The sequence below is a fragment of the Affinundibacterium seohonense genome, from assembly GCF_014284305.1.
Lineage (GTDB): Bacteria > Pseudomonadota > Gammaproteobacteria > Burkholderiales > Burkholderiaceae_D > Undibacterium > Undibacterium seohonense.
This window is the reverse complement of the sequence record NZ_JACOFW010000003.1, coordinates 197,489-255,159: the sequence shown is the minus strand read 5'-3', so window position 1 is coordinate 255,159 and position 57,671 is coordinate 197,489. Positions and strand designations below refer to the sequence as shown.

General features: G+C 46.9%; 40 protein-coding genes (2 of these 40 running past the window's edge). 24 read left to right on the top strand and 16 right to left on the bottom strand.

What is annotated here, in order from left to right; all coding sequences use genetic code 11:
- The 5 genes from H8K52_RS04650 to H8K52_RS04630 form a co-directional block, all read left to right on the top strand.
- Nucleotides 1-522, top strand: partial view of a phosphotransferase gene (locus tag H8K52_RS04650; protein ID WP_186921714.1) — the end only. 573 nt of this gene lie to the left of the window's left edge; 522 of the gene's 1,095 nt are visible here — the last part of the coding sequence; its start codon lies off the left edge, out of view; the stop codon is at nt 520-522.
- Nucleotides 519-1,577, top strand: a complete 1,059-nt coding sequence (locus H8K52_RS21790; protein ID WP_186921713.1) for a T3SS effector HopA1 family protein — start codon at nt 519-521, stop codon at nt 1,575-1,577. Before H8K52_RS04650 ends, H8K52_RS21790 begins: the two co-directional genes overlap by 4 nt.
- Nucleotides 1,571-2,860, top strand: coding sequence for a lanthionine synthetase LanC family protein (locus H8K52_RS04640; protein ID WP_186921712.1), 1,290 nt, complete (start codon nt 1,571-1,573; stop codon nt 2,858-2,860). Before H8K52_RS21790 ends, H8K52_RS04640 begins: the two co-directional genes overlap by 7 nt.
- A 168-nt stretch (nt 2,861-3,028) precedes the next feature.
- Nucleotides 3,029-5,227 carry a serine/threonine-protein kinase gene (locus tag H8K52_RS04635; RefSeq protein ID WP_186921711.1) on the top strand — a complete coding sequence of 733 codons (2,199 nt, stop codon included), beginning with the start codon at nt 3,029-3,031 and terminating at the stop codon, nt 5,225-5,227.
- Between the two features lie 109 nt (nt 5,228-5,336).
- Nucleotides 5,337-5,717, top strand: coding sequence for an acyl-CoA thioesterase (locus H8K52_RS04630; RefSeq protein WP_222613675.1), 381 nt, complete (start codon nt 5,337-5,339; stop codon nt 5,715-5,717).
- A gap of 49 nt (nt 5,718-5,766) precedes the next feature.
- Here the strand turns inward: H8K52_RS04630 and H8K52_RS04625 are convergent, their stop codons facing one another.
- Nucleotides 5,767-7,347 carry a sigma 54-interacting transcriptional regulator gene (locus H8K52_RS04625; RefSeq protein ID WP_186921710.1) on the bottom strand — a complete coding sequence of 527 codons (1,581 nt, stop codon included), beginning with the start codon at nt 7,345-7,347 and terminating at the stop codon, nt 5,767-5,769.
- Between the two features lie 350 nt (nt 7,348-7,697).
- Here H8K52_RS04625 and H8K52_RS04620 point away from each other — a divergent pair, with 350 nt between their 5' ends.
- The 5 genes from H8K52_RS04620 to H8K52_RS04600 all read left to right on the top strand — a co-directional run bounded on the left by H8K52_RS04620 (nt 7,698) and on the right by H8K52_RS04600 (nt 16,911).
- Nucleotides 7,698-9,110: an NAD(P)/FAD-dependent oxidoreductase gene (locus H8K52_RS04620; protein ID WP_186921709.1), complete on the top strand. Its 1,413-nt coding sequence runs from the start codon at nt 7,698-7,700 to the stop codon at nt 9,108-9,110.
- A gap of 242 nt (nt 9,111-9,352) precedes the next feature.
- On the top strand, nt 9,353-12,784 hold the full coding sequence (gene dnaE, locus H8K52_RS04615; protein ID WP_246464285.1) for a DNA polymerase III subunit alpha: 3,432 nt from the start codon (nt 9,353-9,355) through the stop codon (nt 12,782-12,784).
- Nucleotide 12,785: 1 nt separating this feature from the next.
- Nucleotides 12,786-14,084: an O-antigen ligase family protein gene (locus H8K52_RS04610; protein ID WP_186921707.1), complete on the top strand. Its 1,299-nt coding sequence runs from the start codon at nt 12,786-12,788 to the stop codon at nt 14,082-14,084.
- A 10-nt stretch (nt 14,085-14,094) separates the two neighbouring features.
- Nucleotides 14,095-15,831, top strand: a complete 1,737-nt coding sequence (gene msbA, locus H8K52_RS04605) for a lipid A export permease/ATP-binding protein MsbA (RefSeq protein ID WP_186921706.1) — start codon at nt 14,095-14,097, stop codon at nt 15,829-15,831.
- Between the two features lie 63 nt (nt 15,832-15,894).
- Nucleotides 15,895-16,911 (top strand): M28 family peptidase, encoded by a 1,017-nt coding sequence (locus H8K52_RS04600; RefSeq protein WP_186921705.1) that lies wholly within the window; start codon nt 15,895-15,897, stop codon nt 16,909-16,911.
- Between the two features lie 2 nt (nt 16,912-16,913).
- On the opposite strand, the gene H8K52_RS04595 is transcribed toward H8K52_RS04600, so the two are convergent.
- From H8K52_RS04595 to H8K52_RS04585, 3 genes are all read right to left on the bottom strand, one after another.
- Complete coding sequence (locus H8K52_RS04595) at nt 16,914-17,735, bottom strand: substrate-binding periplasmic protein (protein WP_186921704.1); 822 nt, start codon at nt 17,733-17,735, stop codon at nt 16,914-16,916.
- 562 nt (nt 17,736-18,297) lie between these two features.
- A complete protein-coding gene (locus tag H8K52_RS04590) occupies nt 18,298-19,053 on the bottom strand; it encodes a substrate-binding periplasmic protein (protein ID WP_186921703.1) in 756 nt (251 codons plus the stop codon).
- 95 nt (nt 19,054-19,148) lie between these two features.
- On the bottom strand, nt 19,149-20,978 hold the full coding sequence (locus H8K52_RS04585) for a DUF885 domain-containing protein (protein WP_186921702.1): 1,830 nt from the start codon (nt 20,976-20,978) through the stop codon (nt 19,149-19,151).
- Between the two features lie 294 nt (nt 20,979-21,272).
- On the opposite strand from H8K52_RS04585, the gene H8K52_RS04580 reads away from it, so the two are divergent.
- A complete protein-coding gene (locus H8K52_RS04580) occupies nt 21,273-22,403 on the top strand; it encodes a serine hydrolase domain-containing protein (RefSeq protein WP_222613674.1) in 1,131 nt (376 codons plus the stop codon).
- A 196-nt stretch (nt 22,404-22,599) separates the two neighbouring features.
- Here the strand turns inward: H8K52_RS04580 and H8K52_RS04575 are convergent, their stop codons facing one another.
- Nucleotides 22,600-23,589 carry an integron integrase gene (locus H8K52_RS04575; RefSeq protein ID WP_186921701.1) on the bottom strand — a complete coding sequence of 330 codons (990 nt, stop codon included), beginning with the start codon at nt 23,587-23,589 and terminating at the stop codon, nt 22,600-22,602.
- A 203-nt stretch (nt 23,590-23,792) separates the two neighbouring features.
- On the opposite strand from H8K52_RS04575, the gene H8K52_RS04570 reads away from it, so the two are divergent.
- The 3 genes from H8K52_RS04570 (at nt 23,793) to H8K52_RS04560 (ending at nt 26,068) form a co-directional block, all read left to right on the top strand.
- Complete coding sequence (locus H8K52_RS04570) at nt 23,793-24,146, top strand: hypothetical protein (RefSeq protein ID WP_186921700.1); 354 nt, start codon at nt 23,793-23,795, stop codon at nt 24,144-24,146.
- Nucleotides 24,147-24,236: 90 nt separating this feature from the next.
- Nucleotides 24,237-25,262 carry a DUF4917 family protein gene (locus H8K52_RS04565; protein WP_186921699.1) on the top strand — a complete coding sequence of 342 codons (1,026 nt, stop codon included), beginning with the start codon at nt 24,237-24,239 and terminating at the stop codon, nt 25,260-25,262.
- A 125-nt stretch (nt 25,263-25,387) separates the two neighbouring features.
- Nucleotides 25,388-26,068 carry a hypothetical protein gene (locus H8K52_RS04560; protein WP_186921698.1) on the top strand — a complete coding sequence of 227 codons (681 nt, stop codon included), beginning with the start codon at nt 25,388-25,390 and terminating at the stop codon, nt 26,066-26,068.
- A 229-nt stretch (nt 26,069-26,297) separates the two neighbouring features.
- On the opposite strand, the gene H8K52_RS04555 is transcribed toward H8K52_RS04560, so the two are convergent.
- The 7 genes from H8K52_RS04555 to H8K52_RS04525 form a co-directional block, all read right to left on the bottom strand.
- Nucleotides 26,298-27,758 carry an N-acyl-D-amino-acid deacylase family protein gene (locus H8K52_RS04555; protein ID WP_186921697.1) on the bottom strand — a complete coding sequence of 487 codons (1,461 nt, stop codon included), beginning with the start codon at nt 27,756-27,758 and terminating at the stop codon, nt 26,298-26,300.
- Nucleotides 27,759-27,833: 75 nt separating this feature from the next.
- Complete coding sequence (locus tag H8K52_RS04550) at nt 27,834-29,138, bottom strand: amino acid deaminase (RefSeq protein ID WP_186921696.1); 1,305 nt, start codon at nt 29,136-29,138, stop codon at nt 27,834-27,836.
- Between the two features lie 26 nt (nt 29,139-29,164).
- A complete protein-coding gene (locus H8K52_RS04545) occupies nt 29,165-30,487 on the bottom strand; it encodes a sugar MFS transporter (protein ID WP_186921695.1) in 1,323 nt (440 codons plus the stop codon).
- 815 nt (nt 30,488-31,302) lie between these two features.
- Entirely contained in the window at nt 31,303-32,088 is a 786-nt protein-coding gene (locus tag H8K52_RS04540; RefSeq protein ID WP_222613673.1) for an SDR family oxidoreductase, read from the bottom strand.
- Nucleotides 32,089-33,273 carry a hypothetical protein gene (locus H8K52_RS04535; RefSeq protein ID WP_186921694.1) on the bottom strand — a complete coding sequence of 395 codons (1,185 nt, stop codon included), beginning with the start codon at nt 33,271-33,273 and terminating at the stop codon, nt 32,089-32,091.
- Nucleotides 33,274-33,614: 341 nt separating this feature from the next.
- Entirely contained in the window at nt 33,615-34,007 is a 393-nt protein-coding gene (locus tag H8K52_RS04530; RefSeq protein ID WP_186921693.1) for a RidA family protein, read from the bottom strand.
- Nucleotides 34,008-34,111: 104 nt separating this feature from the next.
- Entirely contained in the window at nt 34,112-35,113 is a 1,002-nt protein-coding gene (locus H8K52_RS04525; RefSeq protein WP_186921692.1) for a 2-dehydro-3-deoxygalactonokinase, read from the bottom strand.
- Nucleotides 35,114-35,612: 499 nt separating this feature from the next.
- On the opposite strand from H8K52_RS04525, the gene gcvA reads away from it, so the two are divergent.
- The 3 genes from gcvA (at nt 35,613) to H8K52_RS04510 (ending at nt 40,405) form a co-directional block, all read left to right on the top strand.
- Nucleotides 35,613-36,497, top strand: a complete 885-nt coding sequence (gcvA, locus tag H8K52_RS04520) for a transcriptional regulator GcvA (protein ID WP_186921691.1) — start codon at nt 35,613-35,615, stop codon at nt 36,495-36,497.
- Between the two features lie 18 nt (nt 36,498-36,515).
- On the top strand, nt 36,516-36,914 hold the full coding sequence (locus H8K52_RS04515; RefSeq protein ID WP_186921690.1) for a hypothetical protein: 399 nt from the start codon (nt 36,516-36,518) through the stop codon (nt 36,912-36,914).
- A gap of 98 nt (nt 36,915-37,012) precedes the next feature.
- Nucleotides 37,013-40,405, top strand: a complete 3,393-nt coding sequence (locus tag H8K52_RS04510) for a TIM-barrel domain-containing protein (protein WP_246464273.1) — start codon at nt 37,013-37,015, stop codon at nt 40,403-40,405.
- Between the two features lie 65 nt (nt 40,406-40,470).
- Here the strand turns inward: H8K52_RS04510 and H8K52_RS04505 are convergent, their stop codons facing one another.
- The 4 genes from H8K52_RS04505 to garD all read right to left on the bottom strand — a co-directional run bounded on the left by H8K52_RS04505 (nt 40,471) and on the right by garD (nt 45,023).
- Complete coding sequence (locus H8K52_RS04505; protein ID WP_186921689.1) at nt 40,471-41,034, bottom strand: papain-like cysteine protease family protein; 564 nt, start codon at nt 41,032-41,034, stop codon at nt 40,471-40,473.
- Between the two features lie 62 nt (nt 41,035-41,096).
- Nucleotides 41,097-41,822, bottom strand: a complete 726-nt coding sequence (locus tag H8K52_RS04500) for a hypothetical protein (RefSeq protein WP_186921688.1) — start codon at nt 41,820-41,822, stop codon at nt 41,097-41,099.
- Between the two features lie 571 nt (nt 41,823-42,393).
- A complete protein-coding gene (locus H8K52_RS04495) occupies nt 42,394-43,209 on the bottom strand; it encodes an NAD-dependent epimerase/dehydratase family protein (protein ID WP_186921687.1) in 816 nt (271 codons plus the stop codon).
- A gap of 251 nt (nt 43,210-43,460) precedes the next feature.
- On the bottom strand, nt 43,461-45,023 hold the full coding sequence (gene garD / locus H8K52_RS04490) for a galactarate dehydratase (RefSeq protein WP_186921686.1): 1,563 nt from the start codon (nt 45,021-45,023) through the stop codon (nt 43,461-43,463).
- A gap of 414 nt (nt 45,024-45,437) precedes the next feature.
- Here garD and H8K52_RS04485 point away from each other — a divergent pair, with 414 nt between their 5' ends.
- From H8K52_RS04485 to H8K52_RS04455, 7 genes are all read left to right on the top strand, one after another.
- Nucleotides 45,438-46,130: a FadR/GntR family transcriptional regulator gene (locus H8K52_RS04485; RefSeq protein ID WP_186921685.1), complete on the top strand. Its 693-nt coding sequence runs from the start codon at nt 45,438-45,440 to the stop codon at nt 46,128-46,130.
- Between the two features lie 173 nt (nt 46,131-46,303).
- A complete protein-coding gene (locus tag H8K52_RS04480; RefSeq protein WP_186921684.1) occupies nt 46,304-49,012 on the top strand; it encodes a TonB-dependent receptor plug domain-containing protein in 2,709 nt (902 codons plus the stop codon).
- A gap of 145 nt (nt 49,013-49,157) precedes the next feature.
- Nucleotides 49,158-49,976 (top strand): rhamnogalacturonan acetylesterase, encoded by an 819-nt coding sequence (locus H8K52_RS04475; protein WP_222613672.1) that lies wholly within the window; start codon nt 49,158-49,160, stop codon nt 49,974-49,976.
- A 23-nt stretch (nt 49,977-49,999) separates the two neighbouring features.
- Nucleotides 50,000-52,768, top strand: a complete 2,769-nt coding sequence (locus H8K52_RS04470; protein WP_222613671.1) for a pectinesterase family protein — start codon at nt 50,000-50,002, stop codon at nt 52,766-52,768.
- Nucleotides 52,765-54,711: a glycoside hydrolase family 28 protein gene (locus H8K52_RS04465; RefSeq protein ID WP_246464271.1), complete on the top strand. Its 1,947-nt coding sequence runs from the start codon at nt 52,765-52,767 to the stop codon at nt 54,709-54,711. The genes H8K52_RS04470 and H8K52_RS04465 overlap by 4 nt, the downstream gene beginning before the upstream one ends.
- 151 nt (nt 54,712-54,862) lie before the next feature.
- Complete coding sequence (locus H8K52_RS04460; protein WP_186921683.1) at nt 54,863-55,801, top strand: GGDEF domain-containing response regulator; 939 nt, start codon at nt 54,863-54,865, stop codon at nt 55,799-55,801.
- 43 nt (nt 55,802-55,844) lie between these two features.
- Nucleotides 55,845-57,671: the 5' end (the start) of a response regulator gene (locus tag H8K52_RS04455; RefSeq protein WP_186921682.1), read on the top strand. 2,145 nt of this gene lie beyond the right edge of the window; only the first 1,827 of its 3,972 coding nucleotides appear in the window; the start codon lies at nt 55,845-55,847; the stop codon falls past the right edge of the window.

The following is a 57,671-nucleotide window of genomic DNA, read 5'->3' as shown; positions in this document are numbered from 1 at the left end:
ACGCATCTGGAGCGGCTTTTTGACATCTGGCGCAGCTCGGATTTAATCCACGCGGATATCAAATGGGACAATTGCTTGATTCAACAGGTTGAGCACGAGCAAAGGCTTAAGATTATTGATTGGGAATTGGTGCAGATGGGTGATGTCCGGTGGGATGTCGGTTCTGTGTTTCAGTCCTATCTGTCGTTTTGGGTGATGTGCTCCTATCGAGATTCAAGTCTGTCGACTCAGCAGTTAATTGATGACACCGTCGCCAATATGCCAAAAATGTTTGCAAGCATCAGGGCATTTTGGAATAACTATCGTAGCGCTAGAAATGAAGGCAGCACTGAGAATGATGTTTGCTTGAAGACGTGCCTAGAATTTGCTGCGGTTCGTATGCTGCAAACTGCTTTTGAGTCGCTTTATCATTGCTCAGAAATGAGTCCGCATGCTTATGCTTTGTTAGATTTGAGTCAGCAAGTCTTGCGTGATCCAACGCAAGCCGCAGTCGACTTGTTTGGTTTGACGGAGGACGTGTGACGATATCAGCAACGGCCTTAGTCTTAACATTGCGTGCAGAATTAGCGGCGATCTGTCAGCGTACGTTAATTTTGAGTCTTAGCTCTTATGTGTTTGATGGAGTGACCTATACATGGGATGCGCAGCCACTTGCAGAAGTAGAACAAAATCCAGCAACCCCAGAGACTAAAAAATTAGTCGAACATTTGAATGCCAGACTTTACGATCTTTGCTACGTGAGAAATTTTCCCGTTGCTGAGGATGCGAGCTCACTAGGCTTTGCGCATGAGAATCTGACAAATCTGTTTCACGCCGCCAATGATAACAAAGATGGCTGGGACCCCGGTTGGCGCATTTATGAGACTGGCACTGACGGTCGAGTGTTCGTGCAAAAAGCCGATCGAAGTCGGGTCGCTATTGCTGGTGAATACTCCACTTACAAATGGCCGGGCGTTACCCCACGAGCTGGCGATTTCGTCAGTATCCGCATGTTTTCTGGCACCACTGACGTGCAGCCTAGTTTTTTCTTTGCCTTTGGTCGCACTTTGTCGGATCAGTTTGATGAAAATACTGTCGTGCGTTTTTACTTTAATGTCGCCGTCCATGAAGCCGTCAATTTGATGATGCACGTGACGTCTACCTTAAATCGTTATCAGATTCCCTTTAAATTCAAATCCTTGGTGCAAGCCAAGATGTACACGCGGGCGGATTCTGCCGTTCTTTATGTGGCACGTCGCCATTACAGCTTGGTCGCCTCTTTGATTTTAGAGATGCACAGAGATGCGCGTATTCGTCTGCGCGAAGGCTCCCCTATGTTCACTTGCAACTTAATCGCTGGCGTTGGGATGGCCGAGGATGTGAAGGCAGGAACGAGCTTTGGTATGCAACGTTGTAGTTTGGTTGCAGAAGGATTGGTGCAAGCTTATTTAGCAGGTGAGCAAAAGATCGATGGCCAAGTGGAAATGATAGAGCAAGTGTTCCTAGCCAAAGATATTCATTTTGAAAAACCTTATTTGAATCCAGGATCGAATGATATTTTTGCGCAGACAATTTTTGATAAAGAGTCACGATGGTAACGTTCACAAATGCGGCGCATGCCGTCCAACAACCTAGTTTGCCGAATTCACTGTATCTAGAAGTGGCAGATCGTATCGCGAATCGCTTATGCCGCGACGCGATCTGGGATAAGGATAGGTGTAATTGGCTAGGCTGGGGCATGGAGTATTCGCAGCAGCGCCGCTCCGCCGTCTATCAAGCCTGTGGCTCTGAACTCTATGGCGGCACCATTGGCATCGCTTTATTTCTGGCGGAATTGCTTAAATACACTGGTGATAGACAGCAACTCCGTTGTTTGGAAGGTGCGGTGAATCAAGCTTGGTCTATGCATGCAAAGAGATCTCCAAGTTTACGCCATAGCTTCTATTCTGGAAGTTGTGGTATCGCCTTTGCGATGACACGCATAGGCGAGCTTTTGCAAAGAGAGCGATTAATTGAACGTGGTATGACATTGATGCTGGAGTTGCGCGATGTGCCTATCGATAAAAAAAATATCGATGTCATCGGTGGCAGCGCCGGGGCGATTCCCGCGTTGTTATTACTCGCAAAAAAATATTCTGAAGCATCCTTGTTGGACTTGGCATGCGCACATGGGCAGCATTTGTTAGGCTTGGCGGAACAGAATCCCATGGGTGCTTCTTGGGCGACGATAACTAGTCCGGTGAAGGCCAATTTGACCGGCTTTGCGCATGGCACAGCTGGTATTGCGACAGCATTGGTGAGTTTGTATCAGGCGACTGGTGACCAGTCATATTTGTTGCAAGCTGAATCGGCATTGCAGTATGAAAAGCAGTGGTTTCATGAAGACGAATCGAATTGGGAGGATTTGCGTCAAACCGGACATGCGAATCAAAGTTGCAGTATGGGTTGGTGTCATGGTGCGCCTGGAATTGGTTTGTCGCGACTGCGCTTGCTGCAACTGCAGCCACTGCTGCCAAATCGTCCGACGATATCTCAGGATTTGGAGGCGGCATTGGCGTCGACCTCACGCGCGTTAATGAAGCCGTGGGCACCAGGTATGAATAATTATTCGCTTTGTCACGGTGCTGCTGGAAATGCGGAATTGATGATTTTGGCGGGGCAGTATTTACAAAGGCCAGACTTGAGTGCCGTCGCAGAAAAAGTTGGACAAGATGGTTACGACTTTTATGTGAAGCAAGGTTTGCCTTGGCCCTGCGGCAATTCTGGCGCGGGAGAATCGCCGAATCTCATGTTGGGAATGGCAGGGATTGGGCATTTCTATTTGCGCTTGTATGATCCGCTACAGGTGGCTTCCGTGTTATCTATCTGGCCCGATGATTGATAGGCATGCGTCGCTGAGAAATTCACTCAAGTGGTTTGGATGCAGGTGATGTTATAAGTAAAAATAGGAGAAGTTCATCAGTTTCCACAGAATGCCCATAGTGGGAGCGGATAAACCGAGTTAGAATACTCCCTGCATTTTACTAACCCGGTTTTCGCATCTGATTTCATGTCCTTCCCTAAAGACAATGCCACTCAAGCTGAACAATTATTGCACTACCAACTAGGTAAAAGCCTGGGTGAGGGTGGGTTTGGGCATGTCTATCAGGCTTGGGATGCTAAATTGCATCGTCAAGTCGCCATTAAATACTTGAAAAACGTCACGCCGGGCGTCGATTTGATGAGGGAAGCTCGACTGGCGGCATCGTTGCAGCATGCGGCTTTTGTCAAAGTTCACTCGCTGGAACAGACCGGAGACGGTCAGGCAATTGTGATGGAGCTGGTGCCAGGCCGTACTTTACGTCAGGTGTTGGAAACTCAGACACCTAGTATTTCACATGTAATTGATATCATCTTGCAAGTCGCGCAGGCGATGCACGAAGCGCATTCTGCTGGTTTGGTGCACGGTGATTTAAAGCCCTCAAACTTGATGCAAGAAGCAAGTGGTGTGGTGAGAATTCTTGATTTTGGTTTGGCAATTCAAGCCGATCGTGATGCCACCACGTCCTTAGTCCAATCCGATCCGCAAGGAACGATTGCCTATATGGCGCCCGAGGTCTTAACCGGCGCTAGCCTGCGGCCCAGCTCAGATATTTATGCCTTGGGCGTGATTTTGTATGAATTGCTGACTGGCGCGCGTCCATTTGCCAACTTGTCCGGACTCGCTTTAGCGGCTGCGGTGATACAGTCCAATTCGGATCAATGGCCTTGGCCTGATCATTTGCCGCAGGTGCTTCGCCATTTAGTGCGTGCGATGACCGCGCGTCAGATTGAACTGCGTATAGCGAGCATGCAGGAAGTCGCGGCACATTGTGCTCGCGTTGCGGCGATTGACGCCCCTACACTCAATTCTGGAACCTTCAATGTCGCAGCTTTGAATTTGATGTTGAATCAGTCTATTCCAGCAGTGCCAAAAAAACTTAACTGGACTCAATTGTTGCGGAAATGGCGCTTGCTTTTGCTGCTGCTGTTGAGCTTGATCATAGGTTTGGGCATTTGGTACTCACAGCCATATTGGCCGCAACTGGAAGCAACCCTGACACCGTATTCCGAAACCAAAGAAATGCAAAAGGGCATGGAGGCCTTAACGTTTTTTGACCGTTTTGACATGCTGGATCGTGCTGAGCGACACTTTTCCATTGTGGCTGAAAATTCCCCGCGTCATGCGGCTGCGGCTGCTGGTTTATCGTTGGTGTATAGCTATCGTTACCTGAATGAAGACATGGCAGGAAACTGGCTGCAGAAATCTGCACTGAAGGCAAAGGAAGCGATTGCCTTCAATGATTTTTTAGCCTTAAGTCATATCGCCAATGCCAAGGTATTGGGCCTGCAAGAACAATTCTCTCCCGCATTTAGCGATATTGATAGAGCACTGGCGCTTGATCCGAACAACGTCTTAGCTTTGACTGTCAAGTTGGAATTATTGATAGCAGCAAGGCGCTTGGAGGAAGCCTTGCAGATGGCGAAACAATTGGTGAAACAATTTCCATCGGAGCGGATGTTTGCGATTCAATTGGGGCAAATCTATGTTTTGCAATCTGATTACAAGGCAGCCGAGGTGGCTTATGGCTTAAGTTTGCAAATCAAACAAGATAACCCCGCCGGATATTTGGGATTGTCGCAAATCTTTATGCGGCAGCAGCGATTAGATGAGAGTGTGCAACTTCTACAGACGGGCATTCGAAAAAATCCGGGTGCGGAGTTGTATCGTGCACTTGGACATAGCTTGTTTTCGCAAGGGGATTATGTGGGCGCTGCCAGTGCGTATGAAAATGCCGTTGCGAGCACCCATGGCAATCCTTCTGACTATGTGGCGTGGGCGAAATTAGCAGAAGCCGTGTCTTGGTTGCCAGGTAAAGCCGATGTTGTTAAGAACGCTTATGAGAAGGCAAGACGGCTTTTGCAGATCCGCGTCAAAGACAATCCAAATAATCCCGATCTGTTATCTTTGATGGGTCTGTATTCTGCCAAGCTTGGCGATAATGCCGAGGCCTTAATGCATATTCAAAAATCACTCGAGCTCGCACCAGATAAGGCGGAAATTCAATTTCGAGGTGGCGTCAGTTTTGAAATGATCGATATGCGGACACAAGCATTAACAGCAATTGCGAAAGCTAAGGCATTGTCGTATCCAGCCAAATTCATCGAAGCGGAGCCAGAATTGGTGAATCTACGTCGGGATCCGAAGTACTTGCGGAGTAATGAATAGATTTTTGTGTCAGAACGGTCTGTTCATTTATGCAAAAGTGATATGAGGAGTGGATTAATGGAATTCGAATTGCCACAAAATTTCAGTATCGTTATGCAAGTGCGCGATTATGAATGTGATCAGGGGGGGGGTCAATAATGCGGTTTATTTTAATTATTGCGAGCATGCCCGACATGAGTATCTTAAAGTACTAAACATCGATTTCGCAGATTTTGCCCGTCGTCATATCAATTTTGTGGTACTTCGTTCTGAGCTTGATTACAAAGCTTCACTCGTAAGCGGTGATGTATTCGAAGTGAGTGTCAGGATTGAACGGATCTCACGCCTACGTTTTTTATTTCATCAATTCATTCATCTTGAATCCAACAAAAAGTTAGTTTGCATAGCCAAAGTATTCGGTGCTGTGGTCGATGAAAATGGACGACCTTGTATGCCAGATGATCTTGCTGTATTGCTTGGGTCTGTTCCTGAAAAATCCTCAACTTCTTAAAGAACCTAGGCTGTGCAACCTGAGTTTCTTTGACTGCGCCTTCTTATCTTTACGCAATCCAGCCTAATCCTTTTAAATGTCTGCGCAATGCCTCGCTTGGGGTTTTTAAGTAAGCGGCACATAGCTCTACCTGATTATTGGCTAGATTCAGTTGGTGGCGGATTTCTTCGGCAGGAATTTGTTCAATTCGGCGAATTTGATTGTTTGCCTCAATTAGTTTATACATCGATGGGCGTGAAATCCCTAAATCGTCTGCCGCATATTGAATCGTCCAATCATGCCGGTTCATCGCATCGACCACATCTTGCTCAGTTAAATCACGCAATTTTTTACGTTCAATGTTAGAAGACTCTACTAGGGGCGCCGAAGGTGGCGATATGTGTGGCGTCGACGAGGATGCGATTGCTGGCGCAGGTGACGTCGCCATTTTTCTGGTCTCTGCACTTGAAATGTGGGTGTTCTTTTGTGCCTCTACCATTTTTGCTAGATGTGGATACTCGCCCATTTGCAAAGATAGTAGCGTTCGTTTAATGACATTGCTGAGTTGCCGGATATTTCCTGGCCATTCAAAGTTCAATAAGTCGCTGATCAGTCCGGGCGGGATCAAACTTAAGTTGATCTGCGCAAAATCGTTGCGCTTGGATAAATGGCAAATTAATAGTCCGATGTCTTCCCGTCGTGCGCGTAATGGTGGAATACGAATGATGAAGCTTTCTAAGCGACGAACCAAAGCGTGATTAAAATTAGTATGGTAAAGGTCTTGGTCGGTTGCCGTGATTAGCCTTGCAGTCGAACGCGCATCACGCGTTGCGCCGAGCGGGCGGTACTCACCATTTTCCAGTACCCGCAATAACATAGGCTGCACCATCGCAGGCGTATTGCCGATTTCATCAAGAAATAAGGTCGAATTTTGTGCTTCGCTGAAATAGCCCTCACGGCTATTTTGCGCTCCGGTATAGGCACCTTTAGCAGCGCCAAATAAATCAGCCGCGGCTAAAGATTCGTTAAGCGCAGCCATATTGACAGAGACCATTTTTAAACTGGCACGCTTACTTAAATTATGGACAGCTTGTGCGGCGACTTCTTTGCCCGTCCCAGTTTCACCGAGCAATAACACGGTATTGTCATTGGTCGAGGCGAGACGTATTAAATCGCGAGTGAAGATCGCATGGCTACCAACACCGATGAAGCCGTCGACAGGATTATGTTTGGGTAAACAATGCATCCAATGTAGACAAATAAAAACCGCCCGTCCCAACGCAATAATGACACCTTCACTCACTTGCTCGGCGCTCAGATCTCGGCGGTCATGGATTTCTTCACCATTGACTTCGACCACCATACGGCTCTTAGGGGGGCAAAGGGCGATTCCATCGTCGTTATTACGAACGATACGCAATGGATCGCGCGAAACACCGCCATGTCCTATGGGCAAAGGATCGCCATTAATGTGGCGAAATGATGGCAAGAACCGGCTTAGTTCAATTTCGCCAGTTTCGGTGCTACCAATAAATTGCTCACCTATTCTGCTCGGGTCAGGGTGCCATGCGATTGTTAGACCCAGTAATGGACGACTATTCGCGGCGGTCAATGCGAGTGGAGAGGTGATGGTGTAATCGGCGTTAGACATTGGGCTTTTACGTAGAAAGTGAGGTTAATTGGTTTTTTAATTTTCTTACGTGTAAAAAAATATTTTACATGACATTTTCGTTAGCTAGTGGTTTGCATCAAAGTTAATTTATTGATACTTAAATGCTCTTTTTTATATTATTTTCTATGCGTTTTGTAGACAGCCTCCATGGCGCCCATGCATTCTAGCGGGAACGTAAGCATAATTCATGCCTTTCCAATAAAAACCACATTTTTTTACACATCTAGAAGCTGGCACACTATCTGCTTATGTCTTTCTTTGTTTAGTGCAGAGACCCGGATTTGATCTTTGTGGTTTCTGTGAATCACTTTGATGACGAAGGCAACATTATGGAAATTCGCAGTTCTGACCAGCCTCAATCGCTCGATGTGTTGATTGTTGGTGGTGGGCCGTCGGGAATGTCTGCCGGGATTGCCTTGCTTCAACGTGGTGATGTCGATGTTATGTTAATTGAGCGTGGTGATTACACTGAAAATAAATATAGTGAGTCCCTGTCTTCAGGTGCTCGCTCAACAATTGAATACCTGGATGTCTGGCAAAATTTTTCTCAAACACAGGATTTGAATCCATTTTATAGTCAAGTAACATGGGGTAAAGAGACTCAGCGGCAATTAGGATATATGTTCACCCCAAATGGCAGCGGATGGCATCTCGATCGTTTAGCGTTTGAGAAGCTATTAGCCAGTAAATTTGTCAAACTTGGTGGAAGACTGCGGTGCAATAGTCAGGTTATTACCTGTGTGCGACGCGCCGAAGGTGGTTGGCAGGTTGACATCAAATCGGATGATCAACACATGCATACGATACTTTGCAAGTACATTATTGATGCCTCAGGTCGCCGCGGCATCATGCGCACCAATCTTAATATTGCCTTGACCGTACATGATCGCTTGATTGGAGTCTCATGCGTAGCGCAAATTTCGGACGAGTTTCAACAAAAAATAGAAAATCAAGTCGAAGCTTGCAAATATGGCTGGTGGCATTTGGCACCGATGTCTGGTAATCGGGTTTCGGTTGTATTGATGACCGATCCTGATATCGCGCACAAAATGCAGGTCTGTCATCCTGATGTTTGGCAGGGGCTGTTAAAAAAATTACCATTTATGGGACAGCTAGTAAAAGGTTTGGTATTTACAGATAAGCCACGTTCTTTCCCTTGTTTTTCTTCTTATTTACGTGAAGTCGGTGGTAAAGATTGGGTCGCGGTAGGGGATGCTGTTGCCTCTTATGATCCAATTTCATCAGCGGGCATTCCGCGTGCGCTTTCGAGTGGTTTGCATGGCGCTTTTATTGCGGTTGATAGTTTGTTTTCCAATGGAGAATTGCTAAAAACATACTCGCATGCCATCGAACAAGACTTCAAACAATATTTACAAACCCAGTGGCAATATTATCAACGCGAAACACGTTGGCCAGATTCTGTTTTTTGGGCGCGCCGACGCGCCGTGATTGCGATTTCTAGAGATGCAACGATTCATGCAACACATTATTTTGAACAAAAATTAGCCAAGGCACCAATACATCTAAAAAGTAATGAGTTGCATGATCTTTGGTTGTTTTGTGAATTGGGCAAACCTGTCCGAGAAGTGATTGCGCTTTTTTCACAGCGACATTTGCACTTGCCGGAACAAAAAATTTTATTGGGTTTGCAAGAATTAATTGAAACGGGTTATTTGGAAATTGCTATTGCCGATGAAGAAGATAGGGTCTTTTTCAATACCGAACGTTTATATCTGGATTAAATATGATACAACATGACTAATTGATTGCTTTACCTGAGTGGAAAAGTCATACGTCGAGATTCAAATCTACGTGTTTCTTTCTAAAATTTTGCCCTAATGTCAACGCATGTTTGTCATCCAAGCAAGCGGCAACACGGTAAAATAGCGAGATGAATACAGAACTCGCACTCTCATCTTCCTCTTCTCTTCCGGCGCCTGTAACAGGCGCTGTTTTTTCTTATCCGCAGTTTGTGCATTTACGGATGCACTCTGAATACTCCATTGTTGATGGCCTGGTCCGCTTAGATGACGTCGTCAAAGCAGCTGTCAAAGACAAGCAGGCTGCCTTGGCATTGACAGATTTAGGTAATTTATTCGGCTTGGTCAAGTTTTATAAGGCAACGCGCGGCAAAGGCATTAAGCCAGTCGCTGGTTGTGATGTCTGGATTACTAATGATAACGACAGGGATAAACCATCACGTCTATTGTTATTAGTGAAGTCGCGTCATGGCTATTTGCGTTTGTGCGAGTTGCTTGCAAGAGCTTGGCTAGAAAATCAGCATCGTGGTCGCGCTGAGATTAAATTCGAATGGCTGCAAGAGCTGTTTGAAAATGATACAGAACAAGGTTTGATCGCCCTGTCCGGCGCGCACTTTGGTGATGTCGGGATTGCGATCGATAATGGTAATTTTGAGTTGGCAGAACGCAATGCGCAGCGTTGGGCTAGTATTTTTCCAAATCACTTTTATATCGAAATCCAAAGAGCCGGTCAGCCAAATATGGAGCCGCATGTCAAACAAGCGGTAAAGCTGGCGCAGCGTCTGAATTTGCCTGTGGTTGCAACGCATCCTATTCAATTTTTAAGTAAAGACGATTTCACTGCGCACGAAGCTAGGACTTGTATTGCCGAAGGTGAAATGCTGGCAAACGGCAGGCGCGCACGAAAATTCAATGATCAGCAATGCTTTAAATCGCGCGAAGAAATGCTGACTTTGTTTGCTGATATTCCCGGTGCGCTGGCGAACTCGGTGGAAATTGCTAAACGTTGCAATTTGAAATTAGAACTCGGCAAGCCGAAACTGCCGGATTTTCCTACGCCTGAAGGTATGACCATCAATGATTTTCTGGTGTTCGAAGCCAAGCGCGGTTTGGAATTCCGATTAGAAAATCTTTTCCCAAATCCAGAAAAGCGCGAACAAAATCGTGAGCGTTACGAAGCGCGTTTGAAGTTTGAAACCGACACCATTATTAAAATGGGTTTCCCCGGTTACTTCTTGATCGTTGCGGACTTTATTCAGTGGGCGAAAAATAATGGTGTGCCAGTTGGGCCAGGCCGTGGTTCTGGTGCGGGTTCTTTGGTTGCGTATGCGCTCTTGATTACCGATCTCGATCCGTTGCAATACAACTTGCTGTTCGAACGTTTCTTGAATCCAGAACGCGTATCCATGCCCGACTTTGATATTGATTTCTGTCAGGAAGGTCGTGACCGCGTGATTCAGTACGTGAAAGATCGCTATGGCAAAGACGCAGTATCGCAGATTGCCACATTCGGAACTATGGCGGCCAAGGGTGCGATTCGTGACGTCGGTCGTGTACTCGATTTTGGTTACATGTTTTGCGATGGCGTATCTAAATTAATTCCCTTTAAGCCGGGTAAACAAGTGACGATTGCAGAAGCGATTGTCGAAGAACCCTTGCTGGCGGAACGTCAAGAGAACGAAGAAGAAGTTAAAACTTTGCTCGACTTAGCACAACAAGTCGAAGGCATTACCCGTAACATCGGTATGCATGCCGGTGGTGTTCTGATTGCGCCGGGTAAGCTCACCGACTTCTGTCCTCTCTACACGCAGGGTGGCGATTCGGGTGTGGTATCGCAATACGATAAGGATGACGTTGAAGCTGTTGGTCTAGTCAAGTTCGACTTTTTGGGTTTGACCACGTTGACGATTCTTGATCGTGCCGTGCGCTATATCAAAATGCTCGATCCAGCGCTGGCAGATTTTGATTTATCCAAATTGCCGTTAGATGATAGAGCATCCTACGAGCTCCTCACCAAAGCGAAAACTGTCGCCGTCTTCCAGCTAGAAAGTCGCGGCATGCAAGGCATGTTGAAAGACGCGCGTCCTGATCGTTTTGAAGACATTATTGCGCTGGTGGCTTTATATCGCCCGGGTCCTATGGATTTGATTCCTGACTTCTGTAAGCGTAAGCACGGCGAAAAATTTGATTATCCTGATCCACGTACCGAAGGTATTTTGTCCGAAACCTACGGCATCATGGTTTATCAGGAACAGGTTATGCAGATGGCGCAGGTGGTCGGTGGTTACTCACTTGGCGGCGCGGATTTGTTGCGACGTGCGATGGGTAAAAAGAAAGCCGAAGAGATGGCGGAGCATCGCCAGATTTTCCGCGACGGTGCCGCCAAGGATGGCTTGCCGCAAGAAAAGGCCGATGAGATTTTCGACTTGATGGAAAAATTTGCGGGCTATGGTTTTAATAAATCCCATGCTGCTGCGTATGCACTTTTGTCCTATCACACCGCGTATCTGAAAGCTCATCACCCAGCAGCGTTTATGGCAGCCAATATGTCGCTCGCGATGGATGATACCGATAAGGTAAAAATCTTAGTTGAAGACGCGATTGATATCTGCAAGCTAAAAATGTTGGCACCCGATATTAATCAATCCGATTATCGCTTCATGCCGGTGGGCGAAACTGGTAAGAGGGCTACGCAAATTCGTTATGGTTTGGGGGCTGTCAAAGGCTCTGGTCAAAATGCGATTGAAAGCATCGTCACCGCGCGCAAAAACGGTGGACCGTTCACCGACCTATTTGATTTTTGCAAACGCGTCGATAAGCGCCAAGTCAATCGTCGTACCATCGAGTCCTTGATACGTGCCGGCGCAATGGATTGTTTAAAGCAAGATAGAGCGGTGTTATTGGCGACTGTGGATTTTGCTTTGACCGTTGCAGAACAGGCTGAAGCTTCAGCGAATCAGGTCAGCTTATTCGGCGACGATGATGACATGATTCCACCTCCAGAATACGTGACGGCCGAGCATTGGTCTGATCGTCAGCGTTTGCTGGAAGAGAAGCAGGCACTCGGTTTCTATTTGTCTGGGCACTTGTTCGATGCCTATGCGCCCGAAGTGCGGCAGTTTATTAAAACGACTTTGGCAAAAGTAGAACCTTCGCGTGACTTGCGCTTGATCGGTGGTGTGATCGCCGGATTACGTACGCAAATGACGCAACGTGGACGTTTGTTGATCGTCACTTTAGATGATGGTACGGCGGTCGTCGAAGTAACGGTGTACGGCGAATTGGCGGAAGAATTCAAAGGTATTTTTAAAGAAGATGAATTCTTGGCTGTGATGGGCAAAGTGTCCGAAGATCGATTCAATGGCGGCTTACGTATCACCGCAGAGCGCGTGATGGATATTGGTCGGGCTCGGGTACAATTTTCACAGGGTTTGCGCGTCAAGCTCGATGCTAAGGCGGATACCAAAAAACTCGCAGAGATTTTGCAAGCGCATTTGAACAATGACGGTTGTCCAGTGTTGATTGCTTATGCAAATCAAACAGCCGCGGCTGAGTTGTATTTGTCGGATGCCTGGCGAGTGAATCCTGACGACCAACTGCGTAAAAAACTCGGTGATTGGCTAAGCCCAGCGAACGTGAAGATCGAATATAACTAATATGTCCATACCAAAACTAATCACGAATCCAGATTGGCGCCAGCAATTGCCGGCGCAAATTCTGAGCTACCTACCGCTTACGCTTTTTTTTCAAGTGGGCTTGATGTATGCGGGATTGGTTTTGTTTTTATTGGCTTGGGCCTTGTCTGGTGATTGGCAGGCTAAGCTAGTGCGGATGAGATCATCCGCCTTGCTCTGGCCAGTCATAGGTCTAAGTTTCATCTCTGTGCTAATCAGCTTTATTCATGCACATCCGGCCGGTGAATTTGCGGCTGCTTTTTCCCATTACCAGACGTATTGGTTTCTGTTCCCCATGTTGAGCGTGGGTAGCGGTGCGTGGCAACAAAAAGCGGTGCGCAATTTTTTCCTTGGCGCGATGATCGCTGCCAGCTTGTTTTATCTGAATAGTTTGGGTGTCCTGCCTGATATTAAACTCGTCAAAAGCTATGTTTTTTATGAGGGCAATAAATCGATACTTTTGGGTTTACTTCTGGCAATAGCGGCTGCATGGATGTTGCACGAATGGCGTTGGCGTAAGAATTGTCATGTTTGGCGGGCACTGAGTTTTGTCTATGTCTTGATTGCATTAGTCCTGTGCGCTAAGTCACGCACTGCTAGTCTATTGTTTTTGTTGTTGTGTGGTTTGCTGATATTCCGAAATTTTAGTTTTCGCTGGTGGCAACTGGGCGCCATCGCTAGTAGCTTGTTTGTCGCTGGCTTGGGCATTTCGTATGTCGCGCGACTACCTGCGCCGGTCACCTGTCTGGCGCAAGAAATGCATGAAGACTATCAAATGAGTGGAGTCCAGATTTTTTTAAACCGTGCAATTTGCACCGTGCATCAGGTGCGTGATTTTGGGCAAAATAAGCAAGTCACGCAAGATGGTATGCGGCTCGAGTTATACATGAATACCTGGCAAATGATTGGCCAGAGTCCTTGGTTAGGACATGGGATTGGCAATTGGTTATCCATGTATCAGGAAAAAGCAGAAGGGCAGATCAGTGTCAATATGACGACGCCGCACAATGATTATTTATTGTATTGGTTTGAACTTGGCATCGCGGGATTGTTGGCACTATTAGGTATTTGGGGGACGCAATTACGTATTGCTCGCCAGATGATACATGGGACGCAAAGTGAGAAGGCGATGCTGCTTGCGATGCTGACTGTCGGTATGATGTTTGCTGCTAGTTTTAATGCGATCTTACGTGATGGTGTATTTGCTTTTGCGATGTTGATTTTGCTGGCGATACCTTTAGCAGGTGTCAATGAGCATACTTTGCGCCGTACAACGAATTAAATAAAGAGTGATGGCTAAATTAAATACCCCAATTCTGAAGCGTCTTTGGATCTCGGTGACGCAATACCGAGCCTATTTAATCCTGACCATATTGACGATGTGCGGTACGGCATTGACCGAAGTTGCTTTACCGTGGGGCCTGGGGAAATTGCTGGATCATGGCTTTAAGGGACAGCAAATGGATTTTCCGCTGTGGTATGTGCCAGCCATCTTGATCGGTATCTTTGTCATCCGTGGCGCTTGTACCTTCACCACCAGTTATTTAATGAGCCGGATTTCGGTGAACTTGCTTAACGAATTACGGGCGAAAGTCTTCGATAAATTGCTGCATGTGCCAGTTGGTTTTTATCATACCGAGTCAAGTGGGCGCATCATCAATACCATTATGTTTGAAGCCCAGCAAATCGTCGAGATGGTCAAGGTATCAATCACGACTTTGTTCCGGGATTCACTGACGGTGGCGGTGTTGATGGGCTATCTGATTTGGCTGAATTGGAAGTTAACTTTAGTGACGATCATTTTGATTCCAGGCATGACGATTTTAGTGCGTGGAGTCAGCAAACGTCTGCGTAAGCTCAATCATCAGTCTTTAGAAGTTAGTGGTGAATTGACGCAGGTGATAGAAGAGACGACCCGTGCCCATCAGGTGATACGCATTTTTGGTGGTCAAGACTACGAACAACAGCGTTTCGAAGCGAAGAACAAAAAACTCGGTAGCTACACCATGAAGAGCACGGTGGCAGTATCTTTCACTACGCCCCTGACGCAAATTTTGGCGTCCCTGGCAGTTGCTATCGTGATCATGTTGGCCTTGGCGCAAGCTCGCAAAGATGCCACGACGGTCGGTGATTTTGTGACCTTTATTACCGCCATGATGATGTTGTTGACACCACTCAAACGGCTGGCTGATTTGAATGGTCCTTTACAACGTGGTATGGCTGCAGCCGAATCGGTATACGGCATGGTCGATGCAATCCCTGAAGTCGAGATTGGTCATACGATTGTAGGACGTGCTTCGGGCAAGTTAGAATTTAACGGTCTGAATTTCACTTATCCCGGGCAGGAACAGCCTGCTTTGATTGATATTAATTTGCAAGTACAAGCTGGTGAAACGATTGCTTTAGTGGGAATGTCCGGCGGTGGTAAAACCTCGCTGGTAAATCTGGTTCCGCGTTTTTATGAGCCAGCGAGTGGTGCGATTTTATTAGATGGTGTGACGCTCGCTGATATTTCCCTTCAGAGTTTGCGTCAACAAATCGCTATGGTTAGTCAAAATGTGATTTTGTTCGACGATACGATTGCCGCCAATATAGCCTACGGTGATCCAACGCCAGATACGGCGCGTATCACGTATGCGATTCAAGCGGCGCATTTGCAAGATGTGGTGAGTGAAATGCCGGAAGGTGTACATACCATGATCGGCGATAACGGCATGCGTTTGTCGGGAGGGCAACGTCAACGTTTAGCTATCGCCCGAGCTATTTATAAAAATGCGCCGATCTTGATTTTGGATGAGGCGACCTCGGCCTTAGACAGCGAATCTGAGCGGGCGGTACAAGCGGCGTTGGATGAATTGATGCAAGGCCGCACTACATTAGTGATCGCTCATCGTTTGTCGACAATTGAACGCGCCAGCCGAATTGTGGTCTTAGTCGAAGGAAAGATTGTGGAAGTCGGTACGCATACCGAATTGCTGGCAAAAGAGGGGGCTTATGCCAATCTTTATCGCTTACAGTTTGCCGCTTGATTTAAGATTTATTACAGCTGTATTTTTCAAATACAGCGAGTTTCATTTTTCGGGAGTCACATAATGAAGGTGTCGGTCTCTTTGCTGTTCGCTATGCTGTTGGCGAGTACTATAGGTTGTGTGATGGCTGCAACTGATGATAGCCAGAAAAATGGTGCATTCTTTAATGTTGGTCATATTGATGCGGCGATGAAGCGCTTTACTCGTGCGCCGCATCCTATGAATAGTAGTGAACAGAAAAAATTGGCTCAGGACATCAAGGCTGGTTTAGTTAAGCATGGCTGGCAGGTGCAACTACAAAAATTCAAAACAAAAATTCCGAATTTGGCACATGAAAAATTGGGCGGCAAAGATAAAAATGTTGCCCCAGTTCGCGAAGTCGAAGGTGAGAATATCGTTGCTATTTCTAAAGGAAGTGAACGATGTTTGCTGTTAATTGGCGGGCATTACGATACCAAATTCTATAAAGATTTTACATTTGTCGGCGCGAACGATGGCGGCTCCTCCACGGCCGCCTTGCAGGAGTTAGCACGCGTTATTCAAGTGCATCGTCAGCAAGATAGCACCGCAAAACATGCAGTAAAAGAAAATGGTCGCTTTATCGATTGTAGTATTGGTTTGGTATTTTTTGATGGTGAAGAAGCGACTTTGCCAGAATGGGCGGATGCTGACCGTTTGCTGGGAATTACTGACAATACGCATGGTTCACGCGCTTTTGCTGGCAGCCTGGTGAAACAATTCGAAGGCATTACCTATCAAAACCTACCCGTCAAAGCGGTTGTGATTCTAGATATGATCGGTCATAAAAATCAGAATTTATTTATTACGACGGGTTCGAATCCGCAGTTAGCGCAAAAATTATTAGGGCAAAAAACGACGACTAAAATTTTTATGGCAAACATTGCGATAGAAGATGATCACTTGCCGTTCGCGCAACTAGGGTTGCCGTTTTTACATATCATCGACTGGACTAATCTATCGGAATGGCATACACCAAGAGATACGCTGCAAATTATTTCGAACAAAAACATTGCTGATTTTGGCGATATGTTGGTGCGTTTTTTAAAGCAAAAGCGCTAAGTTCACTTCGGCGTCAGGATACGCAAAATGGCGCCGTTTTTCTTTCCCCTGGCGATGGCGGCATTGAGACGTTTAATGATTGCGTCGTGCTTATGCAGTGAGGCAGCGAAATGCAATTCATCAATCCGCAGGGGTTTGTCTAATACGGTAAACGCAGTTTCTTTCGCATCTAAAACATGCGACTTATCAACGACTTGCATGTGTCGTAATAAGGCTTCAACTTCGCGTGGGTCAGATTGACGCGCACCAAACAACATGACATCCATGCGGCCCATCGATAATTTTTTTAATCTCGCGACATGAGAGGCGGTGTCTTCTTCGATTGTAAATAATATGTTTTTATTGCAATCAAAATCGTCGCCGTAACTGACACCTCGTATGACACCTATTGTCTTTCCCCTAAGATCAGCGAGCTGAGTGAAATTGAATCGCTGCTCTTTTGCTGTTACCAACCAGACATAGTTCGCGTAGATAAATTCAGAAAACTGCATAGTTTCCAAGCGTTCCGTATTTTTGGATAGACCAAAGGCAATTCCTTCACCATTTTTTACATGGTTGAGCAAACGCGACATGGGAAAATAACGCACTTCAAAACTAACATGGGCTTCTCTTTCAAAATAAAGAAAGAGTTGACGGATATCGTCTTTGACGGGAATCACTTCTCCCTGGTCATTTCTCAATTCGCGTACCAGTAGCGTCACTTTATTAGTTTGCAAGGATTGAGCATGTGCCGACATTAGCGCACCTAATACGAGTAGGCACGAGAGAAAGTTGCGCCAACTGGGAGCGCGAAAATGACGACCAAAATTGTCGAGGATTGCCATTGGTTGTACCACTTATGCTACAACTGCATTAGTTCGTTAGCGTCCACTATAGGACTCGATTTGCCGCTGCTTTCTTTGAAGAAAGTATAGGGGTGTTTGCCAAAAAAACCAAAACATTTAGGCTAGTGGACTTTTGTTGAGGCGAAAAAAACGTCATCCCAAGACAACTTGAGATGACGAAAAAGGGAGATTGAAACAACGAGTACAGACAAAATTAACTTGTATGTACAATTGATTCGAAAGTAGTGTCCGATTCCTGCGAAAACTATGCAAGTCCTTTGGGATGAACGGTGGGTTTTACGGAGTGGAATGTCCGATATCGCGTATCAGTGCTTTAGACATTATTTTTATTTAAAGTTGTTTTGATACTTCTTGAGTGGCTCTGCATGCGATAGCGTTGAGTAGAAGTGGGAGCTGGACTGCAGGTTTGGCTATAGCTTGTCAAAAGCTTTCGAATTTCTTAACGCACGCGTCTCTGATTCAAATGCGAATGAGGCTTGCCTGCTTCGTGTACAACTTGTACGAGCTTTTTGTGAAAGAGTGTAATTGATGTTTAAGACGCTCATTTATAAGCATCGAGAATTTTTTGATAAGTGCCATTGCTACGTATTTTTCGCAAACCATCGTTAAATTGATCGCGTAAGTCGACATCGTTAAATACAACGCTATACGGTGTCTTGGTTTTGATAATGTCGTGGAAGGTCAGCGGGACTGTCGTATCAAACTCATTTCCTAACTGGCGCCGATAGTGTTCAAAGATGGTTTTATCAATGATGATCAATTGCACGCGATCCGCCCAAAACATTTTGTTTTGGCTTACCTGGCTAAAGGCCTGGTTGTAATTTTTGGGAAAGACACCGTTGGTATCGGGACGATATGCCGCCTCAAACTCGCGCCCGAGATTTTTCCAACCATCTTGCCAAATAATAAAACTAAACTGCTTGAGATCATTCAAGTTATTGAGCTGAATCCCCTGACTGCTTTTACTCATCACGATATTTTGAAATTCCAAATAAGACTCAGAGAAAAACAATTGCTTGTCCTTGTTATCTTGTACTGTGGCAGCAGCATCGACTTCCTTGTTTTTGGCTGCTTTAATGAGACGTACTTTAGGCATCGTCGTTACAGAAATAGTGTGGCCAGCCAGTGCCATAATTTGTCGTAATAAATCTATTTCTATGCCTTGATCGACATTATCTTTGCGAAAACAATAGGGTGCCCTGTCGCTGGCGAACGCAATTTTGAGTTCGGCTGCGGTTACTGGACATGTTAGTAACAGCAAGCTCAAACTCAAAAGTGAATTCAGGTAATGCTTCATAGCAGCCCTATTTTATTTGTACATTGATATTGAACCTTTGTGTCATGCAATGTGACTGCAATCAGTACAAAGGCGTTTTACTTACTGTCATCAATTTACTTGCTTTTTGCAATCCACTTCTCGATCTGGGTCTCTAAAATGGGCATGGGTAAAGTGCCATCGCCAATGACAATTTCATGAAACTTGGGCAATGTGAACTTCGCGCCAAGTGCTTGCTGTGCACGTGAGCGCAACTCAAGTATTTTGCGTGCGCCAAGTTTGTAGCTAAGGGCTTGCCCTGGTAAAACCATATAGCGCTCAATTTGATTTTTTGCCCTGGCTTCAGAATAGCCAAGGTTCTTTTGCATGTACGCAATCGCCGCTTCACGTGTCCAGCCTTTTGCATGTATGCCAGTATCAACGACTAAACGAACCGCGCGCATGAGTTCGTCGTTTAAATGGCCGAAATACGCTTCTGGGTTATCGTAAAAACCTAGTTCGCGACCTAAGGTTTCGGAATACAAAGCCCAGCCCTCGGTGAAGGCAGCACTGTTTAGATTTTCAGTATTGAACTTGCGAAATTTTGGTAAATCTATTTCTTTTAGGAGTGCCGCATGTAAATGATGACCTGGTTGCCCCTCGTGTAAAAATAAAGTGACCATACCGACCCGGCTGTATTGTTTTGGGTCATTGACTACAGGCCAAAAGATACCAGGATGCGAACCGTCTGCAGATGGTGGCGTGTAGTGATCGGATGCGGTGGCACGGCTGAGTTCCGGCTCTAACTGCAATTCCATTTTGCCTTTGGGAAGCAAACTAAATAGTTCCGGCAATTTTTGCTGCACTTGGGCGTCAATCTGACGATAGGCATTGAGAATCTCGGTATCGCTGGTAAACGATTTGAACTTTTCCTGGCTACTGACCCATTGCGGTAGGTCAATTGCCGGCCCGGTATAGCCGAGTTTGGGACCCAGTTCTGCCCATTGCTGTTGAATGCGAGCGACTTCTTGTATTCCGAGTGCATGGATCTGATCGGGCGTTAAATCGGTGGTGGTGTTATTTTTAATCCGCATTTGGTACCAAGCCGCGCCATTTGGTAAGGCACTGTAACCGCTAGTATCGCGTCCTGCAGCCAGATAGTCCGTCTCTAAAAAATGCACCAGTCTTTGCAAGGCTGGTGTCAGTTTGGTACGGATCGCTTGGCTGTAGGCTTTTGTCAGTTTCTGCTTGTCGGCTGCTGAAAATTGAGCCGGTAAATTCTTGATTGGTGTGTAAAAAATACTGGCTTCTGCGTTAGCATTTGGTAGTGCCTTAAATTGTGGCAGCATCGCTAAGGTGATCGCTTTGGGTTGAACGATGCCGCGCTGTATGCCTTCACGCATATTCTTAATCGCTTGTTCTATCCAAGCGGGTAATACATTGAGACGTGCCAGATACGCATAATACTGTGGCACGGTTTTTAATGGCTGAGAGCCATCGCCACCAGCAAAATTGGCCAACGTGCTTGGTACATTATCCATTTGATTAATCGGTAATAAATGCTCGGGGAAATGTTCAAGGTGCAGCGCACTGTCTATCTCATAAGACAGCAAATCATAATTTAGCTGGTCTTTATCACTGAGTTGAGTGCGCACGATACTTCTCAATTGCGCCTGCATTTTATGCATGTCTGCAAAGTGCTTAGCACGGTTTTGCGGCGCGATACTGATTGCCAGTTGACTATCGTAGCGGTTATCGCCATTAATACTTGCAAATAGCAGCGGATCAAACTTGGCGCGAGATTCGTAATACGCATCAGCCAATTGATTGAGCTGTTTCTGGGCTTGTGTCTGGCTCATTGCTACTTGCCCTTGTGCGGCAAGACTGATACTGGGTGTGATGATGTTAGCCGCAGAAAGTAGGGCGATGCTCAAACAACTAAGATGCAAGCGTTTCTTGAATGCCATGACGTATCCTGTCTAAGAATGTGGTAAGCAATGTTGTATAAAAATGCTTTGAATTGGTTTTAATTTGCGCAGAAATGTGGGCTTATCGGTTTGGGAGGCTTAAGGCTGAGAATACCGCAATTTTTGTATTTAGGGCATGAAAATGGATCGGCAGACAACACTTGAGGTCATCTTAGTAAGAAAGTGTTCAGTCCTGTAATTGTTTGTAAAAAGTACTGTGACAAGGATCGACTCGATTTATGCTTAGCGCATTCTTTCCACTTGTGCTCTACTTTTCTCCAAGATAGGTGATTTATGTTGATAGCGCCACTGACCCACAAAGCTTTCCGATCACGCCAACTCACTGTGCTAATTGCGATGCTATTTTGTACCGCGTGCGGTGGCGGAAATGCAAGTAGCAATCCAACGACCGGTACGCCGACGACACCAAGCACGCCTGGTAATAATTGTTCGGTGACACAGCTAGAATCAGAGATGAATAGTCAATTTGCCCAGTTGGTGAGCGATACCGATTTTTCATTTGGTGTCGAGCGTGATGATGGTCGCCGTTATGTGTATCAACGCGGCAGCTCTCGTATGCAGACCTCATATGAATCTGCATCGACTTCCAAACTGGTAAGCGCGGTGATTATTTTGCGCTTAGTGGAGCAGGGTTATCTTAAATTAGACGACAAACCGCAAGATCGCATCAGCAATTGGCCGATCGCAGCAAGTTCGCCATTGGCGACGATGAATTTAGCTAATTTGCTTAGCTTTACGTCGGGGCTAACTGAGGAGCCTTTATGTGTGAACGCTGGCTTTATTAATTTTGAATCTTGCGTGAATACGATTGCTAATTCGAATGCTGGCAATCAGATTATTCCTGGCAGCGAATTTTATTACGCCAGCACACATTTGCAAGTCGCAGGTTTAATGGCGATCAAGGCACGCGGCGTCGCCTCTTGGCAGGACGTTTTTAGCGAGTTTAAACAACAGACTGGCTTATTCAAAAATGCCAGTTATGATTTACCGTCGTTGAGCAATCCACGTTTGGCTGGAGGCATGCATTGGACAGGGGAAGAGTATCTAGATTTTCTCTCAGCGCTCAAAAAAGGGCGATTGTTAAACCCGACATCGATGGCACAATTTCTGACAGATCGTACCGCCACCGCAAAACTCGTTTACTCACCTGCCGCCGCCTTGGGTGAAGTATGGCATTACGGATTTGGCTACTGGCATGAATGTCAAAGTACCAGTTTTAATTGCGCACCAGCGACGCGTATTTCTAGTCCCGGCGCCTACGGCGCTTATCCATTTTGGGATAGAAGTAAATCCTATGTCGGCATACTCGCTCGTCAGGGAGAACTTGGTACCTTCACAAAAGGTGCGGCACTTGAACGGGCGATACGGCCTAAAGTAGAGGCTTGGTTGGCTTGTGCGGGGTAATGGGTATTTGTATCAAACGAGTCAACAAGTTGCATTTAAAATGAGCTATTCTATTGCACGGAAAAGCGCTATGCAGTTGCAAGCTGCGTCAACGTTTGGACTAGCGCATTTTAAGAAACGAGAAATGCATTGCGGTGAGGTGGAGAGGCACGTTGTCTATTAGAGAAAAACGGCAACAAAAGGGTGCACAACGAACTTACTTGTAGAGACTATCCAAAGGGCTGCGAGTATTGCTATGAATGTTGCCTGCATGTGTGTAAATCATTGTGGTGCTCAGGTCCGCGTGTCCCAATAGTTCTTGAATTGTACGAATATCGCAGCCTGATTGCAGCAGATGGGTGGCAAACGAGTGGCGTAAGGTATGTGGCGTAGCGGCTAGATTGATGCCAGCGCGTACTTTTGCAGTGGTAAAAGCACGTTGAAAACTGCGATCAGTCAAATGCTCGCGAACGTTCCTACCCGATGCTGGATCTATCGTATAGCGCGTCTGTGGAAATACCCAATACCAAGCCCAAGTTTGCCCCACTGTCGGATAAAGACGAGCGATGTTCGACGGCAAAGGAACGTCGGCTACATTAGCGGCACGATCTTTAGCCCATATGCTATTGGCAAACGCCAGCTGCGCATTGAGCAACTCCAACAGCGCAACTGGCAGCATCAGACTGCGATCCTTCTTTCCTTTACCCTCTCTCACGGTAATAGTCTGATTCGGAAAATCCAGATCTTTGACACGCAAATTGAGCGCCTCATTAAGTCTCATTCCTGTACCGTATAACAGCTTCGCCAATAACAAATGCACGTCAGACAAATGAGAAAACAATGTGCTGATATCTTCAGTGGACAGCACGACAGGCAAGCGATGACTTGCACGAGGCGTACCAATCGCATTGAGCCAAGGCAGATCAATTCGGAGAACGTGTTTGTATAAGAATAGAAGTGCCGCGAGTGCTTGCTTATGCGTCGATGCCGACAACGCTTTTTCATTGGCGAGATAGCTCAGAAAGACCGCCACTTCTGCTGCACCCATATCTTTTGGATGCCTCAATCGATGAAATCGAATATAGGAACGACACCAATACACATACACTTGTTCGGTGCTGGCGCTATAGTGTTTATACCGAATTGCTTCCTTGACTCGATCCAGAAGCTTGGTAGAATGCAAAGGGATTGCAGTGTCGGTTTTCATAGAAAATTTAATACTGATTAAATATGCAGTGCACCCATGAAGAGCCTTGCTGCAAAAGGGCTTTAAGAATATTTTTTAAAAATTTATGCGAACTGTGTCGGTTTTATTCGACGAATGGTCGCGGAAAACACGTTATGCATCAATGAGAATACGTAATCAGTCGTAAATTTATGTAATTTGAAGTGTCAAGACTACATGTGCCTATGAATTCAATTTTTCGCAAACTAAAAATATTCACTCTTTGGATTGGTGGGATCGTACTTCTTCTCGTCGCAATATTAGAGGCTTTTTCTTTTTGTGTGACTTATCCATATTACAAAGTTGAAATTGGAATGAGCGAAGACCAAGTGATAGAAATATTCGGTGAGAGCCGACCATTGGCGGATCGGGGCGAAAAACCATCTTTGTGTGAAATGAACGTTTGGTATGGTGATTGTAAAGCTGTGCAAAATAGTCAGGCGACTTATTTTCTTACTTTCAAAGTTTTTTTTGACACCTACGCGATAATTGGATTTAAAAATAATAAAGCAACGTATAAGGGAATTGGAGATGCATAACAAAACAGTCGGTAGTGACGCCGTATTATTTGCCATTCTTTGTGCTAGCTGCAGTCCGCGGCGCACATCACTTTTGCGTTAGCACTCACCATGACACTACTCACATTTGCTAACGCGATAGCAGAAGCTCAAAGCTACAACCAGCGTCATCTTTTGTTGGGAAATGGCTTTAGCATCGCTTGCCGCCCTGACATTTTCCAATATGGAAAACTGTACGAGGAGGCCGATTTTTCAAAGCTATCGCCTACGGCGAAACTTGCCTTCGAAGCGTTGGGGACGCAAGATTTTGAACGCGTAATCAAAGCTCTTCGAGATACCAAGAAAATATTGTCGGCGTACGGTGGCGTTGCAGAATCATTTCTCGATATGCTGGAGAGTGATGCCAACGGTCTTCGTGAACTACTCGTACAGACAATTGCGAACAGCCATCCGTCCTTCCCAGGTGAGTTAACTGAAGTGGAATATGCAGCGTGCCGAGAGTTCATCTCGCATTTCACTTCGATATACACTTTCAATTACGATCTTCTCCTCTATTGGGTGCTTATGCATACCCCAGAGGGCGAGGACTCATGGTCGGATGATGGGTTTCGGAAATCATCAGATGATTACGATGCTGACTACGTTGTTTGGGAACCAAGCCAAAGCCATGAGCAGAACACCCACTTTCTTCATGGAGCTTTGCATGTTTTTGATGCCGGAACGGAGATTCAGAAGTACACATGGAATAACACCGGGGTCAGACTAATTGATCAAATTCGGCACGCACTCTCCAAAGATTTTTATCCAATATTTGTTTCTGAAGGAACGAGTGCCGAAAAGTATGAGCGAATACGACATAACGACTATTTGGCAAAAGCCTACCGCAGTTTTTGTAGCATTGGAGGTGCGTTATTTATCTACGGACACTCGTTGGCCGAAAACGATGAGCACTACATCAAACGTATTGAGAAGGGCAAGATTGCGCATGTTTACATAGGCCTTTATGGCGACCCTTTGAGTGAGGCGAATAAGCGTATTACCCGCCGCGCCAATCAAATGATCAACGCCCGTCGAGGAAAGGTAGGCCTCTCTGTTTCATATTTCGATGCTTCCAGCGCAAAGGTATGGGGCAAATGAGTGCTAACATGACATTCGAAAATGACGCGCATATAAGCATCTCTTTAGAATATATTGATCGGTGCGCGCGCCTTTCAATTCGACGTTAAGCTGCAACAACTACTGACAAAGAGCGAACTTACGAAGTGAAACCTAAAAACGAACTACCTTGGCGTCGCCGTGAATTGCCCCAACCAAAGATTGGCCGCGGGCCTGCATTTCTTAGCTCACGAGTACTCTGGGCTGGAGCATTTGCAGCTATGGGAGCGCTAGGCTCTTTTGTATTACTTCAGGGTGTTGACAGTCTGAAAAACATGCGCACACTACCATCTGAGGTAAGAACGACCTACAACACCTTTCTTGGATGGTACTTTGATGATGCGAAATGGACTGGTACTTGGTCGAGTCGAGAGGAAGGAAATATTGAAGACTTCCGGCAGTCAGACTTGCCACTCGAACTCACGATGTCATCGGAGAGAGGCAAAGTCTCTGGAGAAATGTTCAATCTTGGTGTTTGCTCGTTAAATCCACTACTCGCACCGGTGTTAATTGAAGGCGAGATCAATGGGAAGGTTTTGATTGCGTACGCTTACGCATATGTTGGGGGAGAAAAGAGGCTCCTTTACACCTTTGATATGAGGCAGGAATCAGTCGATCCGGTTGCAACTATTAAACCCATAAAGAATCCATTACAGCTTTTGCCAACCGAGGCGCGGCTTGTGCGTCGGCTGGAGGAACAAACCGCCGCAAGTGATGTGACATCAGCGCCAAATGCTACCCATCCTGATTTTCAATGCGCTGAATCTCCGCTTCAGTACATCCAATGATTGCAGAAAGAAGGGAAACTGCCGAATGCAAAGGAACTTGGAGTGGGTGAGCTAAAACAGATACCCGCCTCTAAGTAGCTTATGGGCGTGTTGCGGCTTAACCATTCATTGCATGGACCTGCGCCAGCTACGCTGGCTAGTCCGCTGAGTTCAAACGTAAAGGCACAACTGGTGCAATTCAGTTGCTTTTTTTGTGCAATTAGTCATTCGCTGCACGTGCTATTTCTACTTACGTCGAATAACGTTCGCTTTGTCTATCTAAAAAACGACCAGCTCGGTTCGCAGTTGGCTTCGCATTTGCCAACGCAATTTCTCCATTGACGAGTACCCAATGTATCCCAGTTGCGGCTTGCTTCGGGGATGCGAACGTTGCTTGGTCAGAGATCGTGGCAGGATCAAATACCACCAAATCAGCCCAGCAATTGAGCGCAATCCTGCCCCGTTGTTTCAAACCGAAATGATCGGCGGAAAGTGTGGTCATGCGTCTTACTGCTTCTGCCAAAGTGAATAATTTTTTCTCGCGGCTATAATGCCCGAGTACACGGGGAAAAGCGCCCCACAAACGGGGATGTGGGTGACTGTCATGTGGCAATCCATCCGATCCTATCATCGTATGTGGATAGCTTAAAACACGTTCCACGTCATCTTCACGCATTTGAAAATACACGGCACCAGCAGGATGCAAACGTCGTGCCGCCTCTTTTTGATCAACTTGCCACTCGGCTGCAATGTCAGCCAAATCACGGCCTTGCATTTCTGGATGTGGCTGTGAAAAGCTGATCATGATGCGGATCACGCCATCGACATAATCGGGATCGAGTACGGTGGAGCCTGCGGTGTAGGGATAAGCGTCGATGCCGATTGCTTGCGTTTTTCGACGTTCGGTAACATAGGCCAAGGTTTCTGTGGTGCGTCCCCAGTTCGCGGGACCTGCGCATTTGTGATGCGATAGGATGACAGGTAATTGTGCTTCTTTACCCGCATCGCAAGCTTCGGCTAAGGCATCGAGTACGCCATTGTATTCATCGCGTATGTGCGAGGTATATACACCACCGGCTGCCGCACTGATTTTGGCTAAGGCGATGACTTCGGCATTGTCAGCTGCTTTACTGGTTTGATAGAACAGGCCTGAACTAAAGCCTAATGCACCGGCGTGCATCCCTTCGGCGAGCAGGTCTTGCATGAGCTTGATTTCATCCGCATTGGCGCCGCGATTCAGATCGGCGACGGCATTCACGCGTAGAGTTGAATGCCCGATTAATATCCCAACGTTGACTGCTGGCTGTACTTGCTTCACAGCCTTGGCATAATCTTGAACGCTAGCGTAGCGGTAATCTTTTTGTGTGCCGATTAAGCTTAACGGCGCTGGTGGTATTTTATTTGCCAGCCATGGTGACAAGCTGATGCCGCAATTGCCGGTGATGACGGTGGTCACGCCTTGCGTCAGTTTTGGTAGCATCGCTGGCGCATCTAAAACTTCTCTATCGTCATGGGTGTGGACGTCAATGAAGCCGGGGGCAACCGCCAAGCCAGTAGCATCGAGGATTTCATAGCCATGCAAACTCAGTGCTGGTGCGATTGCAACGATCTTTTGATCGACAATCGCGATGTCGGCACGATAGGGCGCGGTGCCGCTGCCGTCAATGACGTCGGCGTTGCGGATAATGATGTCGTAGGTCGGCTTAGTCATGGCTTTTGTAGCTCGGATGTACGCCGAGCTGTAGTTATTAAAGTTCGGCGGCGCGGGTTTCACCCGCCTTACAGTTTAGAAAAAAGTATTGATCGCGGATTGCACTTGATAGTCATCATCGACGACCAAAATTACGGGCCATTTATCAAAAGTTGTACATGGATGTGAAATGCCGCAGGCGATCAGATCGCCGACTTGCAGTGTTTCGCAAATCGCACTGTCCTTCGGTAGGCGCAAATACGCGTGCTGGTCATTCATTTTTTCTATCTTGCAACCTGTGGGTAAATCTAGTGGTGCAGATGTGCTGCCAGGTCGGTGTGTTTGTACCGGGAAAGGGAGATCAATGTCGTAAGACGCATCGCGTTTGCCCATGGTTAGGATCGCCAGATCTGGTTCAGGGCGCGATTGCACCATGCTCCAAACCTCCAAAGCAGGGCGCAGATTGTCGATATCAACCGCACTTTCACGCGCCTGCATTTCGTGTAATAAGTGATTGTAGAAGCCATGGTCATGCGTCACATAGCAGCCACTACGCAAAATCGAAGTGACGGGGCGCGAGAGAAGCAAAGTCTGCTCAAAACCACGTCCAACCAAATCAAAATACGCCGAGCCGCCAGCGGATAATAAAATATTCTCACCAGCAAATAAACCTTCTGCATCGGCTCGCTGCGTGAGTGTGATCAAATCATTGATAAACGCTTTGACGGCGACCAAATCTTGATCTCTGTGCTTACCGACTAACAGACCTTCGTAACCCTCTATGCCTGCCAGTTGCAGGTAAGGGCTTTGATGTATTGCTCGTGCAACTGCTAATGCATCATCTTGGCTACGGCAGCCAGTGCGACCACCGGCGAAACCCAATTCGACCAACAAAGGCAGAGGACGATTTAGTCCGGCTGCTTGGACTTGTTCTGCCATACGCTGCACGCCATCAAGGGAATCAGTTAATGCGAAAAATTCAAAGTGTGGATCCGCTTTCATTAATGCCAGCACGGCTTGTGTATCACTGCGACTGATCAACTGATTCGCGAGTAGTACGCGGCGTACGCCAAAACGATGAGCGATCAAAGTTTGATTGACAGTGGCCAGCGTAATTCCCCAAGCACCATTTTCTAATTGCATGTCAAATAGCTGTGGTGACATCGTGGTCTTACCATGAGGAGCAAGCACGACGTTCATGGTGTCACAGAAATTTTTCATCCATTGCAGATTGTGTTGCAAGGCTGATTGTTTCAACACAGCCACTGGAAAACTGGTGTCCGCATTCAGCACATTCCAATGTTGTTGGGCGATGTTTTGTTGTTGCAAAGACTGGCTTAACGCTAAGCCTTTGGTGCCGGGTAACAGGGTTTGCTGTTCTAATGTGCTGAGATTTAACATAATGCTTGAATAAAAAATGAGAGAGATTATTTCCAACTACTAATCTTGTGGCCTTTCAGCGCATAGAACAAGATCATCGCATAACAAGGTAACATCACCCAGTAAGCGTTTTGCGCACCGCTCGTATCTGAGAAGTGGCCGTAGGCCATAGGTAATATCGCACCACCCGCGATACCCATGATCAGTAAAGCTGAACCCGCCGCGGTGTATTTACCCAAGCCTTCGAGGGCGAGGGGCCAGACCGCAGGCCAGACCAGTGCGTTGGCGAAACCTAGCATGGCGAGGAACATCACAGAATTCGGTACGACAGGAACGCCAGCCCAACCAATCAAGGCTTGTGCAATGCTGCTGTCGGTGGAGGAGCTATTCATGACACCAAGGGCAAAAAGGAGACCGCAAGTTGCAGACAGAATTAATGCATTTTTTTGCGACAAAAATTTAGGAATTGCTACCGCACCTAGCAAATAACCCAAAACCATAAAACCCATCGTATAAGAAGTGAGTTTCAAAAAGTGCTCCACACCTAGATGTTGTCCATACAAACCAATCGTATCGCCAGCAATCACTTCGACGCCAACATAAGCAAACAGCGTCAGCGCGCCTAATACCAATTGCGGAAATTGCAGAACACCAAAACGCGTGGTGCTGCTTTGATCTTCATCTTGCAGGTCCAAATCAGGCAAAGAAGAGAAGTGGATGATTGCCATAAAAATCACCAAGCCTATCGCCATGACGATATATGGCGTTACCAAGCGCGATGCCAGATCGGCACGCAAAGCTTCACGCGCGACTTGATCCATTGCCGCTAGTGCAGCGGTAGAAGTTGAGGATTGATCGATACCAGATAAGATCAGCGCAGTGAACACCATAGGCACCACAATCCCAGCGCCTTTGTTGAATAGTCCCATAATGCTGATACGCATCGCTGCACTCTCGCGCGAACCTATACATACGATGTAAGGATTAATCGCGGTTTGCATCAAGGTCATGCCGGTAGCGAGTGTGAATAAGGCGAGCAAGAACAGACCGTAGTAGCTAGTTTTTGCTGCTGGGATGAACATCAACGCACCCACAGCCATCACCCCAAGACTGGCGGTCATACCGTTTTTGTAGCCGATGCGACTAAGTACTGCCGCTGATGGTAATGCCATCACGGTATAGGCGATGTAGAAGGCGAAGGTGACCCAGAGAGCTTGAAAGTCGTTGAGGTTACAAACGATTTTGAGGAAAGGGATGAGCGAGCCGTTGAGCCAGGTGACGAAACCTAGGATGAAGAAGAGTAGGGCGATGAAGAACATGGCGACTACGACTTGCTTTTTGGATTGTGGTGCTGGTGCGTTGTTGGTCATGGTTTTTCCGTTTTTGTTAATGGCTCTCGGTGGGTTGAGAGTGTCTCTTTGGGTTTGTTTAAATCTTATTTCTCTTTATCGTTTGTTTCGTCTCTGTAACTGTGTTCTCTGTTGCTCGTTGTTCGCAGGTCGGGTGTGGCCCGACGGCCAATTACCTTTTTTGCTTCGCCAAAAAAGGTAATCCAAAAAAGGCGACCGTAGACTTGCCCCTACGGGGTGCTTACGCTACGCTCCAGCATAATTTGTGCGTCACAAAAAATGGGAAAGTGTTGAAACTGTTCTTAGGAGTGTTCGCTTGCAAGCGAACACCGTTCCGCAAACGAGCCGCATGCGCCTCGAATTCCCTGCTACACCTCAGACAGCAACACTTTCTTATCCATTTTCTGTGACGCACAAATTACATCGTCTCGAACGGGGGCAGGTCAAAGTCAAAAACAAAAACAAAATCAAAGTCAAAAGCAACGACCTACTACTGCTATAAGAAAAATGAACGACCGTCGGTACTGATTGTTTTGGTGTTGCCGTTGCTTTTGAAGTTGTTTTTGACTTTCATCCACTTCTGACACTGCCAATTGTGCAGGACAGAAAATGGATAAAGAAAGCCTTGCTGTTTGAGCCGAAGGCGAGTTTCAAGGCTTTCCCATTTTTTGTCCTGCACAATTGGGTAGCCGAAGGCCAGTGGCAGCGTGGTCGCCTTTTTTGGGTTACCTTTTTTGGCGAGACAAAAAAGGTAACTGGCTGTCGGGCCACCCCCGACCTACAGACCTATCAGCTAAACCAACACACAAACCAACACACAAATCAACAACAAACAACTAAATTTCCTCCTGCGTCAACTCCCGAGCAAACACCTGATTCCCCGCCATCAATCCACCATCCACCGGCAACACCACCCCAGTAATCACCCTAGCCGCATCAGAAGCCAAAAACAGTACCGCATCCGCAATATCCCGAGGCGTCGCAAAATCCCGCAGCGGATACCACTTCTTCAAATCTTCAAACACCTGCGGATTCTTATCCACACGAGCTTGCCAAGCTTGGGTCTTCACCGTGCCGGGGCAAACCATATTCGCTCGTATCCCAAACTTGCCGAACTCCATTGCTAGAGCCTTGGTATAACTAATCAAACCAGCTTTCGCCACGCTATACGCTGGATGTCCAAACGAGGTCATGCCATTCACGCTACCGATGATCACAATATTGCCATTGCCCGCTGCCTGCATCGCTGGTCTTACTGCTTCAACTGTATGGAAAGTTCCATTCAAGTTGAGATCCATATCTTGCTTCCAGCTTTCTTCGGTCGTACTTTGCAGCGTCAACGCTTGGGCAGCGCCCGCATTGGCGACCAATACGTGGACGTCGCCGCGTGTCGCTACTACGCCGCTTAATGCTTGTTTGAGTTCGCTGGCATTGGTGATATCGGCCACGACTGCGCTACATTTATCAGCACCTAATTGTGCGACCAAATCCGCTAACTGACTTGCTTCACGGTCTTGGGCAAAGACGTGATCGCCTGCATTCACAAAGGCTTGGCAGAGTGCGCGGCCGATGCCGCCGCAGGCGCCGGTGATGAGGATATTGCGTGCCACTTTAGTTGTCATTTACGTGATTTCCTTCAAAGTCTTTGCCAGGTGATCGAGCTGATATTGCGGTAATAAACCATAGTTATAAAACGCAAAATCCTTGATGCCTAATGCCTGTATGCCAGCAATCGCGGCGCCTAATTCTGCGCCTTGATTCAGATCTGGAAAACCTGGTCGTAAGATGGCACGGATTTTTTCTGAGTTGCCAATTTGACGTAGGCTTTCCCATGCATCGGCAATCGCGCGATTGGCGTTTGGTTCGTAAAAAGGGATTTCGATATAGTCGGCAACTTCCGATAAGGCCTTCAGATCACTTCCTTCGGTCCAACAAGCAGAGGTGGGTCTTTGGACTGTCGGGATGACGGCGAGTTCACAGGAGCTTGGAATTGCTGCGCGAATTGCTGCGACCAATTGCGTGACGCGATCTTGACGCATGCTGATAAAGGCAAGTAGATCCGCATCACTTAACAGCTCCGATTGAGTCCAGCTGGCAGCTTGATCCGCATTCGCATCGGCAGGTAACGCCAGATAGTTTTTAATATTGTTCTGTATGCGAGTTTGTAAGGCATCGACGTGTATGCCTTTGCCTTTGGCCGCGGTTTTGCAGGCGTCACAAAAACACATGCCCAACATATTATCTAACCAAGCATTGGTAGCGACTTGTGCAAATTCGTGATGATAGCCATGGCCATACGGTTGCCAACCCGGTGATTCCAACACAATACTACTGAGTGCGTGTTGATGCGTCAGGTCTGCGCACAAATTGACAGCGTAGTCGAATACGGCGTCTTGAAAAGGGCAGAGGCTATATACATAGCCATCACCAAAGGCATTTTTGACAGTGTATTCGGGAAATGCGGTGCCTAGACGCGTGTTATGTAAGAGTATAGTCCAGCCATGCACTTTGACTCTGCCATCTTTTAATAATGCCGGTAATACCTCACGAATTGCCTCGTCGCTATGCGCTTGTGGCTTGATGTCGCTATAGTGACTGACATCAGGATCGTAGTAGGTGACGCCGTCTTCAGGGAAGATGACATAAGGTGGTTTTTTTGCATGTGGACGAATAAATTTACCCGCGTGATAAGCGGTCGCCAAAGTCACATCGGTGACGCCCATGGCTAGCACTTCATCAACAAATTGCGTGACGCCGACGTCGGCGATATCCCATGCGTAAGTGTAGAGTGAGCGGTAAGCTGGCATTGTTAAGGCATCCTTGAAAGAAAACGCTAGTGCTACAACACGATAGGGTGCGTTACCCTTACCGTATTCCAAAAAACTGACTTATTCAGTTCAGATTTATCTCGAATTTGATCCTTCGACCGTCCTGAATAAATTTCAATAAAATTAAATTGCAACTCCCTTCTTCCGCAAGCGGGACAAGGGTTGGGGATGAGGGGGATTTAGATTCGGATAAAATTTTTTAATGCACAAATTTGTATCTTGTTTTATGGCATGCAAGAGCTTTGCAGCTTCTGAACTACCCTCACCCTAACCCTCTTCCGCTTGTAGGAGAGGGGATGTCATCGCACTAATTTGTCTCTTTAAACCGGCTTATAAGCCGTCACTTCTATCTCCACTTTGCAATCCACCATCATCGCTGATTGCACACAAGAGCGTGCTGGTGGATGGTCGCCAAAGTATTCTGTGTAGATGCGATTGAAGGTCCAAAAGTCGCGCGTATCATCAAGCCAAACGCTGACTTTCACCACGTCGCTTAGGTCGCAACCAGCCAATGCCAAAACCTTCTTGACGTTTTCCATCGTGCGACGGGTTTGTGATTCTATGCCACCGGTTTCGATTTCGCCGTTGTCTTTCATGGCGACCTGACCTGAGCAAAATACAAAATCGCCAGCGCGTACTGCAGGTGAGAATGGCAAGCGTTGACCGCCAGCGCCCGAGGGAATATTGCCGAAGCGTGTGATGTCTTTAGTCATGGTGTACTCGTAAAAAATTATCGTTGTGTCTGAATCGCAGTTGAGGCAAAGCATACTTGCCTCGTACCAATAGCCGTATGGGTGAATTCCCTTATTTACTGAACTTATTTGATCAAGCCGCGTGCTGTCGCAACCAAGATGGCACCTTGGCCAGCCAAATGCGCCTGGGTTTCATCGGATACGACGGTGATTTTTCCAGAGAAGTAATCATCGTTTTTGATCAAGATTGCTAAAGCCTCTTTCATAATCGGCTTACCGCAGATCACGACTGGCGTACCTGGCATCATCTTGATTGCAGTGCTGTTTTTTAATGTCAGTAAATCGGCACCGAGGATGGCGCCGAGTAAGAAATTGGCGCGGTCATTGCGTTCGTAAATCGTGAATTGATCGAGGGTGCGTACATTGAAACAAGTACGACCGAGGCCGATTGTTTGCGCCGATTGTGCACCAGCTAACAGCATTTCTTCGCTGATGGAGGTGGCAAACTGTGAATCCAAAGATTGCGCCAAAATCGTGTTGTGCGTGATCACATACATCAATTCGCCAGCCAGGGTGGTGACACAACCTGTGATGCGATTTTTATCATCGATGCAGACAAATTTAGAATGTGAACCTGGCATCACCATCATGGCCGGGCCAGTGATCGCCAATTGTTCAATCACGCTCATGACTTCAACTTCTTCACCGCGCATCATGTCCATGGCTTCGCAATTATGCAGGCCGATGTTGTCGACCACATTGCGTACACCGGGTACAAACCAAATTGGCTTGGCAAAGACTTCGGGTATCGTCACCGACACCATGCCGCGCGCTAATTGTTGTAAGCCAGCGGGGGCTAAGACGTGCGGTAATTCAAATAAGCCAACATTTGAGCTGATCATGCCCGAGCCTATCACCAGATCGATTTGCTCTTCGGTCACATGGGCGGCGGCCAGTGTTTTGTTAATCGTATCGCGCACGCCGTTTTGTAGCTTTTCTCGGCTGCCGGTAATCGCCGTATCGCGCACGCCGACTTCGCATGCTTGATGAGCCAGCACATCGCCGTCTTGCCACAGTGTTACACGGGTATTGGTCGTGCCGGTATCGATAGTAATAATATGAGTCATGTCAAATAAGACCTAAGTGAAATTTTGGGTGACGCACGGATGAAGTCAATTTGTGTCAATGTTGGCGTTCACAGATGTTGCCGTGATTGTCTGCCTAAAGAGCAAATGAGCAGTAAATAAAGAGCGAACGCGAACCATGAGCCCAATTGAACACGGCGGTTTATGCCGACTTCAACAGAATGATCGCAGCTTAACGGGCTAGAGCAGGCTGAGCAAGCGAGGAATATTTGAGACGTCATTAAAAAATATTTAAGGAGAAAATTTTAATTTACTGATTATTTTAATAATTATTTGGGTTTTTATATTGAGATCGTCGGACTATCTGATCGTAACTTGCGTTTTTGTGGATGGTCAATTTTCTGATCAAAAAGTCGTGATCAAAATGTTAGCACTGTTGGGAGAAACCGGGGCGGCATCAGAACAACAATTAAATTTCAATCCTTCATTAAGTTTTATTAAATGAACTTCTGATATGGTATCGTTTTTCAATGAGGGTACTATGTCCAAACGTCTTCCACCATTAAACGCATTAAAGGTTTTTGAAGTCGCGGCGCGACGCTTGAACTTCACGCGTGCGGCGGAGGAGTTGCATGTAACGAATGCCGCGGTCAGTCATCAAATCAAATTGCTGGAAGACTTCCTCGGCTTAGACTTGTTCCAGCGCAGTAATAATGTTTTAAAACTGACCGAAGCAGGCGAACGCTATTTGCCGCGCATACGCGAAGGTTTCAAAATTTTTCAGCAAGCGACCGATACCCTGCTCAATGATAATAATGTCTTGCTGCGGGTTGGTGTGCCACCATCGTTTGGTTCTAAATGGCTAGTGCCGCGTTTATATCGTTTCTTAAATCGTCATCCACAAGTTCGGGTTGAAATTGTGTCAGAAGTTGATCGTAGTTATCGCGATTGCGATATTTCGATTGATTTTCGGCGCACGCAATTTGCCGATTTTCGGATTGAACCTTTCATCGCGACCGAAGTATTTCCAGTCTGCAGCCCGGCGATTGCTAAAGCAATGACCACACCAGCAGACTTGAGTAGACAAACTTTGCTGCACGAAGTGAGTGCCATGAATGATCCTGATTATCCTAGCTGGCAATCTTGGTTTTCAACCTTGGGTGTGAACGATAAGGATGTGCGCAAGGGACCATTATTTACTTTGGCGCTGATGGCTTTGCAGGCAGCGATCGATGGACAGGGCGTCGCACTCGGGCAATCCTTATTAGTCGAATACGATATCGCCGCCGGACGTTTGGTGCGCCCGTTTAATGTCGAGACACCACTGCGCCTAGATTACTACTTAATTTATGCTGCGGATATGAAAGAAAACACCGCTTTTCTCGCTTTTCATCAATGGCTAATTAGCGAAGCGCAAGCGCGTTAAGTTACGTTAGGTCTTGTGATGTCCCTATTTCAAAAAGATGTGCTCTTCTTGAGCAGCAAAAAAGCCTTGCTTGAGACTTTTGGCGCAGATATTTCTGCGGATCAGTTAAGGCAAGAACTGTGTTCAAAAATTTTGGACGTGAGTTTTTCTAGCAATACTGCAGCTCATCGTTGTGTGGTGTTCGCATTACCAAAGCGCGTAGACAAGAATTTAGCATCGCAGACGCCATTCGAAGAGCTCGCTTTTTTTGGTGATAGCCAGCATTGTTTAGATTTGGCACTAGCGTGCGCAAAACAGGCCGAGAAAATTATTGTGATCGGCACACGCTCACGTGAAAACGTCGCGCGTATGACGCAGCATTATGTGCATCGCTTATATGGTCCGAAAGCACCAAGCTTAAAAAGGCTGGACATTTAGTTTCCCTTGATGAGCATGGTAATAAATCTCGCTGTTGGCGATTCGTGTTTACCTTTACAGTTTTGAGATTCATCACATTTCTTGAATTGATTCTCATCATGCCTACCACGACCAAGTTGTTTACTCGACGTCTCATGCGAGCCGCAATTGCTGCCGCATTTGCTACCAGCGTCTCTTTGCCAATTAGTGCGTATGCCGCAGCAGTCGGCAATCTGCGCCAGATTGAAACACCTGCCAACACCAGTAGCGTCAAGATTGTCACTGACAAAGGGCATTTGTTGGAAATCAGTTTGCTGCGTCCAGATATGTTTCGCGTATGGGCTGGCAGTGAAGGCAAGTTGATTGGCGCTGGTGATAAGGCCGCACCGATTGTACTGAAAAAGAATTATGCCAACGTTGATTATCAGCTCACTGATAAGGGTGACTATCAGTTATTGCAAACCACTAAAATGGCTTTGGGTATTTACAAAAAACCGTTGCGTTTAGCTTTGTATAAAGCCGATAACAAGAGCTTGTTATGGCAAGAAATGCAGTCACTCGATATTGCCGAAAAAAGCAGTTTTCAAACTTTATCCACCAGCGCTGATGAATACTTTTTTGGCGGTGGTCAGCAAAACGGTAGCTATGCGTTTAAAGGTAAGAGTTTGGAAGTGTCTTACTCCGGCGGCTGGGAAGAAAACGACAGACCGAGTCCGGCACCTTTTTATATGAGTAACAAAGGTTATGGCGTGTTGCGTAATACCTGGAGCAACGGCAGTTACGATTTCCGTGCAAATGATTTCATTACAACAAGCCACAATGAAAAGCGTTTTGATGCCTACTACTTTGTCGGCGAGAACATCAAAGACGTGTTGAATGCTTATACCGAACTGACCGGACGCGCAAAAATGTTGCCACGTTGGGCCTATGAATATGGCGATGCAGATTGTTATAACGATGGCGACAATATTAAGAAGCCGGGCACAGTACCAAAAGGCTGGAGCGATGGTCCGACCGGTAAAACCCCAGATGTGGTGCTGTCTGTTGCGGCGAAATATCGTGAGCACGATATGCCGGGTGGTTGGATTTTGCCGAATGATGGTTATGGCTGTGGCTACACCGATCTCGAAGGCGTGGTCACTGGATTGAAAAAATATGGTTTCCGCACGGGACTCTGGACAGAAAACGGTGTTGATAAAATCAAATGGGAAGTCGGCACGGCTGGAAGTCGAGCGCAAAAGCTTGATGTCGCATGGACTGGTGCTGGCTATCAATTTGCACTCGACGCCAATCAGGCCGCAGCGCAGGGGATTTTAGATAATTCTAATTCACGCCCTTTCTTATGGACAGTAATGGGTTGGGCTGGGATGCAACGCTACGCTGTGACCTGGACGGGCGATCAAAGCGGTAGCTGGGACTATATTCGTTGGCATATTCCAACGCTGATTGGGTCTGGCTTGTCGGGTCAAGCCTACGCGACAGGTGACGTCGATGGCATCTTTGGCGGTAGTCCGGAAACCTTTACCCGTGATTTGCAATGGAAGACCTTTACGCCAGTATTGATGGGCATGTCAGGCTGGTCACAAAATTCACGTAAACATCCTTGGGCATTTGATGAGCCATATCGCAGCATTAATCGCGATTATCTGAAACTCAAAATGCGCTTGATGCCATATATGTATACCTTGGCGCAAGAAGCAGAACAAACGGGAGCACCGCTGGTACGTGGTTTGATGTGGGATTATCCGCAAGATGCGAATGCCAATAACGAGGCCTACAAATATCAATTTTTTTTAGGTAAAGATTTGTTGATCGCACCCGTGTATCGTAGTCAGGCAGCGAGCAAAGGCTGGCGTAAGGGAATCTATTTGCCACAAGGACAGTGGATAGATTATGCCGATGGTCGGGTAGTCGATGTGGGCGGGCAGGGCAAAGTCATCGACTATCAAGTGACCTTGGATCGCTTGCCCGTATTTGTGCGCGCTGGTGCGATTTTACCTATGTATCCTAGCGCCTTGTACGATGGTCAGGTCGCCAAAGATGTCTTGACCTGGGATATCTACCCGCACGGTGATTCGACCTACACCTTGTACGAAGATGATGGTGAAACTCGCCAATATCAGCAAGGTGAACAGAGTACCCAAACTTTGCGTGTGACGGCACCACGTGGAGTTGCGGGTGACATTACGCTGCAACTCGACGGTGTGCAAGGTCAGTATCAAGGTATAGAAAAAAACCGCGTACAAGAATTTCAAATTCACACTCGGGTGAAACCTCAACAAGTATTTTTGCAAGGGCAAAATGTAGTCGAAGCTAAATCACGCGCAGAATTTGATGCGGCAAGTACAGTTGGTACTTGGTTTTACGATGCAACCCAAAAGTATGGCGTGGTGTATGTTAAGACAGCTAAACTCGATATACGACAAGCTCTGCAAGTGCGTTTGGCGATCGCTGCGAATGCGAGTCTCGTAGCGACTGCTGATTATCCTGCGGCACCAGCAAGCGGCGATGTGGTGGCGGCGGACACTGTGATTGTACTTAATCGACCCGCTGAAGAACCTGGTCATCCTTTGGAAAACGCGTTCGATGGCAAACCAGGTACTTGGTTCCGAACCCTGCGTGATCAATCGCAAAAAACGGGCGCACATGAATTCACGCTGGCATTGGGTGAGCGCCGCATGATCAGAGGTTTTGAAATCGCGCCGCGTAGTGACAAACATTGGGAAGCTGGCCAGGTCAAAGACTTTGAAATTTATCTGGGCGATAGCAATGGTGAATGGGCTAAGCCCGTGTTCACCGGACGTTTGAAAAAACAAGAAGGCAAGCAGAGAGTTGAGTTCGCCGCGAAAGCCGGGCGTCTATTTAGATTCCGTATTCTGAGCACGCATGATCAAGATGAAGATGGTAACGCGCAAGATCCAATGATCTTGACCAGCAACGATGCGGCGAGCGCACCTCGTGCTTACAATGCCTTCACGCCTTTAGCAGTGCCACCGATTACGATTTCTGAGTTTGCCTTATTGGAGCAACAGACTCCCGATCAGCCAACACTGCAATTGGCTTTGTCAGATCAAATTGCGCTGCCATCCAAAGCCGTGCAAAAGCAAAGCGTTGTGTTGAAAGATAAAGTGAACAGCAAAACGCCAAGTAACGCCGAGGGCATGATGCAAATGAATGGCCTAAAATTCCGTAAAGGCTTAGGCGTGGTGGATGCTAGCGAGGTCACGTATCGCTTGCAAGGCCATTGGCAAACTTTCCGTGCCGACGTCGGCATTGATGATGCATGTCGTCAAAATGGCGGTTTGCAATTCCAAGTGTACGGTGATGGTCGCTTATTATTTGATAGCGGCCTTATCTTGGCGCCAGCGGTGGTTAAACCTGAGCTGGATATTCGTGGGGTCGAGGTTTTGATGCTAAAAACAACAGGTGTAAAAAAGAAATCCTCGGGACCGGTCTGTGCTAATTGGGCAAACGCTACCGTTATTGGTTTTGCAGGAAGTCTTGTGAGATAGTTAGTTAACAAAAACACGCAAATGTGAAGATTAAATTTGCGTGTTTCTTAATCTGGCTTCAAAAATTAGTTGGTCACAGCCGTGTTATACCAATAACGATCAGATGCTGATTTTGTCGCTGCATAGGTTCTGACATAAGAACCATTGCCTGGCCATGGATCGTTAATGTAGAGCGTTGCACCATTATTGGTATACCCCTTGACCACGACGAAATGACCGCCACCACCTGTCCACTGCCACAAAATAGAGTAAGGACGATTGGCGTTGATTTTGGCCGTTGAATTCGCTTGAGAAAGCACGCCCACGACTGAGGAACTCACGCCCCAACCATTGAGAATATACGTAATCGTATTGGTAGGTTTCGGTTGATTAGCAGTGCTATTCCAATTGAAAGTCGTATTGCCACAAGCATAGTTGATACCGATGGCGTAATTCGCTTCGGCGCATTGGGTCGGCGTTTTACCGAAGAAATTTAAGATCATTTGGCTGGCACCAGCCCAACACCATTGGCTATGTTCCTGCACCTTTAAAGGTACATTGAGGTTCTTGGTTTGTGCCGAAGCAAAGCTGCTGGCTGCGAGGACACCAACTACCGAGAGAATTTGTAAGCTGCGTAATATTTTTTTCATTGTCTTGTCTCCGAGACGGATTGATCGTGTTGTAAATTGTTATCGATGATGATCGAGTTAGCTTATTTGCCGAAACGATCAAGGTGGCTGCGTACCGCTTGTTGCAAGCTCGGCAGCAGATCTTGTGGGTTGGCTAATTGGGTTTCTGCACCTGTATTGAACGTGCGCAAAGATTGACGGGCTGCCAGTAACGGGGCGAATCGCGGTTTGCCTTCCATATCTTTGACCTCTAAGAAATCTGCAGTCGCTTGATAAATGCGAACGAAGCGGAACGCGTTCTTACCAGCATGATTCTGGGTGGAAGCATAGACATCCTGTGCCAATTTCGAACCACCTGCGCCATTGACTTGCCATTTCCCAAGCACCTTTTCCAATTCGAGTAAGGCGACTGGATGTTTGTCGACCATCACGACAAAATTCCAAATGCCCGTACCCATCAACATCTGATCAAATGGACGACCACCAGCCAGCATGGTTTGTGGATGTGCAGAGTAGACTTCAAAGCCCAAGCCTAATTCTGCCGTCTTTAATTCGGAAAGATCATTGATATCAAATGGAAAACCATCAGGCAAAGTACCTGCGGGCACATCTTTGCTTAAGTCGTTGATGAGAGTACGTAAGCCAAGAAGTGCCGCAGTGCGCAGACCCGCTGGTTCTTTTGCTGCGGACGCTTTGGCGACTGCTTGTGCATCGAAAGCAACACGGTTGGCGCCTAGGTTTTGTGCCAGAGCTGGTAAAGCGGTCAGCATGGCAATACTGGCTGCCAAGGTTTTCAGAGGATATTTCATAGTTCGATTCCTTGTGGATAGTGTTAGATGAATTTCAGCACCAAATACGGTTGTATGAGAATTTGTACACCGTGATCGTATTAAATGTGAATTTGTTAAAGCCAAAACCCGATTTAAAGGAAAAAGAACTATGCGGATTTGTATGAAGTCGTTTGGAGCGCGGACCAAGGCTTCGCGAGTGCTGGCGAAAATCTTCGGTAAGAGTAAAAAAGAGTTTGTGAAATTCGTATTCACAAAATAAAACATGTCATTAGGTTTGATTGGTAAAAACTCTAGTCACTAAAAGTGTGTTTGTCAGTAGCCACATTTTTACGCTCGGAAAATGTGCTTGTTACTAAATGGTGATGAGTGGTGAGTGCGTGGACTTTCACTTGCGACATTTGGTGTTGCTATTGGTGGAACGAAAAAATGCCAGGATTATCTAGTGACGTAAACTGGAGATGACTCAGAAAAAAAGAAGCCTCACAAGAGCAAGATCTTGTGAGGCTTCTATCTTTATTCTAATTGCTAAAAAATTCGAGTTTGCGCTTACACCTATGCGCAAGTTTTCAATTTTAAACGCCAGCGAAGACTATTTATATTGCGGCCCAGTCAACAAAAATCCACCACCTTGATAAATGGTGGTGATGTCGTCTTTTTCTGGATAGTCACCGCTATCAGGGAATTTATGCGCGAATTGTGTTGAGCTATCTTTGGCTTGATAACCGAGATGGCTAGCGTAGCGATTATCCCACCAGCTGGCCGGATTGTCCGACATGCCAAATGCAATAGTGTGGCCAACACGCGGTGTGAACAAGCAGCAACGCAACATTTCCACTAAGTCGTCGTAGCTGAAATACGTAACCAACATGCGTTTGTTAATCGGTTCGGGGAATGAGGAGCCGATGCGCAGGCACACTGTTTCAATGCCAAAACGATCGTAGTAATAACGCGATAAATCTTCACCGAAACATTTGCTAATGCCGTACATGCCATCAGGACGACGTGGACTATTGGCGTCGATGTAATCCGTGGTTTTATAAAAACCAACCGCGTGATTGGAACTCGCAAATACCACGCGTTTCACGCCAGCTTGATGGACGGCTTCGTAAATATTGTAGGTACCCTGAATATTCGCGCTCATGATGGCTTCGAAGTTATTTTCAGTCGAGATGCCGCCAAAATGCAGAACGACATCAACCCCTTCCATTAATGCATGGACTGCGGCTTTGTCGGCCAGATCGCATTGCACCACTTCTTCACCTTCTTGTGCTGCACCCATGTCGCTGATATCGCTCAAGCGTAAGATCTCGGCCCAAGGCTTGATCCGCTCACGCAAAATACGTCCTAGACCGCCGGCTGCGCCAGTTAATAAGATACGTTTGAATGGTTTTTGGTTTGTCGTCATATTTGTACTCAGCTAGTTTATGTTGCTAAACTCCCTTCTCCCGCTGGCGGGAGAAGGGTTGGGGATGAGGGGAGTTCAGTTTTGACCAAAGACATTTGAAAAACTAAATCAAAATTTCGTGAAAAATTTAGATATCTTCAGTTGATATTCGTTCCTGAATCACCCTCGCCCTCACCCTCACCCTAACCCTCTCCCGCATGCGGGAGAGGGAACTTATCACGGTAATTATTTTTGTATTGTCAGTCACAATTTCAAGTAATCGGTGCAGGATTAAACAACACTAGCGCATTGTGCAGTTTCCAATATTCTGCCCAGGTTTTTTTTCCGCTAGCGACTTCTAACATGAAATGAAATAGCTCCCAACCCAGTTCTTCTATCGTCGCTTCGCCGCTTGCGATACGGCCTGCATTGATATCCATCAGATCATGCCAGCGTCTGGCTAAATCATTGCGGGTGGCGACTTTAATGACGGGTACTGCAGCTAAGCCGTAAGGTGTGCCACGACCCGTTGTGAAAATATGCAAATTCATCCCAGCAGCCGTTTGCAATGTGCCGCAGATAAAATCGCTGGCAGGTGTGGCGGCATAGATTAAGCCTTTTTGCGTTAATTTTTCGCCAGGTGAGAGAACCCCGCTAATCGCTGCGCTACCAGATTTGACGATTGAGCCCATGGCTTTTTCAACGATATTGGAGAGGCCACCTTTTTTATTGCCTGGCGTGGTATTTGCACTGCGATCAACGCCACCACGTTTTAAGTACTGATCATACCAATCCATCTCACGTATCATCGCTTCAGCGATCTCTGGTGTAGCCGCGCGCGAGGTCAATTGATCAATGCCGTCACGCACTTCAGTTACTTCAGAAAACATCACAGTAGCGCCAGCGCGCACTAATAAATCTGTCGCGTAACCGACTGCTGGATTTGCCGTCACGCCAGAGAAGGCGTCACTGCCACCGCATTGCACGCCGACCACCAATTCGGAAGCAGGACAAGTTTCGCGTTGACGTTGATTGAGCTTGATTAAATGTTTTTCCGCCGTTTGCATGATGCTAGTGATCATGCTTTGAAAGCCGATATGTCCAGCATCTTGCAAACATACGACATCAGGCTCTGCCTGTTCTTGAGTCTGTGTCTGAATCGGGATGATGGACTTGGGGAAAAGGCGCGTAGGCTGGAGTTTTTCGCAGCCCAAGCTGACCACCATGGTTTGTCCACCAAAGTTGGGATTGAGACTGATATTGCGTACGGTGCGTATCGGTATCATCGCATCTGGGGCATCGATCGCAACCCCGCAGCCATAGGTGTGTTCAAGGCCGACGACATCGTCGACGTTGGAAAACTTTGGTAACAACTCCTCTTTAATTCGTTTCACCGCATACTCGACAACCCCAGCCACACATTGCACGGTGGTGGTGATCGCCAGAATATTACGGGTTCCGACACTGCCATCAGGATTACGGAACCCCTGAAAAGTGTAGCCTTCTAATGCGGGCATCTCAGGCGGTTTGCGATTGGCGATCGGCAAATTTTGTAGTTCGCGCGCTGGTGGCAATTGCACCAAGGCTTCTTGTATCCAGCTACCAGCTGCAATGCCGGCTAGCGCGTAGCCGATGGTGACGTTATAGCGGGTAATTGCATCACCTTTAGCGATGTCAATCAGTGCGACTTTGTGCCCTTGCGGTACGGCTTCTAATAGCGTTAAGCCATTTTGAAACTGTGTCCCCGCTGGCAGGCCGCCGTCATTGACGACGATGGCGACATTATCCCTTTCATGCATGCGTATGAATAAGGGGGTCTGTGTATCTGCAGCCATCTTTTCCTCTCTTCCAGTCTTTTTATTCGTGGATCTTTTTACCTAAATTGCAGTGCACGTCAACGCCTAAATTTCAATTGAGAAAGTACTGGTCAGGCCAGTGGCTGTGTTTTTCTGTGTGTGCAAAAACGTGATTCTCTTATTTTTGGCGGATTTGGCGTGCCATGCCGCAGCCTCAATTTTCTTGGTAATTACAGGGCTAATGTATGGTTTAAGGAAAAAGATTCGCCTTGTAGCGATATCCATTTCGACTCTCTGTGGAGCTTTCTTGATGTGGTGAGTATGCCACCAAAAAAATAATTTGGCTAGTCCACATTGCAAAATTGGTCTAACCACATTAGAATGGTCTTACCAAATGCGGCAAAAACGAGACAAGGGAAAGTCGCTAATGAATGTGAAGCCAAGAACCATCGGATGATAAGCAAAAAACCGTATTCCACGATAGACCACGAGCCGCGACTTTATCGCGTCGTGGCAGACCGTATTCAAAGCTTGATTCTTGAAACTGGTTTGACTGCTGGAGAACGCTTACCTTCTGAGCGTGAACTGGCATCACAACTGCAGGTGAGCCGTGCCTCGTTGCGCGAGGCTGTCTTGGCCTTGGAGTTGGGTGGGGTGCTGGAGGTGCGTGGCGGTTCTGGTGTGTATTTATGCGATGACAAAATTGAGGAGGCGATTCCTGAAGTCGGCCCCGGGCCTTTTGAAGTCTTGTCGGCGCGGCGCTTGATTGAAGCCGAAGTTGCAGCGATTGCGGCCCGCGTTGCGACAGATGCGGCCATTGATGCGATTTGGAAAGCGCTGTTAGAAATGGAAAAGCACCATCACAATCCAGCAAGTCATGAGCAGGCGGATCGTGATTTTCATTTGTCTATTGCAAGGGCAACTGGTAACAGTGCCTTGGTCGGCACTATGGATTATTTATGGAATCAACGCGGAAGTTTGTGGCATCGCTTGAAGGAACATTTTCAGACGGATGAGTTACGTCAACAAACTTTGGGCGATCATCGCCAAATTTTGCAAGCGATTGTCGCGCATGATCCCGCAGAAGCAAGACGCGCCATGCGAGCGCATCTTGAGCGTGTAACGAGAACGTTTTCACGTGGGTAATTGGTAAAAGAATTTGTAGTAAATAGTGACCGGTCAGACCTCGGTGCAGCAAGACTGCCCTTCGTCGCGACGGCAACGGGTACGCGAGGTACGCCGACTAAGGTCTCACCATACAAAGAGAAAAAATACTCGGCGATGGATGGGCTTCAATTGATAAATAGTAGGAGACAGTGATGCAAGCTAGTATGAAAAATCCAAAGAAATCACCAGTAAAACACTTGGCCTTGTCCGCAATTACCATTGCAGTCATCGGTCTGATGCAGCAAGCTTCCGCGCAGGAACCCCTACGCGTCGAGGTTACCGGCTCTTCCATCAAGCGCCTAGCGAGTGAAGCATCGTTACCGATCACCAGCGTATCTGGTGAAGAATTTGAAAAACGTGGAATGACAACCTTGGCAGATTTGATGATGGCTTTGCCGCAATCAAATTCCTTAGCGCCGTCGAATGCTGGCTCAGGTACCAATGTCAATTTGCGTGGTTTGGGTGTGAACCGCACCTTGGTGTTGTTGAACGGTCGTCGCCTTGCGAACGAAGCGATTGCCGATGGCTATGCCAATCTCGATGTGATTCCGATGAGTGCGATTGCACGCGTTGAGATTTTGAATGACGGTGCGTCGTCGATCTATGGTTCGGATGCGATTGGCGGTGTGGTTAACTTTATTACCAAGCGTGACTTTAAAGGTGCCTCGATTACTGGTCAGATTCTGAATCCGCAACGAGATGGTGGTGGTGATGAAAAACGTATCAGTTTTACAGTTGGTGCTGGTGACTTGCAAAAAGACGGTTGGAATATTTATGCCACTATGGATGGACTTCGTCGCAGTCGTTTGGCCGCATCGGATCGCGCCGAACTCACGTCGACAGAATTGTTGACCAGCATAGGTCGTGCGCCTTCTTTAGCGAGTGGTGGTTTCGCGAGTCCTGCTAACTTTACGATTCCTAGTAACAAGGCATTCGTCGCGGCGAACCCTTACTATGCGACAGGTTGTTTGGCACCGTATTCCATTAAAGGTGGTAAGAACACCTGTGTGATCGATAACAGCACTTACAACACCGCGATTTATGGCCGTGAGCAATTGACCTTTTTTGCGAAAGCCACCAAGAAAATTTCGGACGATCATTTATTCTCGATTGACTACTCACGTGGTCAAGGTCAAATTTTTGGAACCAAGATTCCGACCACAAGTTTGGCTGCCAACGGCGTAACAGCCTTGTTGCCTGCCACGAGTAAATGGTATCCGGGTGGTAGCGGCGGTGTGCCAGCGGTTGCTGGTACCAACGGGGCACCGCTGTTGGTCACATGGAGCGTGGCGGATGCGGGCATTTATCAAACGAAGGATGAACAAATTAATCAGCGTCTGAATTTTTCGGATGAAGGTGTAATTGGCGGCTGGGATTACAAAGCTGGTTTAGTGATCGGCGTCAGTGATCGTATTGGCTATCTTGATTCAGGTTCTTTAGATGGTCCGAAGTTATTGTCTGGCATTACCAGCGGTGTGCTCAATCCTTTCGGTGTTCAAGACGCCACGGGTAAAGCTTACCTTGATAGTATTTCGCTCAATGGCCAGAAGTTACGTGTTTCTCAAAGTACTTTCACAGGCGTGGAATTGACAGTGAGTAAACCGATTATGACTTTGTCCGCTGGCTCTGTTGGCTTGGCATTGGGTGCAGATTTTCATCGCGATACGACAGAAGATGTGAAGACTGATGTGGGTCTAGCCGCGACCTACGCTGCATCGACACCATCTCGTGGTCAGGGCGCTCGCAATGTGGCTGCTTTGTTTGCGGAATTGGAAATTCCTGTAACTAAGGAATTAAATCTTAACTTAGCGTTGCGTGACGATCATTTCAGCGATTTTGGCAATACCATCAATCCTAAGGCGAGCTTCCGTTATCAACCAAACTCAACAATTATGTTCCGCGGCTCGGCAAATACTGGTTTCCGCGCGCCAACTTTGTTTGATCGTTACGGCTATCGTTTGCCAGGCGCGACGACAACGACATCATCGAACTGGGATGATCCTTTGCAATGCCCAAGTGCGACACCGGCGATTGCTAACACGGGTAAGCCCTTGCCAGGTTTGGTGGCAGCGACAGTATGTAACGTGAAGTTGCCGAAACAAACAGGTAGTAATGCGGAATTAGTACCAGAGACTTCCGTTGGTGGCACTTTAGGTGTAGTGCTCGAACCGATGAAAAATCTGACCATGTCGTTCGATTACTGGCGTGTGAATATGGATGACATGCTGGCGAATTTGCCTGAGCAAGCTTATTTCTTAAATCCAAGCAAGTATGCAGAATTCTTTGTGCGAGATGCGACGGGAAAATTGTTGTACATCAAAAACACGACAATGAATTTGGGCGGGCAAAAGGCAGCAGGGATTGACGTGGCCACCAATTACACCTTCCCTAAATCCGATTTAGGGACGTTCAAAGTGCAGTTGAACGGGACCTACTTGACACAATTCGATAATCAATTGGAAAAAGGTGGGGAGTTTGTTTCGAATATCGGTCGCTTCGGTTTGGCGAGCAATGGTACGACGAGTAGCTTGCCAATTATCACCTTCCGTTGGAAGCATAACCTTGCTTTGTCGTGGTCTAAGGGTAACTGGTCTTCTCAGTTAACTCAAAACTACAACACCGGTTATCACGATCAGAATCTGGTAGCAGCACAGTACTATCGCGATATTGAAGCCTACACGATGTACAACTTTACCATGAGCTACAAAGGCTTTAAAAACTTGAGTATTGTGTTTGGTGTCAACAATTTGTTTGACGTAAATCCGCCAGTGACCAATCACAGTGGTTATACCGGCTATTTGAGTAGTGCGGCTAGTCCATTAGGTCGCGCTTTCAATACCCGTGTGACTTATACTTTCTAAACTAGAGAGAGCTTTTTAAGTTCTAACATGTGTAAAGCCCAGTATTCAAATTGATCAAGGTGATCAAGGTGATACTGGGCTTTTTTACGCAGATAAAAAATATCTTAATCGTAAAGATGAACTCCCTATGAAACAAGGCTACATCATGAATCGTATTCGTACTATTTTCGGCATCAGCTGTTTTGGCTTCGTTGTTGCCATGAGCAATTTAGTGAGTGCCCAAACACAAGTATTAGCAGCGAACCCAGCCCTACGCGTGATCCTCGTGGGTGACTCGACGATGGCGACAAAAAGTGGTTATGGCGATGCGCTGTGCGCGCGTTTTAAACCCCAAGTCGATTGTGTGAATTTGGCGCGCGGTGGTCGCAGCTCTGGTAGTTTTCGCGCGGAAGGCTTATGGAATCGTGTGCAAGAATTGCTGACCGAATCGGCCAGCAGTGGTATTGCGACTTATGTTTTGATTCAGTTTGGACATAACGACCAACCTGGTAAGCCAGGACGTTCAACTGATTTAGTGAGCGAATTTCCAGTCAATATGACGCGCTATGTGAGCGAGGTAAAGCAGTGGGGCGGTGTGCCTGTTTTGGTTACGCCATTGACTCGACGTAGTTTTCGCGAAGGTGTCTTGGAAAACAATTTGAAGCCTTGGGCCGATGCGATAGAGAAAGTGGCGCAGGAAACGCACACCTTGCTTTTACCTCTCAATGCAGAGAGTCATGCCGCCGTACAAGCAATGGGCGAGGCCGAGGCAGACACGTTGGCGGTCGCGCCACCACCTCCAAAAGTCGATGCGCATGCGTTGTCTGATCCGAATAAGCTAGAGCCACAAGGTGCAGCGAAATCGGCTTTTGATCGTACCCATGTAGGCATCAAAGGCGCTACCTACTTTGCGAATATGCTTGAACGTCAAATGCGTCAGCACATCATTGCCATCAGTGCGTTCTTCAAACCGGTTGGGGAATAATCAATATGAAACAGATCAATCAAATGAATCCAATACCAAAGCAGCATCGTTTATTCCTTCTCGCGCTTGTGAGTACATTGCATGTCCCAATTACGTGGGCACAAGATACTCGGCAGGTTAGCGAGCCACGTATGCCCGCAGTGTGTACGGTACTCACCGCAACACAAGTTTATGCTGAAGGATTACGCCAATTAGACACCACAAGAATTCAGACTGCTTTGCATGCGTGCCCAGCAGGGCACGCAGTACAACTTGCAGCGAATAATGAGAAAGATAGTTTTCACTCTGGACCAATACAAATTCCAAGTGGGGTCGGATTAATGATTGATCGCGATGCAACTTTGTACGCAAGCACCGACGCGACTTTGTATGACAAAGGCGGAAACACTTGCGGTGTCAACGCCGAGAAAGGTCGTACATGCATGCCATTTATCACGATAGATAAAGCACGCGGCAGTGGTATCTATGGCGATGGGGTCATCGATGGACAAGGTGGACAAATCGTACAGGGAAAAACCGAAACTTGGTGGCAAATGGCACGCCGCGCGCAGCGTGAAAAAAATGAACACAATATTCCGCGTTTGATCGAAATTAAGAAATCAGAAGACATTACCTTTTATCGCATACGCCTACGTAACTCCCCCAATTTTCATGTGACAGTCAGTCAATCCGATGGATTCACCGCATGGGGTGTCAAGATCGATACGCCTGCTGATGCACGCAATACCGACGGCATTGATCCGATCTCTTCCCGCAATATCACCATCGCGCACAGCTACATTCGTACGGGAGATGACAATATCGCGATCAAGGGCGGCAATAGTGGGGTGACTGAAAATGTCTCTATCATCAATAACCATTTTTATAGTGGTCATGGCATGTCGATTGGAAGTGAAACCAATAGCGGTGTACGACGTATTTTGGTGAAAAATCTGAGTTTAGATGGCACCACCTCTGGATTGCGAATCAAGAGCGATGCCTCACGCGGTGGTGTGGTGGAGCAGGTCCGTTACGAAGATGTTTGTATACGCAATAGCAAACGTCCAATTGATCTGGATACACGTTACGATCAAAAGGCGATGGGCGATAAAATCCCCGTGTATCGCGATATCGTGTTTGACCGCGTCCATAGCATTAGCGCTGGACGTATCGTCTTACGCGCTTTCGACGCTGCACATCCTTTGTCTGTGGAATTTAAGCAAAGTAGCATTGTCGCAAATTCACCGCAGTTGATCCAGTTCGCAAATTTGACGATCGATCAAAGAAACGTCGCGATCACAGATAAGGCAGACAATGTTGTCTGGGATGCCTCATCTGGCTCAGCTTGTGCGAATCGATTTCCCGAATTCCCTGCGCACACACCAATCAACTTTCGTCCACAATTGACTAGTCAGCAGGCACAAGCCTACACGATAGACAATGTCATGCGCACCACAGGTCCAGCGGACAAGCCGGTGATCGATCCTTGGAATCCTTTGCAAGAGGATTTGGTGAACTCAGCTAATTTGCCAGTCGATTACGTGGTGGACGCGAATGTGGTCGCGGATGGCAAAACGCAATTTACCACTGTGCAGGCTGCCATCAATCAAGCTGTGTTGGATGGACGTCAACTCGTTGCTGCGCGGTCGAATAAACCACGCTTATATATCCTGGTCAAGCCAGGAACTTATCGCGAATTGATGTACGTGCCAGTAACAGCGTTGCCGATCACCTTGTATGCTGAGGCAAGTGATGCGCAGAAAACCAAGATTGCCGCTAGTGCGCACGCGGCACTATTAGGCAGCGCATACATTCACCGCTATGGCGCACAGTTCGCGCAAGTTGATCGTAGTATTCAAGAGATGTACGCATCATTAAAAGACCGCCCTGTGATAGGCACCAGTGGTTCGGCGATTGCATGGATACGTGGACATGGATTCCAAGCGAAAAATATCACCTTCCAAAACACCTACAATAAAGATCAGGTCGATACCAATGCTGAGTGCCCTAATACCGTGTGCGGAGCGACCGCCGGCACTGCTCCTGTCGTAGTGGTACAGCATCAAGCAGTTGCCTTAATGCTTGAAGGCGCAGACAAGGTGCAATTTGACAATGTGCGCATACTTGGTTTTCAAGATACTTTGTTTTTGAAATCAAGTGCGATTGCACATACTGCACGTAGTTTCTTTCATCGTTCTTATGTCGAAGGTAATGTGGATTTTATTTTTGGTGATACCACGGCGTACTTCTATCGTTCCGAAATTAAGTCTCTAGGCGATCGCTCAACGTCTTACGTCACCGCGCCGAATACCAATATACGCACACCTTATGGCTTTGTTTTTAATGAAGTCGACTTTACCAATGATGGTAGTACGAACGCATTGGCGGGCAAGTTTTATTTAGGTCGACAATGGTTCCATACACAAAAATGTACGCCATACGCGACCATTAACGTCGTATCTTATCGCTGCACTTTGGCCGATCTCGATGGTTATCAGGCACCAATCGGAACCATCTCGAAAAAGGTGTTAGAAACGGTCGGTAAAACAGTCATTATTAATTCGAGAATTGGTGCACACATACAGGCGCAACACCCGTGGGCTGATTGGAATAAAAAAGGCAGCTTGGCTTTTCGACCTGTGCAGTTTTCAGTGTCGGACTACTGGCGCAATCTGCTAGATGCAGGCTTGCAACCAGATCAGGAACTAGGATATCGGGATCCGGATAGTCTGGCTCCAGGCGTCGCTGCTAGCTTTTTGGGCGAATTTAATAACGTTCAACTGACGCCTAGTACGGCAGCGAGACAACAATGAAAAACGCAAAAAATCCAATGGTAGTAAAAAAGTCAGATCAAAAAGTAGGTGCTGGACGCCGTCAATTTTTACGTCAAATTTCTCAGAGTGGATTGGCAATCAGTAGCACGACGCTCGCCGGTTCTGCGATGGCTGGACAAGGCGCTCAGCATTCATCTTCGGCAGCATACAACAAAGATGGATGGATGAAAGCACCTTGGCAAGCGGCGCAAGCCATTGTCGATCGCTTTCAAAAAGAACTTGTGTTTCGTGATGAAGATTTTTTGATCACGCACTATGGAGCCAAAACCTGCACATTACGCCAAGTACAAGCTTGGAAATCATTTGAAGAGCAGGGCGCGCTGGCAAGTCCAGTAGCAGATGCGGCTGATATCTATCCAGCGATCACCACGGCGATTCAAGCTTGTCACCAAGCGGGCGGCGGTCGCGTAGTGATCCCGAAAGGTGATTGGTATTGCGCGGGTCCGATTGTCTTGTTATCGAACGTTCATGTGCATTTGCAAGCAGGTGCGCATATTTATTTTAGTCATCAACCCACTGACTATGCGAAGTATGGCAGTGTCGATTGTGGTGAACGTGGTCGTTTAGTTATTTCGCGTTGGCAAAGTAATGACTGCTTGAATTACTCGCCGATGGTGTATTCCTTTGCTCAAACAAATATTGCCTTGACTGGAGAGGATTGGACCAGTGTCTTGGACGGTCAAGGTGGCGTGCCCTTTAATGAGGATGGTGATTGTTGGTGGACTTGGAAAGGCAAACAGCGCACCATCAACTCGATCGGTCAAGGTTCAATTCCTAATGCTAAAGCAGGCAAGATGTCCGAGAATGCAGTGAATAGTTTGAATGCGAATGCTTTGGCTGAATTGACCTCGATCTCGGAGCCGCAAGCTAAACTGATTCAAGGGGAAGGTGATCGCTGGCGAGCGGACGCGGCTTATTTGCCAGCCCTATCCGAGGCGAATATCCCTTTGCCCAAGCGGGTATTTGGACTGGGACATTATCTGCGTCCGCCGTTGATTCAATTGATCGGGTGTGACAAGGTCTTATTGCGTGGCTATCAAGCGAAGGACTCCCCGTTTTGGGTGCATCATCCGGTCAATTGTCGCGATCTAAAAATCGACAAAGTACTAGCGAATAGTCATGGTCCGAATAGTGATGGTTTTGATCCTGAAGCTTGTGAATATGTCTTGGTCGAATCCTGCACCTTCGATTCGGGTGACGATTGTATTGCGATCAAAGCAGGTAAAAACCGCGATACACAATACGGCCCATCTCAGCATATTGTGATTCAAAATTGCACGATGCAGAGTGGGCATGGCGCGATCACGCTGGGAAGTGAGATGGCCGGTGGCATCCAACATATTTATGCGCAAAATCTGTTGTTCGAGAATAAGCATTGGGCGAGTAATCCATTGAATATCGCGATACGTCTGAAAACGAATATGAATCGCGGTGGATTTCTTAAACATTTTTATGTGCGGAATGTCTCGATACCGAATGGTGTACAAACGAGTCCATCGTATTATGCATTTTTACCCAACTCACCGTTCGCCAAAAAAACGATCGCTAGTGCAGCAGGTGGGGTCATCGTGTTCGATTGTGACTACGCCCCCGTTGCGGACAATGTGCGCACCCGACCACCCGAAGTGAGTCATATCCATATCGCCAAGGTCAAGGTTGGGAATGTCAGTGTCAAACAGGCGAACCTACCAGCGAATAGCCAGTATTCTTGTTATCAAGCTTTAGTGATATTGGGCCCGGTCGCTTCTGATTACAATGGACCACAGCCTGCGCCAAAGATTTTGCCAGTGAGCCAAGTTCTGATTGAAGATTGTGATTTTGGTGCACCAGTCAACAAGGTAAGTCCTCTCTATTTATATAACGTAAAGGGTCTAGTTTTGAAAAATGTGATGATCAATAGTGTGCTCTATAAGCGGGGATAACATCCTTGATGAATTGCTTCGCGTGATGGCTAAATCGGAGTTATTGCCACGTTTAGCGGAACTTTGTTTGGCTTTACCACTTAATTCATGTATCGTTGTATTTTGGAAATAATAGTTTTTCCTAAAAACGATCTAGACAAAAAGTTAGCGTATGCCTGCTTATTTACCTAAAGAAAGCACTATTTTAATTATTGATGATGATGTGAATTTGATTCGCATGTTGAGTCATATCTTAAAAGACTTTGGCAAAATTCTATTTGCAGTCAATGGTGATCAAGGTCTACAAATAGCGAAAGAGCAGAAGCCCGATTTGATTCTTCTTGACGTGGGTATGCAACCCATGGATGGCTATGAAGTATGCCGCTACTTAAAAAACGATGAGGCGACCAGTAAAAGCGCAATTATCTTCGTCACTGCTAATACGGGGATGGATACAGAAATCGCCTGCTTAAATGCAGGCGCGGTCGATTTCATTACGAAGCCGCTCAATCCACCGGTTGTGCAAGCGCGTGTACGAACCCATTTACGTCTGATACATGATTCTGCTGCATTGGAGTTACTGGCTCAGCACGATGCATTGACGGGGCTGTATAACCGTCGCTATTTTGATAAAGCCATCGAGGCCGAATACAGTCGATTGCAGCGTCACCAATTGCCATTAGGGATCGCCCTTGTCGACATCGATTACTTCAAACGATACAACGATACTTATGGACATGCTGCAGGAGATATCGCTTTAAAGGCAGTTGCGCAAGCAATCGAAGCCGTCACCAAACGACCCGGTGAATTTGTTGCCCGCTATGGTGGTGAGGAATTTGTTGTGGTGTTGCCACAAATTAATGAGCAAACTTTGCAGCAGTATGGTCAGATGATTTGTGAGTCAATCCGTGTCTTAGAGATACCACACAGTACCTCGGAAATCTACCAATACATTACCATTAGCGTTGGACTAGCTTATGCTATTCCGACAATAGATTCCTCACCCCAATCATTGCTTGATCATGCTGATCAAGCTCTCTACCGGGCAAAGACACTTAATCGGAACCGTTTTGAAATTTTTTCGCGGCAAGATCAAAGTCAATCGCAGTAAGAACTAGGCAGGGCTTAGTTATTATTTATTGGGAAAATATCGGATGACAAACTTTTCGACAGGTAATCGATTTTTCACCACGAAGGCCTTAGCGATTGGCTTGGTATATTTTATTCTGGCGTCGATCTCCATCCATTTTTCAAAAGAAGCGGGCAATGTCGCGCACTTTTGGTATGCCAATGCCTTGGCCATCGCTTGTTTGTTGCAGTTTCAAAATAAGGAGAAATGGTATCTCACCGTGATTTTCGCTGGCGCCAATTTTTTTGCGAATTGGGTGATGGGGAATTCGTGGTGGCTGTCGATCGCCTTTGTCATTCCAAACGTCGTTGAAATGCTAGTCGCTCCTTGGTCGGCTGCTCGACTGAAGATGCAATCGGACTTTGAACAGTCACCAGATGCGATGCTGCGATTTGTATTCGCTGTTTGCCTTTTGCCGAGCGGAATCGGTGCCGTAGTTGGTGCTAGCACCTTAGCCCTCTTGGGCTTCGCACCATTTGCAGTGATTTTGCCGACATGGTTTGTTAGCTCTTCGGTTGGAACGATCTCTCTGTTGCCATTACTGCTGTTGCTAAGACGCAGATGGGTTTCAATAAATCACGATTACTTAATGTTAGATACAAAAAAATCGTCTCTCTTTTATGCCATTAGCGTTCTTTTCGTTAGTTTTTTTGCGCTTCGTTACTTACCTTTTCCTTTCATTTATTTAGTCATCCCTTTGGTGTTTGCCGCCATCAATACAACATCAGTCGTCGTTTCTGGATTGATTTTCTTGCAGTCGTTAGTGATTGCTGTGATGTTGCATTTAGGTTATTTTCAAAAAGCGTTTGATTCCAGCAATGTGTTGTCGTTCTTGAGCTACTTACCGATTTTGGTGACTTTTATTCCGGTATTGATTTTGGTCGGAAGCATGAATTTATTTCGGCGTCAGGACAAGCAACGACTGGAAACTGAGGCTGCCTTGCAGCGTAAACATCTTGAGTTACAAATGATTGTGAATAATGTCCCCGCGATGATTGGCTTTTGGGACTTAGAATTAAAAAACCGCTTCGCGAATAGCGCATACATAGACTATTTTGGTTGGAAACCCGAGGACATACTAGGCATGCATGTGCGCGACGTGGTTGGTGACGCTTTATACGAAAAAAATATTCCTTACATGGAAGCGGCATTGCGTGGTGAACCGCAAATGTTTGAACGTACCATCGTGAGTCCGAATGGCGTTGCTCGCGACAGTCTAGCGTCTTATGTACCAAGTTTTCGTGATGGGAAAATTGAAGGGGTTTATGCCTTCGTCAGCGATATTACTGACATCAAGAAGGCGCAACGAGCAGAATACATTGCACAAGAGCGCCTCCAGGCAGTGATTGATTCAGCGACGGAATTTTCTATTATCGCCACTGATTTGCAAGGGACGATTACACTTTTCAGTGCTGGCGCTGAAAAAATGTTGGGTTACAGCGCAGCCGAAATGGAGCACAAAATAACGCCGGCCGTGCTGCATCTACCCGAGGAAGTTATGCAGCGAGGCCGAGAATTGAGTGCAGAACTTGGTCGCCCTGTTGAAGGTTTTGACGTATTTATTCTGAAAGCCACGTTGGGTATTAACGAAAAGCGCGAGTGGACTTATGTGCACAAATCCGGGAAAAAGATTCCAGTACGACTCGTGGTGACAGCGATCTTTGGCTTAGATGAAAAAATAGTCGGGTTCCTTGGTATCGCGAACAATATTTCTGATGAAAAAGAACTACAGCGTTTGCTGATTCAAGCTAAAGAAAGCGCAGAACAGACTAGTCAGGCGAAGAGTGATTTCGTTGCCAATATGAGTCATGAAATTCGCACGCCGATGAATGCGGTGCTCGGCATGTCGCAA

Excerpts from the sequence above, each read along its gene's own strand:
- H8K52_RS04540 (WP_222613673.1), bottom strand. The coding sequence starts at position 32,088 with ATGACAACTAAAGTGGCACGCAATATCCTCATCACCGGCGCCTGCGGC.
- H8K52_RS04480 (WP_186921684.1), top strand. The coding sequence starts at position 46,304 with ATGCAAGCTAGTATGAAAAATCCAAAGAAATCACCAGTAAAACACTTG.
- H8K52_RS04585 (WP_186921702.1), bottom strand. The coding sequence starts at position 20,978 with ATGGCATTCAAGAAACGCTTGCATCTTAGTTGTTTGAGCATCGCCCTA.
- H8K52_RS04475 (WP_222613672.1), top strand. The coding sequence starts at position 49,158 with ATGAATCGTATTCGTACTATTTTCGGCATCAGCTGTTTTGGCTTCGTT.
- H8K52_RS04535 (WP_186921694.1), bottom strand. The coding sequence starts at position 33,273 with ATGCCAGCTTACCGCTCACTCTACACTTACGCATGGGATATCGCCGAC.
- H8K52_RS04590 (WP_186921703.1), bottom strand. The coding sequence starts at position 19,053 with ATGAAGCATTACCTGAATTCACTTTTGAGTTTGAGCTTGCTGTTACTA.
- H8K52_RS04575 (WP_186921701.1), bottom strand. The coding sequence starts at position 23,589 with ATGAAAACCGACACTGCAATCCCTTTGCATTCTACCAAGCTTCTGGAT.
- H8K52_RS04515 (WP_186921690.1), top strand. The coding sequence starts at position 36,516 with ATGTCCCTATTTCAAAAAGATGTGCTCTTCTTGAGCAGCAAAAAAGCC.
- H8K52_RS04635 (WP_186921711.1), top strand. The coding sequence starts at position 3,029 with ATGTCCTTCCCTAAAGACAATGCCACTCAAGCTGAACAATTATTGCAC.
- H8K52_RS04570 (WP_186921700.1), top strand. The coding sequence starts at position 23,793 with ATGAATTCAATTTTTCGCAAACTAAAAATATTCACTCTTTGGATTGGT.
- H8K52_RS04500 (WP_186921688.1), bottom strand. The coding sequence starts at position 41,822 with ATGAAATATCCTCTGAAAACCTTGGCAGCCAGTATTGCCATGCTGACC.
- msbA (WP_186921706.1), top strand. The coding sequence starts at position 14,095 with ATGGCTAAATTAAATACCCCAATTCTGAAGCGTCTTTGGATCTCGGTG.
- gcvA (WP_186921691.1), top strand. The coding sequence starts at position 35,613 with ATGTCCAAACGTCTTCCACCATTAAACGCATTAAAGGTTTTTGAAGTC.
- H8K52_RS04465 (WP_246464271.1), top strand. The coding sequence starts at position 52,765 with ATGAAAAACGCAAAAAATCCAATGGTAGTAAAAAAGTCAGATCAAAAA.
- H8K52_RS04610 (WP_186921707.1), top strand. The coding sequence starts at position 12,786 with ATGTCCATACCAAAACTAATCACGAATCCAGATTGGCGCCAGCAATTG.
- H8K52_RS04580 (WP_222613674.1), top strand. The coding sequence starts at position 21,273 with ATGTTGATAGCGCCACTGACCCACAAAGCTTTCCGATCACGCCAACTC.
- H8K52_RS04525 (WP_186921692.1), bottom strand. The coding sequence starts at position 35,113 with ATGACTCATATTATTACTATCGATACCGGCACGACCAATACCCGTGTA.
- H8K52_RS04565 (WP_186921699.1), top strand. The coding sequence starts at position 24,237 with ATGACACTACTCACATTTGCTAACGCGATAGCAGAAGCTCAAAGCTAC.
- H8K52_RS04485 (WP_186921685.1), top strand. The coding sequence starts at position 45,438 with ATGATAAGCAAAAAACCGTATTCCACGATAGACCACGAGCCGCGACTT.
- H8K52_RS04630 (WP_222613675.1), top strand. The coding sequence starts at position 5,337 with ATGAATGTGATCAGGGGGGGGGTCAATAATGCGGTTTATTTTAATTAT.
- H8K52_RS04470 (WP_222613671.1), top strand. The coding sequence starts at position 50,000 with ATGAATCCAATACCAAAGCAGCATCGTTTATTCCTTCTCGCGCTTGTG.
- H8K52_RS04640 (WP_186921712.1), top strand. The coding sequence starts at position 1,571 with ATGGTAACGTTCACAAATGCGGCGCATGCCGTCCAACAACCTAGTTTG.
- H8K52_RS04495 (WP_186921687.1), bottom strand. The coding sequence starts at position 43,209 with ATGACGACAAACCAAAAACCATTCAAACGTATCTTATTAACTGGCGCA.
- H8K52_RS04505 (WP_186921689.1), bottom strand. The coding sequence starts at position 41,034 with ATGAAAAAAATATTACGCAGCTTACAAATTCTCTCGGTAGTTGGTGTC.
- H8K52_RS04600 (WP_186921705.1), top strand. The coding sequence starts at position 15,895 with ATGAAGGTGTCGGTCTCTTTGCTGTTCGCTATGCTGTTGGCGAGTACT.
- H8K52_RS04510 (WP_246464273.1), top strand. The coding sequence starts at position 37,013 with ATGCCTACCACGACCAAGTTGTTTACTCGACGTCTCATGCGAGCCGCA.
- H8K52_RS04620 (WP_186921709.1), top strand. The coding sequence starts at position 7,698 with ATGGAAATTCGCAGTTCTGACCAGCCTCAATCGCTCGATGTGTTGATT.
- H8K52_RS04555 (WP_186921697.1), bottom strand. The coding sequence starts at position 27,758 with ATGACTAAGCCGACCTACGACATCATTATCCGCAACGCCGACGTCATT.
- H8K52_RS04550 (WP_186921696.1), bottom strand. The coding sequence starts at position 29,138 with ATGTTAAATCTCAGCACATTAGAACAGCAAACCCTGTTACCCGGCACC.
- dnaE (WP_246464285.1), top strand. The coding sequence starts at position 9,353 with ATGCACTCTGAATACTCCATTGTTGATGGCCTGGTCCGCTTAGATGAC.
- garD (WP_186921686.1), bottom strand. The coding sequence starts at position 45,023 with ATGGCTGCAGATACACAGACCCCCTTATTCATACGCATGCATGAAAGG.
- H8K52_RS04545 (WP_186921695.1), bottom strand. The coding sequence starts at position 30,487 with ATGACCAACAACGCACCAGCACCACAATCCAAAAAGCAAGTCGTAGTC.
- H8K52_RS04530 (WP_186921693.1), bottom strand. The coding sequence starts at position 34,007 with ATGACTAAAGACATCACACGCTTCGGCAATATTCCCTCGGGCGCTGGC.
- H8K52_RS04595 (WP_186921704.1), bottom strand. The coding sequence starts at position 17,735 with ATGGCAATCCTCGACAATTTTGGTCGTCATTTTCGCGCTCCCAGTTGG.
- H8K52_RS04625 (WP_186921710.1), bottom strand. The coding sequence starts at position 7,347 with ATGTCTAACGCCGATTACACCATCACCTCTCCACTCGCATTGACCGCC.
- H8K52_RS04460 (WP_186921683.1), top strand. The coding sequence starts at position 54,863 with ATGCCTGCTTATTTACCTAAAGAAAGCACTATTTTAATTATTGATGAT.